This is a genomic window from Klebsiella sp. NPDC088457 (genome assembly GCF_044900465.1).
Taxonomy (GTDB): domain Bacteria; phylum Pseudomonadota; class Gammaproteobacteria; order Enterobacterales; family Enterobacteriaceae; genus Klebsiella.
Window position 1 is genome coordinate 1 of record NZ_JBJDNH010000038.1, and the last position, 56480, is coordinate 56480.

The window sequence follows — 56480 nt, forward strand, 5'->3', positions numbered from 1 at the left end:
TGGCTGAAGGAGCACGCCTGGAAAGTGTGTATACGGCAACGTATCGGGGGTTCGAATCCCCCCCTCACCGCCATATTTTAAGAAGAGCTCGTACGAAAGTACGGGCTTTTTTTTTCGCCTGTTGTACCCACCAGGGGGGGGATGAGAAGCCCCGACCGGGGTTCGACAGCTGGCGCAGCCAGCTGGACAGACCGCGAACCCGTGAGCGGGCTGCCCGCACAAAAATGGCGGGAGCATTTTTGAACAACGCCTGCGTTGGCCCCGCAGGGGCCAGGCCCAGGGATGGGCCGGGTAACGGCGAGCGCAGCGAGTCAATCCCCCTCTCACCGCCATATTTTAAGAACAGCTCGTACGCAGTCACGGGCTTTTTTTTCGCCTGTTGTACCCCCCTCCCCACAGCGTAGTAAACGTCATTCCCCGGGGTCAGCATAGTCATGGTCAGCACATTGCCATAGCGCTGAACGCCATTTTGTACAACCAGCGCCTGTTGGGGGTCATTCTGGTGGCTTTGACCGGGTTAGCTTTACAGAATGATTTATTTATCAATATGCGCGTTTTTATTGTCAGTAAATTGGCCGCTCATCCATTTTTTGAAATACGAAAATCGAGACGTGGGAAGTGAACGACCACCGTCCCTGCGAACGGATCCTGTCGTTCAATAGCGACTTCGTTAATAGTAAGCGTCACCAGTCGCCCGGTGACGGGCTCACGCCCATAGTCGTCCGGTGTAATAGTTACCGTTTCACCTTCAATAAACCCAAGAGCATCGGTGGGATCAACGAATCTTTCTGGCATGGGCGTCGCACGACGCGCGACGGCATGCGCATCGTCCGACGTGATTTCGCTACGTTGTCCGTTACCTATTGATTGAACGCGTACCATCCAGGCGCTTAAATGGGGGAACTGTCCACATAGCGATTCTGCATGCGGTACGTGAGCAAGAGCTGTTTTGATCTCAACATAGGCATGAAAATCTGCTAAGCCTGGCTCGTCACCTAACAGGAAATGTCTACCATCTGAGATCTGCTGTTCCACCCGATGAATATGAGCACGTAACTGCGTCGTCAGGTAGGGGATATCCGACTCCAGTTTCTCAACATCCATAAAACCACGAAAGTATGCCTGCCGATCGCGCATTAACGCTGCAGGGAATTGATGGATATTTGAACCAATAGCTAAGCCAGAACTGGCTATATGCAGATCGCGATCGCTCCAGCAAGCGAGGGCAAGAGCAAGTCCCTGACTCCCACCAGGAAAAATTGTTGGTGTTGGGAAACGTTTTTCTAACTCAGCAACAATCAGTCGGGAGTCACAATAAATATCGGCGCCAATTTGCATTACCGGTGTTTTTCGGTATCCACCGGTGAGGGCTGTTAGTTTCGGCTTAGGCATTATCAATTCTGCCTGAACCGATTGCCAAATCAGATTCTTTAATCCAAAAACGAGACGAACTTTCTCCGCAAATGGCGACGCGTCGAAATGATGAAGGATAATTTCAGACATATATTCACCTGCTAGTTACAGTAAAAGATAGCTTTGCCTGAAGACGCTAAGTACGCACGGCATTCCAGAAAGCCTGCCATCCCAGTGCCTGCCACTGGCCTATCTGCTGGGGATGACCTTGACTATGTTCGATAACCATATTTGCGATTGTGTCAACCAATTGGCCAATAAATTCTTCTGGCTGATTGCGTAATATCTTTTTTTCAATGCCCGTGTTCACTAACGTTTTAAAATCGACAAACATTTCCCATGACAGCTTTCGGGTCTCAGCCTGGAGTTTGTCCCAGGAATTTAAATATCGAGAAACCATGTATTTCTTAGGAAACTTCATTCCCCAGGCAATATACGCATCCCAAAATCGCCTGAGCTCCATTTGCACAGCCCGGGAAGTATCAATTTCAAATGTCTTCCTAAAATCATTCTTTATGTAAAGATAAAGATGATTAAAGAGCTGTTCTTTGGTAGGGAAATAAACAAATAACGTCCCGTCACCCACGCCTGCCTGTTTGGCTATCCGGGCGGTAGAGGCCGACAGCCCTACCTCTGACACCACGTCAAGAGCGGCGTCGAGGAGAGCCCTACGTTTTTCGTCGCTTAAAGGTCTTGCCATATACACTCCATTAAATGAGTGAGTAGGCGGTCATTTTAGAAGCGAAAAAAAAGGATTGCAAGCTCAAACCTGACGAAGCAGCAAACACGTTTTCACGATCTTGTAGAGAAAAGTACCGTCGAAGCCGTGAGAAGCGACATCTGCGTGAACCCATCAGTAACCGCAGGCGAACCTCCGATGCGTCATCAAGGGCATCATTTAACCCTGACGGTACCGGAGAAACTTCCCGTAAGCGAGCAAAGGGATGAGCCCCCCAGGATGCGTGGGTACCGACGACGATACCGCTCTCATCATGTAGAGAAGTCAGGATTCAGCACAGGGAACGGATCCGAAGCGCCAGGGCCTGGATCCGGTAGAAAATGTTGTGGCAGGAAGTTTATGTGAGGGTCAGGAAGCGCTGGCTGCTGACCATAGATCGACCGGTCCCAGTCGATCTGCTCCCTGGGTATCCAGCATCCAGCCCGGATACTCCGGTGGCAGCATGCTGACTGCATCCAGCTGGCGCAGCTCGTCATCTGTCAGCACCAGATCGATGGCGGCGAGGTTATCCTCAAGCTGATCGAGGCGTTTCGCCCCCATGATGACCGAGGTGACAACCTGTCGGGACAACAGCCACGCCAGGGCAACACGAGCAGGGCTACAGCCATGCGCCTGTGCGACAGGAATGAGAACGTCAATAATATTCCAGGCTCTTTCCCGATTAACAATCGGGAAGTCGAACTCAGAACGGCGTGAATCCTCTGGCTTCTGGTGGTCGCGGGTAAACTTGCCGGAAAGCAGACCGCCGGCAAGCGGGCTCCAGACGAGCAGTCCCATCTTCTCCGCCTCCAGCAGCGGCCCCAGCTCACGTTCTATATCGCGACCGGCGAGCGAGTAATAGGCCTGCAGCGTTTCGAAACGCGCCAGATTCTTGTGCTCGGAAATCCCCAGCGAGCGGGCAATTTTCCAGGCCTGCCAGTTCGAAACCCCGATATAGCGAACCTTGCCCTGAGTCACCAAATCATCAAGCGCTCGCAGGGTCTCGTCAATCGGCGTGATCGTATCATTGGCATGGATCTGGTACAGATCAATATGGTCGGTCTGAAGGCGTTTCAGGCTGGCGTCAACGGCGTCCATAATATGGCCACGCGATGCGCCAACATCATTCCGCCCCTGTCCCATGCGGCTATAGGCTTTGGTTGCCAGCACCACATCTTTGCGGGAAAGACCCAGATTTTTGAAAGACTGCCCCAACACCTGCTCGCTACCACCGTCAGAGTAAACGTCGGCGGTATCAAAAAAATTGACCCCAGCCTCGAAAGCGGCTTTGACGATATCATCAGCCTCTTTCTGCCCGGCGGCACCGATGTGTTTGTAAACACCAGAACCGTCACCGAAAGTCATGGTCCCCAGGCACAGACGGGAAACGAGTAAACCGGTGTTACCCAGCGTTTTATATTGCATGTTGTATCTCCAGCCGAATAATCGTAAGGAAAGAACTGTTTTACCGATCGGTCGTACTATGGATAAGTCACAAGCCCAACATCAATGCCGGGGAAGTGACGGCGCAGCTTTGTTGCTTCCTGCGGTGTAAAACCGCCACATAATTCAATAATCTGGATACCATCAGCGACAAGATCTTCGGCGGCGGACAGCATTTCGTCGGCGTCGTTCACGCCGATAAATTGGGCGTCGAACTCTGGCGATGTCATCTGCACCGCGTGCGTAGCCCGGTTATAGCCGGGGGCTTTGATAATGAATGCATATCGGGTCTGGATCATATCCGTAACGCCAAAAGATGATGTTGTTAGAGATCGACCTGGAACTGCTTCCACTGCGTCATGCGGTCTTGCAGATCGAAGCGCTCACCGTCAGCTGTGAAGGTACCATCGCCGTGGTGATGCAAATAACGTCGTTCCCTGCGCGAATCGTTAGACCATATCGCGACGGCCTTAAGGATAAAAAGCTGGTATTTGTCGACCATCGTGTTGTCATGTATGACGCACTCAATGTTGTAAAGGCAGTCACTTAATAGCGGGACGTTTACTTTGGCCGGCCTGGCCGTCGCCAGACCGAAACATTCGAATTTATCGACTGCCACACCGCTGCAATTACCCACGTCAACCACGGTGCGCGCAAGATCGGCTCCCGGCACCGCGAGAACACATTGCCCGGTCTTGTTCAGTGCGGCAAAGCTATGATCCCAGGGACCAATAACGCAGCCAATGAGCGGTGGAGCATGCTGTATCATCATATGAAACCCCATGGTCATGATGTTTGGACGCACGCCATCGTGGGTACAAACCATGAGAATCGGGCCGGACTCAAGAATTCGATAAGCCCTGGCGGCTGCAATCTGGCGCATCGCGACTTTCTCCGCGGATTGTTGTCGGTTAGCCATAGTCGATCGCCTACCCTACGCACTCGCTGGTGGCATGAACCGGAAAGAGCGCTTCCAGATGGTCGCGCAGCTGAGCGATATACTCATCCACTTGTGGGTCCTTAACGACGTTGAAGGCGGAAAAGGACGGGAGAACCTCCGCACCACAGAAACGATAGTTGGCGGTGTTGGCGATCATCACGTCATCGACGGATTTCCCCATAAACAGATACTGATCTTTATTATCAAACGCCACGCGTGGAGCATTCCAGGTCAAAGAAAGCATATACTTTTTCCCCTGCATCTTACCGCCCGTGCCGTACTGCCTGGAGGGGTCTTCACGCGTACGCCCGTCGTCGACAATCAGCCTTTTCTGGAGCAGACCATGGGTGAATATCTCATCGGCATATTTTTTGTAAATCCAGGGAGCACCAAACCAGTAGACGGGCGTCTGCAATACAATGATGTCCGCCCAGACATGCTTTTTAACCTCTTCTTCAACACCATAACCCTGCTCAATATGCGTTGTCTGAACGTTGTAGCCCCGACGCGCCATTTCTTCCTCGATCACATGGGCCATGGTCTTATTCAGCTCCCCTCTGGAGAACCCCTCGTAGAACTGGAATGCATTAATAATTAATACGTTTTTCATAATAATTCTCGATAAATGCTCTCACTCGCCCCGGACATACGGTTTTGGGAAAAAGGGGCTCCATACCATTCACGGGAGGAGTATCCACTAAAATGGTGAGAGGCGGCTGTCGATACCTACGACATTAGTGCACAAAAATCCAAATCTACGCTGGACGCTGGCGATTTCATCATCGCGCGAAGAACCACAGCAAATAATGCACCTTCCCGTATTACGGGAATGAGGTACGCGTAGCGGCAGCGTCTTTTATTTTCTTAGCAAACGGAAAAGCCGGCGATATGGCTGAAAATGCAACACTGCGGTAAAACCTTCCCGCATTAAATAGCTATTGTCACAATTGACAACCTTCCCTCACGCTACTGCATACCCGCATATCCACATTCATTTTCTTTTACTATTTAAGCGTATTCCCCGCCCTTTCTAAGACGCTTCGCGTCCTGAACAGGCGGCGCGCCAAATAGTTTTTTATATTCGCGATGAAATTGAGAAATATTGTCATAACCTACCGCGGAAGCGACCAGAGCGACATCACTCGCACGCTCGAGTAAACGAGCCCGGGCCGCCATTAAACGCAGGCGTTTTTGATATTGTAATGGACTCAACGAAGTCACCTCTTTAAAATGTTGATATAGTGACGATGTGCTCATATTGACATGTCTTGCAAGTGCCTCAATGCGCACCGGCTCATTAAAATGCTCTTTGAGCCAATTGACGGCTTGGGTAATTTTGTATGAGCTGCTGTCCCTGACCATTGAATGTCGCAGACGCATGCCCTGGTTACTCATCAATATCCGATAAATTATTTCTTGCTCAATGAGAGGCGCTAACATGGGGATATGTTTTGGCGTTAACAGCAAGCGAGCCAGACGACAGGTGGCCTCCAGCAGGTCGATTGATAAATCACCGGTACTCACTCCCGGGCCAGCAGAAGGCTCATCCGGCACGGGGAACTCTTTTGCCGAGACCAGGTTAGCCGCCACTGTCATATCGATCTCGAAAGAAAAACAGAGGTATGGCTTGTCCTGACTCGCCTCTATCACCCGGCCACTTATCGGCATATCAACGGAGGTGACCAGGCAACGTCTGGAATCATAATCATAGCATTCCTCACCAGCCTTAATCGTTTTACTCCCCTGGGCCGCAAAAATGAGCGCAACCTTACTTAACGTCGATTCTTCTTTTGACGGCGATGAAAAACGGAAAAAAGTCAGTGAAGGAATCGCAACCTTGTGTTCTCCGTCAATCGGAGAAAATCGTTTAATGATAGAAATTAACTCCTGAGTCAGCGTCTCTCTGGCGTCTAATTGTGGGGCAAAATCATTCGGGATATTCATCGTGAGCGATCCAATAAAAATACTAACACTCTTTATGTTGTAGACCTCATCATAACAACTCGGCAAACTAACACAATCGCGAATTGTGCATATACAATAATGATAGCCCCAGTGACAACAGGTCTGTTGCTCTCTTTTTTAGCCGAAAGTTACCGCTCCGCGGATACGTTTTCCCCAGTAATAATCATCAGCACATTCCCATCCGGACAAACTTAATGGATCTCTTTATAAATGCCAGGAAATACCTTGATGCATAATTCCAACGCCCCCCTTAACACCGGCGTGGACTTTTATGCAGGATAAATGGTCGATAGTGCATTGTAATGACAAGACCACCAGCTAATACTTAATCAACCGATGCCGTTAGGGTTCTTCCAATAACATATTCAGCAATTTACTTCTGCGGCATCGCTGGGACAGAGCCATTCCGGCCTGCATGACTATTATCGAAAAACCGCTATTCAGGATTAAAACTTATGAGTCAACTTGCAAAAACCTGGTATATCACCGGTGCGTCAAAAGGAATTGGTCTATCGCTTGCACGCAAGCTGTTGGCAACCGGTGCTAACGTTGTCGCCACATCTCGTACGCTGGCTTCACTCGTCGCGCAGATTGGCCCGGCTTCTGATACGTTTCTTCCGCTGCAGGTCGATCTCGTTGATGAGCGCAGCGTACAGGATAGCATCGAAAAAACCCTTGCTCATTTTGGCCGCATCGATGTGGTCGTGAATAATGCCGGTTATGGTCTGCAGGGCACCTTAGAAGGAATATCTGACGAAGAATTACGTCGTAACTTTGACGTCAACGTCATCGCACCATCACATGTTATTCGTCACGTGCTGCCCCACCTGCGTCGCCAACGTTCAGGCCATGTCTTTAACGTGGGTTCCATCGCGGGTTTCCAGGGCGGTTATGCGGGATGGGGGGTTTACGCCGCCACCAAATTCGCCATTGCCGGGCTTACTGAAGCCCTGGCCGCTGAAGTTGCCGAATTTGGCATTAAGGCAACGGTCGTTTATCCCGGCCCGGTACGTACCGAATTCTTGTCTTCAGGCTCCTTAGTCGTTGCGAAGCGCAGTATCCCGGAATATACGGCTGCACAAGACTTACTGGATTTACATCTCAACGAACTTGCCGGCGCGCAGGCTGGCGATCCTGCTAAGGTTGCCTTACTGATAATTCAGGCCGCCGAAGTGCAGAAGGCCCCCCTGCATTTATTTGCTGGCCAGATAGCAAATGACTATGCTCTGCAAAAAGTGGCAGCGGTAGAGAAAGATATTGTTGAATGGCGCGAAGTTTCGGAGGCGACCGACTTCCCGGAGTCATTCAGCAGTCAGTAACGGATAGTACTTACCGGGCAGTGCAGAGTAGCGCGCACGCTATGAGAGTGCGCGGCTGCTCTTGCAGGCCAGGCCGTGGCTATCTAAGCCTAAGCCTTCAGCGCATCAATGATAGCCCTCAGTCCCGCCGTTTGATGCTTACGACCAGAGAAATAGAGAAACAGGTCTTCCTCGATGGTACACCAGTCTTCCAGGCAGCGCTGCAACCGGCCATCGTAGACATAGGGTGCGGCACGGTCTGCCCATATATAGGCGAGCCCCAGCCCACGCGCTGCGGCATCCACCATCAATTCCTGGCTATCCGTCGTCAAGGGACCGGTCACATCGACCTCTAGCATTTTCCCTTCCTTTGCGAACTCCCAGTTTAAAATCTTCCCGCTGGGAAAAGCATAGCGAATACAGGCATGCTGTTGCAGATCGTGTGGCGTGACGGGAGCCGGATGCGTCGCGAAATAGCCCGGCGAGCCCACAACGGCAAAGCGGAATTTCGGCTTGAGCCGAACGGCGATCATATCCTGTGACAGACGCTCACCGAAGCGGATCCCGGCATCAAATCCCTCTTCGACGATATCCACCAGAGCATCCGTGGCGACAACATCCAGCTTAAGCCCGGTGTTATGTGCCAGCAGCTCCATGGCTTCACCCAGAACGAATACCGCCAGTGAACTGGGGACATTAATTCTGACGGTGCCGAAAGGCGAAGCGCGAAATGAGTTCAGTCCGTCCAGGGCATTTTGCATATCGACTAGTGCCGGCTGTAGCTTTGCGTACAACACCTGCCCTGCTTCAGTCATCGAGACGCTACGGGTAGTGCGATGAAAAAGACGCACGCCCACACGAGTCTCAAGACTACGAATTGAATGACTCACTGCGGAGGAGGATGTGCCTCTTTCTATGGCAGCCCGACGAAAGCTTAAATGCTTCGCCACCGACGCGAACACGGTCAGTTCAATCATCTCGGCAGCATCCATTAGTGAACCTCATTCATCATAGTGGCAATTATTACCTACTTTATCATATCAATCGAAAACTCCAGAATGTGGTGCAAGACATATGAGAGAAAGTTCTCTCTGGCTTAACGATCTGATGCTATCAATCTGGAGAAATCGATGACTATCAAAACCGCTTCTCACACCCTGTCAGGAAAAGTCGCGCTGGTTACCGGAGCAAGTTCTGGTATTGGCCGCGCCACAGCTATCGAACTGGCCCGCCGTGGCGCCAGGGTGGTCGCCAGCGCTCGTCGACGTAACGAAATCGACGCGCTTGTCGCTGAAATCAAAAGCGAAGGTTTCGAAGCAACGGCCGTTGTGGCGGATATCAACGTTGAAAAAGAGGTGATCGATCTGGTCGCCGCAACGTGCGCTACCTATGGCCGAATCGACATAGCCTTTAACAATGCAGGTACCGAAGGTGAGTTTACGCCGTTCATTGAGCAATCAAATGAAGTCTATGACACCATCTTTAATGCCAACGTGCGCGGCGTCTTCTGGTCCATGAAACATGAAGCCAAAGCGATGCTGGCCCAGGGCAGCGGCGTCATCATCAACAATGCGTCGATGGGAGGGGTGATCGGCTTTGCCAACGCCGGCCTCTATATCGCCAGTAAGCATGCTGTTCTTGGGCTGACCAAAACCGCTTCCATTGAATGGTTCAAGCAGGGCGTGCGCGTTAATGCCGTTAATCCTGGCATCATCGACACTCCGTTCCAGGACCGCATCTGGCCGGGCAGCGACGCGAAGAATGATTTCGCCGCTGCAACCGTAGCTGGTCGGGCAGGCTTACCGGAAGAAGTGGCTAGCGTCGTGGCGTTTTTAGCTTCTGATGACGCCTCTTTCGTTTCCGGTCATGGTCTTCTGGTTGACGCAGGTTATTCGATTGCCTGATCGAGAACGGCACGGGGAACCCGCCCTGATATAACGACTCAGTTCCAGAACGGATGTTGATTGATTCTACGTATTATAACGGGTAACGGCATAAACCGTTTCATAAAATATCTCGTCAGCGTTTTCTCACGACGACAGTATTTGCGGCACCATACCGCGCATTATCCGGGAGTATTCGCAAGGTTGGATTGGCGGGAGGACGCTCCCGCTTCTCCTGAGGTACCGCTAATGGTTCCCCTCTCCCTGATTCCCGTTTAACGGTACGCAGGGTTCTCTCATCGTATCGCTCAGATACCATCCCGAAGAGAGACCATCCACCGATGGCAGAACCAGGAGGGTAAAAGATAAAGCGTCCTCTTGCTCTCTCAACGTTGGCGGCATAACGTCACCTGACTCATCGTTTAATACGCATTAAAATAAATAAGGAAATACTCTGCAAATAGCGTCAGGGAAATGAATGATTTATCTTCTCAGCCATTTAAGCACTGTGCGATTATTATTAAAAATGAGGATAAGATAACCTCACGAACAAAGCCGAATAAGCCTGAAGGTTCGACTCCACCGCGGATACTCAGCGCGAGCCTATTGCTGATGGTATTCGGTTCCCCCGGCTGAGGGTCGTTGTTAATACCCACATTTACTATGACTACTTCCCCATCAATGAACATCTTATGAGCTGGCCTTCAGTGATGAAGAAGCCCAGGAGGATGTTCTGGTATCAACCGCTCGTGGATAGTATGCTCAGAGCCATCGTTAATCGGCATTCCTTTGTTGGATCCAAACTCCGGTGGATAAGCTTAAAAATCACGCGTATGAGAAAAATACCTCAGGGTATCACCCATTCCTTTTAAAATTATTTCAATGCAAACAAGGTTCGTTAGTGACTCATGAATATAACCATCAAAATGGATAAACAAAAGATAAGCACCGACGGCATGGGGCTTATCAATGGATATCAGCGTATTTTGCGTCGCCGTATTCTGATTATGGTAATACTGCTGATGCTCATCCTGGCGTCTTTACTGCTGGATTTCACCATGGGTCCTTCCGGATTAACACTGGATACCATCTGGCAAACGCTGGTCTCCCCTGAGACGGTAAATACGGGTACGCGAGTCATCGTCTGGGATATCCGGTTACCTTATGCGCTCATGGCTATTGTTGTTGGCCTGGCGCTCGGCCTGGCTGGCGCCGAAATGCAGACTATCCTCAACAATCCCTTAGCCAGCCCTTTTACACTCGGCGTCTCCTCAGCGGCGGCGTTCGGCGCAGCATTGGCGATAGTGCTTGGGATCGGCGTTCCGGGCGTTCCGGAGCAGTGGTTTATCTCGGCAAACGCGTTTGTGTTTGCGCTCCTGGCCGCCCTGCTGCTGGACGGAATTACCCGCTGGACAAATGTCGCTACCTCTGGCGTGATACTTTTTGGTATCGCCCTGGTGTTTACCTTTAATGCCCTGGTGTCAATGCTTCAGTTTGTCGCCAGTGAGGATACGCTGCAGGGGCTGGTTTTCTGGACGATGGGCAGCCTTGCCCGCGCCTCATGGGAAAAAGTCGGTATCCTGTGTCTTATCCTGTTATTTATTTTACCGCTATCGCTGATGAGTTCCTGGAAACTTACCGCACTGAGGCTAGGAGAAGATCGTGCGATCAGCTTTGGTATTAACGTACGCCGTCTTCGTCTGACGACATTATTGCGTATTAGTATCTTATCCGCCGTTGCCGTAGCATTTGTCGGTCCTATCGGCTTTATCGGCCTCGTTGCACCGCATATTGCGCGCATGATTTTTGGTGAAGATCATCGTTTTTACTTACCGGGCAGCGCATTCACCGGCGCTCTGGTATTATCGCTCGCCTCAGTCGCATCAAAAAACCTCATTCCAGGGGTCATTATCCCGGTAGGGATTGTGACATCGCTGGTTGGGGTCCCTTTCTTTTTGAGTATTATTCTACGCCATCGGAGTAACGTATGACTCAGCCTGTACAGACGGGTTTGCGCCTTTCCCACTTCAGCGCAGGTTACCCCAGGCGCCAGATAATTCGCGATCTCACCGTGCCCCATCTGGCGCGCGGTAAAATCACGGTTTTACTGGGCCCTAACGGTAGCGGTAAATCCACCCTGCTGAGGGCGATGGCAGGTCTGAATAGTTCTGACGGCGAATTATGGCTGGATGATACCGATCTGAAGACCCTGCCTTTCTCCCGGCGAGCGGAAAAAGTGGTTTATCTGCCGCAGACGTTACCGGCCGGGGTCCATCTTCATGTACTGGAATCGGTCATTGTCGCGCAGCGGGCATCAGGAGGGGTACAGACCTCTGCGCAGCAGGAAGAAGTGATGGCGCTCCTGCGTCAACTGGGGATTGAACATCTGGCACTGAGCTATCTGGATCAACTCTCTGGCGGGCAAAAACAGCTGGTAGGCCTGGCCCAGTCGCTGATTCGCGCGCCCTCCTTATTATTATTGGATGAACCCTTAAGCGCTCTGGATCTGAACCATCAATTTCACGTCATGAGTCTGGTGGCTCAGGAAACGCGTCGGCGTAATATTGTTACCGTAGTCGTGGTCCACGATATCAATACCGCACTGCGTCATGGGGATCACATCCTGATGCTGAAACAGGGCGAGCTGGTCGCCAATGGCGCGGTTGATGAGGTGATTACGGAAGCCAATCTCGCCACCGTCTACGGTGTAAAAGGCAGAATTGAATTCTGCTCGCGCGGCTATCCCTATACCATTATTGATGGCCTTATCGAACCCCAGGCAAGCTCTTCTTTCTAAACTAACCTCTTCGCGGTGTATCCTCTACACCGCGAAGGCTAACGCTTTAAAATGCCAGAGACGCCTGCACAAAGAACGTTCTCGGTTCGCCGACATATTTCCCGTAGTTATTATCTGTCGAGCGCGTGTAGTAACGCTGATCGAAAAGGTTTTTGACACCGGCGCCCAGCTTCAGATTTGACCATGCAGGTCCCATGTCATATTCACCGCGCATATTCCACACCATATAGCCCGCGATATCACCGTACTGGCCGTCATCGCTCTCCTGCGTGATATAACCATTCCCGGCATCGGATGATCCTGGAGAATGCTGGCGAGATTGTGAATAGCCATCAACGTTCCAGACCCAGTTGCCCGTCGCATAGCGGGAGCCCACCGTCAGTACCTGACGGGAATAGAATGGCAGATCTTTACCCGAAAACTCTCCGCTGACGGATACGGCGCGGGTATAGGTATAGGTCGTGTAGACACTCAGGCCGTCCAGACTATTGGCTAACTCGCTGAGATCATAGTTCAGGGCCAGCTCAACGCCTTCATGCTTAGTGGCGCCTAACGTGGTCCAGCCAATGGTATTGTTGATGTACTGCAGCTGATTATCAAAATCAATGTAGAAGGCGGTCAGCTCAGCTTTGAATAATGAATCGTCATAGCGGGTACCCACTTCATAGGTACGGGCCTTTTCAGGCTGTAGACCTGGAGCCGGCTGCCCATGATTGCCACCGCGCGTCAGCTGAAAATACTGTAAACTCCCGAAAGAGGTATTGGCATTCGCAAATAGTTTCCAGCTATCAGACAGGTGATACATCACGTTGACTGAGGGCAAAGGTTCGCTGTACGATTTTTCTCGGGCAATATCGGCAAAAGAATCATTCACATGCGTACGGATACTTTCATAGCGCAGCCCTGGCGTGATCGTCCAGTTCCCCACGTTTATCGCATCATCAATATAAAACGCATTGGCCGCGGTACCGCCCGAGGTATGCTGATAATAATTGGCTTTGGAATTCGGCGCTGAGGTGGTGGTTGCCGGATCGTACCAGTCAGATCGATACCCTTTTTCATCCGATGTCTCATTCAGGTAACGATAACCAAGGGTGACCTCATGAGCCATATCCCAAAACCGGAACAAATGAGAATAAGTAGGCTCGATGGCCCAGGTGGTGTAGTGACGCGGGGCTGCCGCCAGGCGACTCTGTCCTTCCTGCGCCCCGGTGCCATCGGTCTGAATATCGCTGGTCCGGAAACTTTTGGTGAAATAGGTCAGCACTTCAAACTGGCTATCCTCTTCCTGATGGCGATATTTGAAAGACATATCCTGACGGCGGCCCGCAAACTGATCGAACGGCCGAACAGACTGGAAGGGATTTTGCTGGTACTGTTCTTTCGTCAGACCGCCTGGCATACCTGCTGCGGCATTATAATAATGAAAGTTACCGGTCAGTTCGTCCTTAGGGGTGAAACGATAACGCGTTTTCAGCATAAAATCGTCAATATCGGTATTGTCATTGCTTTCTCTGTATCCCTGCCCGTGCAGACCAGAATAAAGCAACTCGGCCCCCAGACCATTCTCCGCCGTTCCACCAACGGAAGCGCTGGTCAACGTTTTTAACCCACCGTGGGACGCCCCTTCCGTTTGCGCGCTCACCGCGCCGCCGAACGCCTCCGGGATATCCTTCGAGACAAAGTTAATCACTCCGCCGACGTTCTGCGGTCCATAGCGGACGGCGCTACCACCACGAATAACATCAATGGATTGAATGTTTCCCATTGAGAGGGGAGCCATTGACAGCTGAGGTTGGCCATAAGGGGCAACAGAGAGCGGCACGCCGTCCATCATGATCGTTGAGCGAGGAGAAAGACGCGAGGTCAGTCCGCGAACGCCAACGTTCAATGACACATCGCTACCGCCGGTCCCGTTATTCTCCTGAACCTGTACGCCAGGAATACCGCGTAGTGCTTCAGAAATCGTCTCTCCGCCTTTTTCCTTTACCTGCTGCTCCGTCACAATGGTTCTGGCACCAGCATGATCGAGAACAATAGTGTCGTAATCCGGTGAATCAAGCCAGTTACCCACAACCGTCAGTGTATCCGTACGATCGGTTGATGAAGCGTTATCATTTTTATCAGCAGCCCAGGTCGGTAGCGCTAAAACAATAGCAGTCGCAAGCAACGAGTGCCGGAAGTGACCAGACATCAAGAAGATCCCCTGTAAAAGAACACAATTTGAATTATGAACGATTTGCATTATGAGAAGCGGAATGATAATAGTTAGCAATACATAGAAATGTAAACTAATTTTTAAGAACCGAATGTTGTTTTACACCCCAGACAACCAGGCTGGGCTGTCTCACGGCTACGGGTATACGGATTAAGCAAATGAGACAGCAATTTTTGTGGCGTAGGGTATTAGGTTGTCTGCTTTTACTGTCGGCTGCGAACCTGCAGGCATCTCCGGTCACGGTGACCGATATTGCCGGGCGGGAGGTCACACTTCAGCAGCCGGCAAAAAGGGTGATTCTGGCGGACGCCCGGGCGATTCAGGCGTTACAGATTGTGCATCCGCAGAATCCGTTTGCTCAGCTTATTGCCTGGGATAACACCCTCAAAACCAAAGCGCCGGACTTGTACTCACTTTATCTGGCAAAATACCCCCAGCTAAAACAGCTGCCGATGCTCGAAAATGCGTATCTCACTGATTTTAGTGTTGAACGCGCCGCTCAGATGCATCCCGATCTGATCATTTTCGACTTTGGCGTAGTGAGTAAACTAAAAGAAAGCCGCGTGCTGGATCAGCTTGCGGCGATAGGCATTCCGGTATTATTTATCGACTTTCGCCTACGCCCGCTCACCAACAGCATCACCAGTATCAGGCTTCTTGGTAAAGTACTGGGTGATGAGCAGCACAGCGAAGCCTGGGCTCGTTTCTATGAAGAGCGGCTCAAGCTGATACGTCAGCGTACCGCAGGGTTAAATGAAAAAGAAAAGCCGTTAGTCTTTATTGAACGCCATGCCGGCATGACCGGCGATGAATGCTGTTTTACCTACGGTAAAGGAAGCTTCGGCGAGTTCATTGCGACTGCTGGCGGCATTAACGTCGGCAGCGCATTGTTTGCCGGGAAAAACGGTACCATGAGCCTGGAGCAGCTTATTACTTCAAACCCATCCTACTACATCATGACGGGCGCAGACTGGAGTAGTAATTTCCAACAAAGTATCGGTATTCCTCTGGGCTATGATGCTGATACGAAAGTAACTGAACAGCGATTGGATCACCTGATCAAACGCACAGGAATAGAAACGCTTGATGCGATGCAAAATAAACGGGTGCTGGCGATTTATCATCAGTACTACGATAGTCCCTTGAATATCATGGCTGTTGAAGTTATTGCAAAATTCCTGCATCCGGCCTTATTTGCAGATCTGGATCCGGAAACAGATATTGAGAATATTCATAAGAACGTATTGAATTTCCCTTATTCCGGCACATTCTGGCTCCAGGCCAAATAGTCATCAATTAATGGTAACGCCATATACATGCAGTATATGGCGCTCCCCTGCTGTCTATGCCTTGTTTTCATTCAACGCACGAAGCCGACGCCGGGCCATACATCAAAAAAGCGGAATGGTTAAAAGGCGCCCGGAAGAGAGGACGGCCCTCATTCAGAAACTGGCGCTTATTTAAACGCAACACGATGTCTGGCGACCGGAAAACGAATGGCTATTTCTTCGTCACATCTTGCATATCGAATGCCTTCACAACCTGTGCCGCCGCGGCGAAGTCCGGGCTGAGCGGGTGGTCGCTATCCATAAATTTCACCTGGCGTCTGAGCGCATCGTATAACACGCTGGTCGGCTGCGACATGGTGAAACCGTTTTTCTTCTGCTTACGCAAATCAATCGCCTGTGCGTCATGGACCAGTAAAATGCCCAAAAGCTGATAGCTGTTATCGATTTGTCTCTGCAGACGCTGCGCGACCTCTGGTGCATTCGTCCCGATGTCTTCAATATCGCCCGCAACCGGCATGTAATCCAGCGATACCGGCATCGCCAGCGCTTTATTGCGCATCGCCAGCGACATCACCGGTTTTTCCATCGCCCCAAAGGCATGAACGGTATTCTCCGTGCCGAGAAAACGTGTAAGCCCGGTAAATGATGGATTATTTAGTTTTACGACCTGCTGAGCATTGGCCAACGAGTTGTGGGCCAGCGCCAGGCTGAGCTGTTCGAAGGAGATAACCCATGGCAAGGGCTCAAAGTTGGCGGTTGGCAATACGGCACCTTTCACCCCATCTTGATCCACATAGCCCAGACGATCCTGCGGGCGGTCCGATGGCGCGGCAACGTCGATAGCGACACCGGGGTTGTCATCCGAACTATTGAGCTGTATCAGTAGCTGGTCATAGGCCAGCTGATAGCTGCGCTGTAGTTCGGCAAGTAAATAGACACCGGAACGGAAGCTCAGCGGGTCCTGCAACGGACGGCTGTCGTCATGTTCCCACAAGCTGGAGCCCGCCAGCAGGGTGCGCAGGTGTTGACCCATCGCCACCACTTCAGGGTAGGAACGCAAGGCCAGAGTATTTTCAAGGAAAGGAGAAACGTTACCGTTCAACGCTTCAAGGCTGGTGGCATAAATCAAGGAATTAAGGGGCAGCAGATGAGCCAGGAAATTCAGCGCCAGCGCGGCGCTGGCCGCAGAATACGCATTCGAACTTAAAATGGCTAATGCGTCTTTGGCATAAGGGACAACAACCGACGTTTTGCTATGGTCCAGTGCGAGTTGTGCCGGAACTTTTTTCCCCTGATAGTACACGTCGCCTTCGCCTATCATCGCCAGGCCGATATGGCTGATAACCGTAATGTCCCCCTCGCCGATTGAACCATCACACGGGATAAGCGGCGTGATGCCCTTATTGAGAAAGCTGACATAGGCGTCGATGACTTCAGGCTGCACGCCACCGCCGCCGGTTAACAAGGTATTTAAGCGGGTAACCATTGTCGCACGAGCCGCACGCTGGCTCATTGGTTCACCGATGCCCCCCGAATGGGCGTGCAGCAAGCCAATATTAAATTTCTTTGACGCCGCGATCACTTCATCGGTCAGTTTACCGTGGACATCGACCATCGGACGGTCTTTATTCAAACCGACGCCCACCGTCAGGCCATATATTTTTTGTCCATTCTGCGCCGCCGCAATCAGCACCTGATGCGCTTTTTTTACCCGGTCGGTAGCGGCTGGAGAAATAGCGACCGTTTCGCCATCCGCCACGCTGGCAATAATGGCTGGCGTGATGGTGTGTCCATCGAGAGTGACGGTAGACCTGCTCAGCTGGCTGTAGCTCAGCGTGAGCAAGGCAATCATCGAAAGGGAGAACTTTGCTGGCATAGAGAAAACCCTCTTATTATTGGTGATGCTGTATGAGTCAGGAAATGGATTAATTACTATTTTTATATTTATATCGGTTGGTTAATCTTTTCCTCTGGCCTTCTGACGCTCAATCCTGACTAAAGCAATCATCGCCAGAATACTGGCAATCATGACGTACCACGCCGGGGCGAACCGCGTTCCGGTGTTTTCGGTCAGCCAGGTCAGCACTGCCGGAGCAAAGCCGCCAAAGAGGGTCACCGCAAGGTTGTAAGAAACCGACATCCCGCTGGCGCGAACATCGGTGGGGAAAAGTTCAGACAGCGCCAGAGGAGCCACGCCAACGAACAGCGATACCAGGATACAGAACAGGCTTTGCACCAGAATCAGCGTCCCGGTGGTATGCGAAGCATCAAGCAACAGCAGCAGTGGATAGCTGCAGATGAGCAACAAGCCGGCCCCCACCATCAGTAACTTATGCGAGCCGATACGATCGGAATAGCTGCCTGCGACAACACAGCCCACCACCATAAAGCAGTTACCAATCAGCGCCGCGAGGAAGGCCTGGTGGCTCTCAAAATGCAGCTGACGTTGGACATAAATCGGCATGAAGATGATCAACGAGTAGACGCTAACGGCCCACAGAACAGACAGACCGGTACCGAGTAATACCGCGTTGCTGTGCGTTTTAAACAGCTGTAGCAGCGGCATCACCGGTTGGATCTTCTCTGCCTGACGGCGGGCCTGTTCTTGAACAAATAGCGGCGTCTCCTCCAGCGTTTTACGCATCCACAAACCAATTGGCGCGATAGACAGACCGATAATAAACGGTATGCGCCAGCCCCAATCGCCAATCTGTTCATGGCTGAGGGTCAACGTCACCACGGTGGCGACCAGCGCGCCAAAGATGTTGGAGATCCCCATGCTGGCCTGTAGCCAGGAGGCATACTGGCCCTTCTTTTCGGCCGGAGCATGCTCGACCAAAAAGGCCGCCGCGCCGCCCACTTCCCCTCCAGCGGAGAAGCCTTGCAATACCCGGCCACACAGAATCAACAGCGGCGCGCCAATGCCAATGGCGCTATAGGGTGGCGCAAACGCAATGATGGCGGTTCCCACGGCCATCGTCATAATTGTCAGCGTCAGCGCGGCCTTGCGCCCTACCCGATCGCCATAGACCCCGATAGCCAGCGCCCCCAGAGGACGGATCACAAAACCGAGCCCAAACGCTAAAAAGGCTTCGAACAACTGCGCCCCGGCATCGGCTTGATGAAAGAAGTTCTGCGCGATGTAGACGGCAAAAAAGGCATAGATGGAAAAGTCGTACCATTCCAGCGCATTACCGATTGATGCAGCCGCAATCGCTTTATAGCCCTTATTGCGTTGTCCCGGTACGGACTGACACACCCGAGCGGTCAAGGGAGAAATCGTGCTTTTTGTCATAATGACCTCATACGCAAGGCTAGATGGCCGACGATAAATTAATATAAGGAATTGATTTTTCTTTTATTTCATCCAGAGATTCCTGATATCCCGCATCGGCATAGCGCATCACGCCGGTACTGGTATCATTGGTCATGGCGAGCTGCAGGCGCTGGGCCGCGGCATCTGAGCCATCGGCCACCACCGTCACTCCGGAGCTGGTCATATAACCGCTATATCCACCGCCGCCGGAATGAATAGCCACCAGATCCGCCATTGAGGCGCAATTCACCAGAGCATTGAGTAGCGGCCAGTCGGCGATGGCATCTGAGCCATCTTTCATCTTTTCAGTCATAATGTTGGGATGGGCCATTGCCCCCGCATCCAGATGGTCACGGGTGAAGGCAATCGGCCCGCTCAGACGGCCATCGGCAACCATGCGGTTCACCTCCAGCGCCAGTTCCGTTCGCTCGCCATGGCCAAGCCATGCGATTCGCGCGGGTAAACCTTCGAACGGCACTTTCTCACGGGCCAGACGGATCCAGTTGCTGACAATTTTGTTATTGGCAAAACGATCTAATAAATAGTTATCGATGAGCCTGATGTCATCGCTGTTATTGGACAAGGCGATCCAGCGGAATGGTCCGATAGCGCGGCAGAACAGCGGGCGCAGGAAGGCCTCGGTAAAAATGGGGATCTCAAAGGCGCGTTCGACGCCGCCTTGATGGGCGTGGGTGCGGATAAGATTGCCGTTATCAAACACCACGGCGCCTTTATCCATAAACCCCAGCATGGCGGTGACATGCTGGACGATCGAACGACGGCTGGCATCCATCAACACATCAATATCGTTCTCCCGCTGGGCGGCAGCCTGTTCCGGCGAGTAACCTGAAGGCACATAGCCGTACACTAAATCATGGGCAGCGGTCTGGTCGGTGACGATATCGGGGATGATACCTTTCGCCAAAATAGCAGGATAAACATCGGCAGCGTTGGCAAGCAAACCGACTGAAATGGGTTGGCGATCGTGCTGCGCATTGCGAATGAGCGTCAGCGCATGTTCAAGGTCCTGCGCCTGATACTGCAGAAAGCCGTTTTTCAAGCGCTTGTCGATACTCTTTTGGTTGACCTCTACCGTGAGAATAGCCGCTCTGGCCATGGTACCTGCCAACGGTTGAGCCCCGCCCATCCCCCCCAGACCGGCGGTAAGGATAAAGCGCCCGGCCAGGTCATTATCAAAGTGCCGTTCCGCAATGCGTGAGAAAATCTCATAGGTACCCTGAATGACGCCTTGTGAACCGATGTATTGCCAGTCGCCGGCGGTTAAGCCCCCCCAACAGATCAGATTGGCCTTTTCCCAACGATAAAAATTGTCCGCTTTGGCCCACTGACCGACCATGTTGCAATTGGCCATAATAACCAGCGGTGCGTTGACATGGGTTTGCAGGAGGCCGATCGGCTTGCCGGACTGGACCAGCAGCGTTTGATCTTCACGCATGGTTTGCAGCGCTTGCACAATCGCATCGTGTGAAGGCCAGTCGCGCGCGGCGCGGCCTAATGCGGCATAGACCACCAGTTCGTCAGGTTTTTCCCCGACGGCCAGTACATTTTCCAGCAAACGGAGCAAGGCTTCCTGGCGCCAGCCTAAGCAGCGCAGCTGATTACCTGAAGTCACGCTGAAGGTCCTGGTCATTTTAGGGCTCCTTGCTGAATATGGCTGAACAATTCGATACCCAAAACCTTCTCGACGGGCGGATAAACCGCAGGATCGGTAACCGATGAAGAGAGCGGGATCTGGCTATGGTGCTGGTGAAAAATCACAATTTCGAGGCCCGGTTTAAGCTGCCCTGCGCTGACAGGGTTGCCCTGCATATCCAGGGTGGTAATGATGTCGGGATAGGTGGCAATGCGCTGGCCATGGCTGTCCTCCACCGCCATATGCTCATTCATGACATGTATGCGACGCAGGTTTTCTCCCTGACCCACGTCGATAATGCCGACGTCAAAAGCCTCATCGGTATATTGCAGGGTGGTTTGCGTCACTTTACCGCTACCGATGATCTGCCCCCCGGTGTGGTTGCAAATTGCATCGATCGTCGCGCTGCCGCCCTTTTTACTGGCGGAGATAATGGTTTCGCCAAGAGAGAGGGCCTGGCTGATACCGCCGTGTGCGGCATGCTGGCGCACATAAGAACCACGGATCGGATTACGGCAGCTGGCGATAAAGCCACCGGACATATCCGAGGCTTTACGCAATATGGGGGAGACTTTGGCGGTCGCGCCTTTGACGACGAGCTCAATATAGGCATGACGCTTGCGGTTGCCGCCAACGGCCGCCTGAATCATGGGTTGTGTGCTGGAAGCAAGGCCTAATGACCCCATATCGCCAGTAGGATGGGCGCGCAGGTCCCCCACCGCATCGACCACTTTAGTACCGAGAATAGCGGACGGTAGCCAGCCGTTTAGCGTACTGGACATCCCGTTTTGCCCGATAATCAGCCCATAAATGGGCTCCCCCAGCTCTTTTTGTACCAGCTGGACGGCTTTAACATAGTCGACACCGAGCATTTCCCAGTCGGTCAGTCCCCCAGGCGCACCAATGGCTGCGGCGGTGGCAATCCAGGCACTGTCGGCAACCTCTTCCATCGTGACCAGCTCAGGACGACCAATGGTGACGGCCATTTTGCCCAACTCCAGCCCATGTTCGACCCAACCGCCGCCGCCACAGGCAAACACTGACCCACCCTTCACCGCGGCTTCGACATCAGCCAGCGTTAAAATTCGACCCATTGCTATTCCTCCAGAAGTACAGAACCAGTAATCCGGCCTCAAAGTGCATAATTAATGAATAATCATTGCGGCCTTTGTTCGATACTAGAGGGCACCTGGTCAAAATGTCATATTACTTTTTGGCCACGGCGTATAACAAAATGTTAACGGTCGAAAAATTCAAAGGCGTTGTGCTTGACCAGAAAAGATGTGAAACAACGCTAAAGTGTGAGGGGGATAAAAAACAGGCTATCTCGACCAGTGCACCTGAATAGATTCCAGGGTGGTGATAAATTCCTGAGCTAATCGTGAAAGCGGTTCATACATCCCGTGGATGATGCTAATGGGCGTTTTAGCCGTGGGTGAAATGGGACGAAAGACGACGTTTGTCCATACCGGGCCGCTGGCGGTAATTTCATCAATCAAGGCGATGCCGACCCCCGCCTGAACCAAAGCACAAGCCACGTGAATCTGCTGTGATTCAACGATGGGACGTACAACAATACCTTCATTATTAAAGAGTTGGCGGACAATCTGGCCAATGGGGATATCTGAGCCATAGCCAATAAACGGTTGGCCGACCAAATCCTCCACATTGATAATGTTTTTTGCCGTAAGCGGATGAGTAGCCGGGAGCGCCACCACTAAATGATTCTCATACAGCACCCGGGACTGCACGTTCGGATGACCTTCATGCAGAAAGGCAATCCCTAATTCCACCTGCTGGGTCAGGACTGCCTGAAGTAAAACATCGGGGATCATGGTATGCAAAATCACCCTGGCGTCCGGCAGCGTTCGGTGAAATTTAGCAATGGCATTGGGAATTAAACCCTGCCCAAGGCTCGGGCTACAGGCAATCCTCAGATGCCCCATCCGGTTTTGAATCAGATCTTCTGCGACTTCATTGACCCGCTGCACGCCGAGATAGACCGAGTTGACCTCGATAAACAGATGCCGCGCTTCCGGAGTGGGATAAAGCCGTCCTTTTATACGTTCAAACAGCGATAACCCCAGACGCTGTTCGGTATAGCTGATTAAGCGCGAAACCGCCGGCTGAGAAACATGTAATAGTTTTGCCGCGCCGCTGATTGAACCCGTCAACATAATGGCGCGAAAGACTTCAATTTGTTTGAGATTTAAGCGCATTGCACCCTCAATAAGGTTAACACAATGTTATGCATGAGTGATAAATAAGCATAAGACATAATACATACAGCCCCCCTACACTAGACGCAGACTTTGGAAAAGGGCCCGACTACTCATCGGTCACATATGCATTTTTATGCAAAATTTTCGCTAAAAGTTATAAGGGAGCGTTGGTCATGGCTGTGCAGAAAAAATGGGACATCGTGGTAAAGGGAAACCTGGTCGATGCCGACAGCATCACGCCTGATGGCTGGATAGCTATCGACGAGGGGAAAATTATCGCCACCGGCAGCGGCCAGCCGCCGCAGGCAGAGAGAACCATCGACGCCAGCGGCAAATGGGTCATCCCCGGCGTGATCGATGGGCAGGTACACTCAGGCAGCCAGGCCAATCAGGAGGGACTCGGCCGGGCCTCACGCGCAGCCGCAGCGGGAGGGGTGACGGTGATGGTGGATATGCCTTACGACGACCCTGAGCCCGTTGCCAGCCGCCGCCTGCTGGACAATAAAATTGCTGAAATTGAACGCGACTGCCATGTAGACGTAGCGCTGTTCGGTACGCTCAACCACAAGCAGGGTTTTGACGCAGCGGCAGGGTTGATTGAAGGCGGCGTCTGCGCGTTTAAATTCTCGACTTTCGAGGCGATGCCCGGCCGCTTCCCTCGGGTTGAGGAAGACGACCTGCAGTATGCATTTCAGCTGATCGCCCCAAGCGGTTTAGCCTGCGCGGTACACAACCAGATGCAGGAAATGACGCGCAAAAATATCCAACGCATGATGGCGGAAAACGATACCGGCTGGGACGCATTCATGCGTGCTCACACTCCCCTGATCGAAAACCTGGCGACCGCGCAGCTGTATGAAATTGGCGCGGTAACTGGCGCCCGCGCGCATGCGGTTCACGTTTCGACCTCGCGCGGATTTGAGATTTATAAAATGTACAAAAATGCCGGCTATCCGGTCTCTATCGAAACCTGCGTTCAGTATCTGATGCTTAACCATGAAGAACACACTTTAAGGCTAGGGGCAAAAACCAAACATTACCCCCCTATTCGGCCAAAATCCGAGTCCGAACGATTATGGGTCCATATTGCGCAAGGGGATTGTACATTTGTCTCTTCTGACCACGTCAGCTGGGGACTGGAGCGTAAAAGCGATGCGAATATTTTCAAAAACGCCTCCGGCGGACCGGGACTGGAAACGTTATTACCTGCGCTGTGGACCGGATGTGAGCAGCGCGGGATTTCGCCCACCACGGTTGTTCAGCTGTTGTGTCGCAATCCGGCACAACACTTCCTGCTGGATGACCGTAAGGGGTCATTTGCTACCGGGAAGGATGCCGATTTCGTCATTCTGAATCCTGAAAGCTATCGTTTCGATCCCTCTGGCAGCCTGTCGGCGGTGACCTGGAGCTCATTCGCCGGCATGGCGTTTACCGTGCGCATTGAACAGACATGGTGCCGCGGTATGCAGGTCTTTCACCACGGCAAAATCGTCAATCAGGCCGGCGATGGCCAGTTCCTCCGCCCACGCCGGGTCGCCTAAAGAAGAGAACATCATGACAACACCACACCATGAAATCGTCCACGATCGCGATCTCATTAATTCCGCCCGCCTGTGGGCCAACGCCAATACGTTAGCAACCATTACGCTACCGAATGTGCCATGGACCCGCCGGGCCTTTACGCCGTTATTCAGCGAAGGCCGCCAGTGGTTAAAGCTCAAAATGGAGCAAGCCGGCCTGAGCGTCGCTCTTGATGCGGGGGGTAACCTGATCGGTCGCCGGGCCGGGCGACGCCCTGACCTGCCACCGCTGGTAATCGGTTCTCATAGTGATACCGTGGTTGGCGGCGGACGTTATGATGGCATTATCGGTGTCCTGGCCGGCATCGAGATCGCATTCAGCCTCCAGGAGCGGGGGATACAGCTTGAACATCCGCTGGAAGTGATCGATTTCTTGTCGGAAGAGCCGAGTGATTACGGTATTTCCTGCGTTGGCAGCCGCGCTTTTTCCGGATCGCTCGATAGCGGCATGCTAGCGTCTAAAAACCATGCCGGAGAAACGTTGGCGGAGGCGATGGTACGGGTTGGCGCGAAACCCGAGCTATTAACGGCGCCGATACGTACCTCAGGCAGCACGGCGGCATATATTGAACTGCACATTGAGCAAGGTCCGCTACTGGAAAACGCGGACCTACCCATTGGCGTAGTGACGCATATCGTGGGGATCCGCCGCGTGCGGATACTGGTGCACGGCCAGCCGGACCATTCCGGCACCACGCCGATGGATGTACGCCGGGATGCTTTAGTCGGCGCCGCACAGGTGATAACTCTGGTACATCAGGCGGCTAGCGCCCGAAGCGGCAACCCGCACTACGTCGTGGCAACGATTGGCCGTATCGCGATGACTCCGAACGCGCCCAACGCGGTTCCCGGCTGGGTTGAACTGATGCTTGAAGTCCGCAGCGACAGCCAGCAGGTTCTGGACACTTTCCCTGAAGACATCATGCAAACGGGTGAATCATCGCTGGCAAGCCTGGGTCTATCCGCCACGCTGGAGCATGTGAGCCGCGCCAGCCCGACGCCTTGCTCCGATATCGTGATGCAGGCGATAGCAGAAGCCGCGGGCCGTTTACAGCTCGCGTATCGACATCTGCCAAGCGGTGCAGGCCACGACGCCGTCTATGTTGCGCCGACGGGTCCGGTAGGGATGGTCTTTATCCCGTGCCTGGCCGGGCGAAGTCATTGCCCGGAAGAATCGATTACCGAACAACAGCTGGCGAATGGCGCAGCGGTCGTCGCGCAAACTCTGATGAATCTGGATCGTCGCCTGGCAGGCTAATTCGCTCCGTTCCCCAGCCGAAGGAGGTACGCCAGTATCTCCTTTATTATTCATGATGATCCATCGGCACAGCGAGGTATCTGGCGATATCCTGACTTTGCGCCGGTTTTGCTGGCATCTCCTGACCTTATCCCCCCTTGCCTGTAGATTGCGGCCGCCGACAAATTTATACTTGGCGCACAATTTTAACCCTAAGGCCTGGACATGAAGTTATCTTCCCCACTAAACAAACGCGGCGTAACGCCGGCTAAAGCGATGGTCGCCGCGATCAGCGGTTATGCAATGGATGGCTTTGATCTGCTGATCCTGGGTTTCATGCTGCCCGCCATCAGCGCTTCACTGGCGCTCAGCGCCTCTCAGGCAGGTTCCCTCGTCACCTGGACGCTGGTTGGCGCGGTACTGGGCGGGATTTTTTTCGGCCATCTCAGCGATCGCCTGGGGCGTATTCGCGTCCTGACCTTCACGATTCTGATGTTCTCGGTCTTTACCGGCCTCTGTGCGGTCGCGCAGGGCTACTGGGATCTGCTGGCCTATCGTACCCTTGCCGGGATGGGGTTAGGCGGTGAGTTCGGCATCGGTATGGCGTTGATTGCCGAAGTCTGGCCCGCCAGTAAACGCAATCGCGCCTCGGCATGGGTCGGCATCGGCTGGCAGCTTGGCGTGCTGCTTGCCGCTTTTATCACCCCTCTTCTGCTGGATATCATCGGCTGGCGCGGGATGTTCCTGGTCGGGCTGCTGCCCGCTCTGGTCTCATTTGCCATCCGCCGCGGCATGGGGGAACCCGACGCGTTTACCAAAGATATCGCGGTCACCCAGGAGGTCTCCTTCGCGACCCGTCTCAGGATGCTGTTCGCCGACCGCACCACCTCGAAGGCCAGTATCGGGATCCTCATTCTGTGTTCGGTGCAGAATTTTGGCTACTACGGCCTGATGATCTGGATGCCCAGCTATCTGTCCTCCAGTTTTGGCTTTTCTCTCACCAAATCCGGGCTCTGGACAGCGGTCACCGTAGTGGGAATGACCTTCGGCATCTGGCTGTTTGGCGTGCTGGCGGATCGCTTCTCGCGCTGGAAAATCTTCCTGATTTATCAGGTGGGCGCCGTGGTGATGGTGATTATCTACGCTCAGTTGCGCGATCCGACCATCATGCTGTTTACCGGGGCGGTTATGGGGATGTTTGTGAACGGGATGATCGGCGGTTACGGGGCGCTGATCTCGGATACCTATCCGCTCAAAGTGCGCGCTACTGCGCAAAACGTCCTGTTTAACCTGGGGCGCGGCGTCGGCGGCTTTGGCCCGCTGGTGATTGGGCTGTTCGTCAGCCACTGGTCCTTTAGCGCGGCCATCACGCTGCTGGCCCTGCTGTACCTGCTGGATATTTTCGCCACCCTGTTCCTGCTGCCGAAAAAACAGGGCAGCGAAGATGCGCTGGGGGCGATAGGCTAACGGGGGTTATCGCTTCGAAGCCGGCGTTCCCGCCGCGTCAAAATAACAAAGCCCGGGGTTTCCCGGGCTTTGCACAACAGATAACGGTTAGTAGTAGGCTTTCAGCGTTCGCTGGCAGAGCATCGAACGGACGCAATCATCGGCGGTAAAGCGGACGATACCGACCATTTCGTCTTCCTCAAAACGCGCCAGCGCATCGACCAGGCCGGACTTCACGCCAGAGGGTAAATCACACTGGGTAATGTCGCCGTTGACGATGACCGTCACGTTCTCCCCGAGGCGGGTCAAAAACATTTTCATTTGCGCTGCCGTCACGTTCTGCGCCTCGTCCAGAATCACGACGGCATTTTCAAATGTACGTCCGCGCATATAGGCGAACGGCGCGATTTCCACCTTGCCGATTTCCGGCCGCAGGCAGTATTGCATAAAGGAAGCGCCCAACCTCTTCACCAGCACATCATAAACCGGGCGGAAATAGGGAGCGAACTTCTCGGCGATATCTCCCGGTAAGAAGCCGAGATCTTCGTCGGCTTGCAATACGGGACGGGTAACAATAATCCTGTCCACATCCTTATGTACCAGGGCTTCGGCCGCTTTCGCCGCACTAATCCAGGTTTTCCCGCACCCGGCTTCGCCCGTAGCAAAAATCAGCTGTTTATTGTCGATGGCATGCAAATAATGCGCCTGAGCGTCATTGCGCGCCTCAATTGGAGAAGTATCACGGCTGTCCCGCGCCATGCCAATTGCTTCTACGCCACTCATTTGCACAAGCGATGTGACCGATTCTTCTTCGCGTTGCTTATGGCTGCGCGAATCGCGTCTCAGCACACGTTTTGCCTCACGACGAGCTTTGATCACTGCTTTTTGTCTTCCCATGGATAGCACCTTGCGTTGTTGGTTTACATCACACGCGTCAGCATCGACGCGATTATGCGCACAAACGATTGAGGTTTGGCTTCCTTTTAAGCCATTGCTTGCCTGTTGAATTGACAATGAGTCACGGCTACGCGCACCGCGTACCCTGTCAGGGTTCGGTTGTTCTGTGGTGGTGGAGGGAGGTGAATTTACGCTGACGAAGTCGCTGCCGGAGGTGTGTCCTCCGCGCTGAAGAGTGCGGTGTGTTGTTTTGCGTTGTCCGGTACAGGACCCTACCATTCGCGATCTCCATAGTGAAACGACATCACTGCCGGGAACTACCGCGTCTGTAATAAGTACATCAAAAAATATTCTTAATGCAACTTATTTTTTACACAAGCGCAACAAATAATTCCCCGAACAGCTGAAGAGAGTTTCCGTCATTTAGATTACAGAAAAATAACACAAGGCAGGAAATACAAAAAAAGAATGGAAAAACAGCAGAAAACGCCCTGCCCTTACGGGCAGGGTACGTCAGGCTTCGAGCAAAGACTGAGCCAGATAGCGCTGGTTATCGATGACACCGGGCAATACAAAGAAGTAGCCGCCGCCGATCGGTTTGACATACTCTTCCAGCGCCTCGCCGTTAAGGCGTTTTTGCACCGTCAGGAAACCTTTCTCCAGATCGTGCTGATAGCAGACAAACAGCAGTCCCATATCCAGCTGCCCGGAGTTGGTTACCCCCAGGGAATAGCTGTAGCCGCGGCGCATCATCAGGCTCGACTGCGTCTGCGGCGTGCGCGGATTGGCCAGACGGATATGGCTATCCAGCGCGATAATGTCGCCGTCCGGATCCTTGCTGTAATCCGGCACATCGTGCTCGTGCTGCATGCCCAGCGGCGCGCCGCTGTGTTTATCCCGACCAAAAATGGTCTGCTGCTCTTTCAGCGGCGTGCGATCCCAGAACTCGACGTGAAACTGGATGATACGCGCCGCCTGATAGCTGCCGCCGGTCGCCCACGCGGGTTCGCCCTGGCCAGCGGTAACCCACACCACCTCATCCATCAGCGCCTTATCGGTGCTGACGGGGTTTGCGGTGCCGTCCTTAAAGCCCAGCAGGTTAACCGGCGTCTCTTTGCCTTTACTGCGCGCGGCGCTATCGGAGATAAAGCCTTCGCGTTTCCAGCGCACGCTGAGGAGATCCGGGGTGTGTTTAATCACATCGCGCAGCGCGTGAATCACCGTATCCTGCGTATTGGCGCAAATTTGTAACAGCAGATCGCCATGGCAGAGCGCGGCGTCCAGCGCATCGTTGGGAAAGCGCGTCATTTTTTGCAGCTTTTTCGGCGCCTTGTCGGCTAACCCGTAGCGTTCATCGAACAGCGAATGGCCGACCGAGACGGTAACGGTCAGATTATCCGGGGAAATCCACGGTCCGAGAATCCCCGAATCCATTGGCGGCAGCCGCGGATTCGGCGTATCCGGCGCCGGACCGCCTTTGGTCAGAAAAGCAATCCGCTGGGTCAGCAGACGAAACAGACGCTCCAGATCCGCTTTATCGCTGGCCAGTACATCGAAGGCCACCAGCATCATCGATGCCTGCTGCGGCGTTAGCACGCCGGCCTGATGCTGGCCGTAAAAAGGCTGCGCCTCGCTGCGCGCATCCGGCGACAACACGCCTGGAGAGCTGTTACCTTTCGCCGCGTGCGCCACCGGACAGCCGCCGGTAATGGCCAGCGCGCCGCCAAGCGCGCCGATCCCTTTTAATAACCGACGACGTGAAGGTTCATTCACGTCGCGTTGCTTCTGTTGTGCCATCGACTTAGTCCAGCCCGAGGATCCCGCGCAGCTGAGCCAGATCTTCCGCCAGCGTGGTGATCGGCCCTTTAAGCGCGTTGCGGTCCGCATCCGTCAGCTTGTCGTAGGTCTCGAAGCCGTCTTTGGTGCGGTATTTACTGAGGATGCCGTCAACTTTCTTGAAGTTAGCGTCAATTTTCGCCAGCAGCGCGCTGTTCTCTTTTTGCAGTTGCGGACGCAGCAGGTCGACAATCTTCTGTGCGCCGTCGATGTTGGCCTGGAAGTCCCACAGGTCGGTATGGCTGTAGCGATCTTCTTCGCCGCTGATTTTGCTGGCCGCCACTTCTTCGATCAGGCCGGCGGCGCCGCCTACCACTTTAGACGGCGGGAACGCCAGCTCGCTGATGCGTTTTTGCAGCTCAAGCACATCGCTGTTCAGCTGCTCGGCATACTGGTCCATCCCTTTGACGCTGTTGTCGCCAAACAGGGCTTTTTCCAGACGGTGGAAGCCGGTGAATTTCGGGTCTTCGGCTTTTTTCTCATAATCGTCTTCACGGGCATCGATGCTGCCGTCAAGGTCAGAGAACAGCTCAGCGATAGGCTCGATACGTTCGTAGTGCTGACGCGTCGGGGCATACAGCGCTTTCGCTTTTTCGATATCGCCCGCTTTCACCGCGTCGGTGAAGGCTTTCGTACCGCTGACCAGCTGCGCGGTTTCCGCCGTCACGTAGGTTTTATAAGCGGTAATCGCCTCGCCGAGGCTCAACAGCGCATTGGCTTTCGCCGCATCTTTGGTCGCCGCGCCGGTCACAATCAGCTTCCCTTTCGGGTTGGTCAGCAGCCCGCAGGTCATGTCGTATTCGCCCGGCTGCAGGTTAGCGGTCAGCTTTTGCGTAAAGCCAGGGGCGATGTTTTCGCGCTCTTCCACCACCATCACGCCCTTGAGGATTTCCCACTCCAGCGCTTTCTGACTGTGGTTCTGAATAATGAACTGTGTTTTACCCGCTTTCACGGTCACGTTCATCGGCTCACACTGTTTGTCGTTAACGGTGACTTTTACCTGCGGGATATCCGCAGCCTGAGCGCAAAAGGCAGAGCTGAACAACGCTGCGACGGCAAACTGCAGCGCATTACGGCGAAAATGAGTCATCATGATCATCCCTTTCGGTAAGTATGTTGTAACGATGTATCCTGCGCCACCCTACTTAAGCGGGGCGGTACGCGAGGTGGCTGTATTGCTACGTGGCGGCAGCGCGAACAGCACCAGCGCCGGAATCAAATAGATAAAGTACACCGCCACTTCACTGATGGTCGGCGTTTCCTGATAACCGAAGATCCCTTCCAGCAGGGTCCCAAAGAGGGTATGCGTCGACAGCACGCCGCTCAGGTCAAAGGCAACGTCCTGGAAGTGGTTCCACAGCCCGGCCTCATGGAATGCGCGAATCGCCCCGGCGGCCAGCCCGGCCGCCACCAGCAGAATGAACAGGCTGGTCCATTTAAAGAACACGGCGAGATTGAGACGAATACCGCCCCAGTACAGCAGAAAACCGAGGACGATGGCCGTCGCCAGACCCAGCATCGCGCCAAGCGGCGGCCAGATGCCAACGTCCTGCTGGAATGCCGCCAGCAGGAAAAACACCGACTCCAGCCCTTCCCGCGCCACGGCGAAAAAGACCATCATCACCAGCGCCCAGCCGTGATGATTGCCGCGTTGCAGCGCGTTATCGACCGCCTGCTCCAGCTGCTGCTTAACGTTGCGGGAAACTTTGCGCATCCAGAATACCATCCACGTCAGGATGCAGACCGCCACCAGCGCCACGATGCCTTCGAACAGCTCCTGTTCGCGCTGGGGAAATTCGCCGGTGGTTTCATTGATAAAGATCCCCAGCCCCAGGCACAGCGCCGCCGCCAGAATCACCCCGATCCACATGACGCCAATCCAGCGGCCACGCTGGGTGCGTTTGAGGTAGCTGGCAATCAGGCTGACGATCAGCGCCGCTTCCAGACCTTCGCGTAACATAATGAGAAATGGAACAAACATGCCGACACCCTTCAATGTGAATCGCAGTCAATGGATGCAAAGATAGGTAAATATTTCTGATAGTGATTATCATTACAATAATGAGAAACACAAGTGAAATGTAGAGAGAATGGTGACGAGTTGTAAATTAATCGCTGCAAAATAATTACTTATGGGATTATCTGCCTGCCGCGTCATTGAGCGGCAGCAACAACGGTTTTTTCGCCGCAGATATTTACCGGACGTAGCGGCTATGGCTAAATAGCGGCCTTATTGACCTTTGAAATGAACAACATGACACAATTCTTGCACTTCCTGCTGGCGCTGGCGGTTATTCTCGGCCTTGCCTGGCTCGCCAGCTATGACCGACAAAAAATCCGTATTCGCTATATTATCCAGTTAATTATTATTGAAATTATCCTGGCATTCTTTTTTCTCCACGCCGAAAGCGGCCTGTGGATAGTTAAAAATATCTCAAACTTTTTCACCTCTTTGCTGGGCTTTGCCGCCGAGGGCAGCAATTTTGTATTTGGCGGCATGAGCGAAAAAGGGCTGGCGTTTATTTTCCTCGGCGTGCTGTGCCCGATTGTGTTTATCTCGGCGCTGATCGGTATTCTCCAGCACTGGCGTATTCTGCCGATTTTTATCCGCGCGATCGGCACCCTGCTGTCCAAAGTTAACGGCATGGGCAAGCTCGAGTCCTTTAACGCCGTCAGCTCGCTGATCCTTGGGCAGTCGGAGAACTTTATCGCTTACAAAGGGGTACTCGGCGACCTCTCCTCTCGCCGTCTGTTCACCATGGCGGCAACCGCTATGTCGACGGTGTCGCTGTCGATTGTCGGCGCCTATATGAGCATGCTCGATGCGAAATATGTGGTGGCGGCGCTAATCCTCAATATGTTCAGTACCTTTATTGTCCTGTCGATTATTAATCCGACGCGCCCGGGTAGCGAAGAAGAGATTAAGCTGGAGAAGCTGCACGAATCACAAAGCTTCTTTGAAATGCTCGGCGAATACATTCTCGCCGGTTTCAAAGTCGCGATGATTATTCTGGCGATGCTGATGGGCTTTATTGCCTTAATCAGCGCCATTAACGCCCTGTTTGCCACGGTATTTGGCCTCAGCTTCCAGCAAATTCTCGGCTATGTCTTTTATCCGCTGGCCTGGCTGATCGGTATTCCGCTGAGCGATGCGCTGAATGCCGGCAGCATTATGGCGACCAAGCTGGTGGCTAATGAATTCGTGGCGATGATCGAGCTGCAAAAAATCGCCGCCGGTATGACCCCGCGCGGGCTGGGTATCCTGTCGGTGTTCCTGGTATCGTTCGCTAACTTCGCCTCAATTGGCATTATTGCCGGAGCGATTAAAGGCCTGAACGAGCAGCAGGGCAATATCGTTTCCCGCTTCGGCCTGCGCCTGGTGTACGGCGCGACGCTGGTCAGCCTGCTTTCCGCCAGCTTTGCCGGGCTGGTGCTGTAAGCGAAACGGCGGGGGAGCCCCGCCATTTTTTCAGAAGTGAACGCAGACCGGCTGGTCAACACGCATCACCGATTCCTGCGCGAAGCGTGATTTGTAGCGATTGCGTAACGCCTCAATGCCCTCTTCGCTGCGGCCGTCTGCGCCATGGATCAGCATCAGCGCTTTGCTTTGCTCGCGGGCAACCGTCCCGTCATTGCCCAGCCACTGCCCGCGGGCGTCAAACACCGTCAACCCCGCGCGAAAGCGCGGCGTCACATCCCGATCGACAAACTGCTGCCACTCCTGAGCGGTAATATCTTTCCCCTCCGGGCGGCTCAGCCCGAAATAGAGGGTAGTCTGAACCATAGCATTTTCCGCCGGGCACGCCGCGGCGGCGGCCGGAACCGGCGCGCTATTTTTTGCCGGCGCCACACAGCCGCCGAGCACGCCTGCCAGCATCAGCGCCAGCGCCCCTTGTCTGAACCTCATTTTGCTATCCTCATTGTTTTTTTGTGCCACGATATCAGCGTATTTTCAGGCAATTAGCAAGAGGGGGAGAAGTTAAGGATCGCTGAGCGGGCCAGTACCTGGCAGTGCCGCTAAGCGAGGATGACTTTTTTCGGTGCTTTGGGCGACCCCACGATAAACCATAAAAAATGCTGGTCACCTTAGGTGACCAGCATGGCGCAGAATATGGGCCTGAAGGAGAAGCGCGGTATTTACTCTGCGGTGACCCGTACCGGCGGAGCCGAGTGATAATGGGCATCCGCTTCGGCGAAACGTTGCTGCATCGCCGCGGACGGCGCTTTACCCAGCAGACTGAAGACCACGATCCCGATGCTGCCGAAGATAAAGCCAGGGATGATTTCGTACAGCCCCAGCCAGCCGAACTGCTTCCAGACAATGACGGTCAGCGCGCCAATCACCATCCCGGCCAGAGCGCCGTTACGCGTCATGCGAGACCACATCACCGAGAACAGGACCACCGGGCCAAACGCGGCGCCAAAGCCCGCCCAGGCATAGCTCACCAGACCCAGGACGCGGTTTTCCGGGTTGGCCGCCAGCGCAATCGCCACCAGCGCCACCACCAGCACCATCATCCGACCGACCCACACCAGCTCTTTCTGGCCGGCGTTTTTACGCAGGAAGGCTTTGTACAGGTCTTCGGTAATCGCGCTTGAACACACCAGCAGCTGGCAGCTCAACGTCGACATCACCGCCGCCAGAATCGCCGACAGCAGGATACCGGCAATCCACGGGTTAAACAGGATTTGTGCCAGTTCGATAAATACGCGTTCTGAGTTCTGGTTGACCGCTCCCGCCAGCGCCGGGTTGTTATTGAACCAGGCGATACCGAAGAAACCGACCGCCACGGCGCCCGCCAGGCAGAGGATCATCCAGGTCATACTGATACGACGCGCATGCACGATGCTATGATGCGAGTCCGCCGCCATAAAGCGCGCCAGGATATGCGGCTGCCCAAAGTAGCCTAACCCCCAGCCCATCAGCGAAATAATCGCCACGAAGTTCAGTCCTTTGAGCATGTCGACGTTTTCAATGCTCTTCTGCTTAATAACCTCCAGCGAATCGCCAAAACCGCCGACGGATATAATGACCATCACCGGCGTCAGGATCAGCGCGAAGATCATCAGGCTGGCCTGAACGGTATCGGTCCAGCTCACCGCGAGGAATCCCCCCACGAAGGTATAAATAATGGTCGCCGCAGCCCCGGCCCACAGAGCAGTTTCATAGCTCATACCAAAAGTGCTTTCAAACAGACGGGCGCCGGCCACAATACCGGAGGCACAATAAATGGTGAAGAACAGCAAAATAACCAGCGCGGAAATAATCCGCAGCACCCGACTGTTATCTTCGAAACGACCGGTGAAATAATCCGGCAGCGTCAGGGCGTTATTATTCGCCTCGGTATGGACGCGCAGACGACCGGCAACCAGTTTCCAGTTAATCCATGCGCCGAGCGTCAGGCCGATGGCGATCCAGCTCTCGGAAATACCGGAGAGAAATATCGCTCCCGGCAATCCCATCAGCAGCCAGCCGCTCATATCAGAGGCCCCGGCGGACAGCGCCGTGACAAATGGCCCCAGGCTCCGCCCGCCAAGAATATAATCATCAAAATTCTTTGTCGATCGCCAGGCAATAAAACCGATCAGTACCATGCCAAAGATATAAATAATAAAAGTCACCAACATGGGGGTGCTAATAGCCATGTAAAATCTCCAGATATTTTTGTCGACAACGTCCTGCTTTGTCATTTTATTCCACTACCGGAACGGGGTAATGGCACAAGGATTGTATTGGGCGACCGTATCCTGACGGAAGCGCTGGCATTTCACAAACGATTTAACACAGCATTTACACTAATTCCCGCCATCACCAAACTTCATTTTGTCATAGGTTGCACTCTCTCACGTTTTTATCGGTTGCACCTGATAAAACTGTTAACTGACGCAGATAAGTACCCTATTGGACAAAGGTTATATTTCGGTGTAACCATCGATTAAATTTAACATTCAGCGCATTTTGCAGCCTGCCGCACAAGTCACGATTAACAAGGTTGCACAAAGTTGCAACATAGTGGATATTTCCACGCAACCGCATAAGAGACCAACGATTGATAACAGGAGTTTTAAGCATGGGCACCACCACCATGGGTGTTAAGCTTGATGACGCGACCCGCGAACGGATTAAATCCGCTGCGAGCCGGATCGACCGCACGCCGCACTGGCTGATTAAACAAGCCATCTTCAACTATCTGGAAAAGCTGGAAAACGACGAGACGCTGCCCGAGCTGCCGGCGCTGCTCTCCGGCGCGGCCAATGAAAGCGATGACGCGGCCAGCCCGGTCGATGAACCGTATCAGCCGTTCCTTGAATTTGCCGAGCAGATCCTGCCGCAGTCGGTGACCCGAGCCGCCATTACCGCCGCTTACCGCCGCGCGGAAACCGACGCCGTGCCGATGCTGCTGGAGCAGGCGCGCCTGCCGCAGCCGCTGGCCGAACAGGCGCATAAGCTGGCTTATCAGCTGGCGGAAAAGCTGCGCAATCAAAAAACCGCCAGCGGCCGCGCGGGGATGGTGCAGAGCCTGCTGCAGGAGTTTTCCCTCTCTTCCCAGGAGGGTGTGGCGCTGATGTGTCTGGCGGAAGCGCTGCTGCGTATTCCGGATAAAGCCACCCGCGATGCCCTGATCCGCGACAAAATCAGCAACGGCAACTGGCAGTCGCATATCGGCCGCAGCCCGTCGCTGTTTGTCAACGCCGCCACCTGGGGCCTGCTGTTTACCGGCAAACTGGTCTCAACCCATAACGAAACCAGCCTGTCGCGCTCGCTGAACCGGATCATCGGCAAAAGCGGCGAGCCGCTGATTCGCAAAGGCGTCGACATGGCGATGCGTTTGATGGGCGAACAGTTCGTCACCGGCGAAACCATCGCCGAAGCGCTGGCAAACGCCCGCAAGCTGGAAGAGAAAGGGTTCCGTTACTCCTACGATATGCTGGGCGAAGCCGCGCTCACCGCCGCCGATGCCCAGGCCTACATGGTCTCCTACCAGCAGGCCATCCACGCGATTGGTAAAGCCTCTAACGGCCGCGGCATCTATGAAGGCCCGGGTATTTCCATCAAGCTTTCCGCTCTCCATCCACGCTACAGCCGCGCGCAGTATGACCGGGTGATGGAAGAACTGTACCCGCGCCTGAAATCGTTAACCCTGCTGGCACGTCAGTACGACATCGGGATCAATATCGACGCCGAAGAGGCGGATCGTCTGGAGATCTCCCTCGATCTGCTGGAGAAGCTGTGCTTTGAGCCCGAGCTGGCCGGCTGGAACGGCATTGGCTTCGTTATTCAGGCCTACCAGAAACGCTGCCCGTTCGTCATTGATTCCCTGATTGACCTCGCCACCCGCAGCCGTCGTCGCCTGATGATCCGTCTGGTTAAAGGCGCCTACTGGGATAGCGAAATCAAACGCGCGCAGATGGACGGACTGGAAGGCTACCCGGTGTATACCCGCAAGGTGTACACCGACGTCTCCTACCTCGCCTGCGCGAAGAAACTGCTGGCGGTGCCGAGCCTGATTTATCCGCAGTTCGCCACTCACAACGCCCACACCCTCGCGGCGATTTACCAGCTCGCCGGGCAAAACTACTATCCGGGTCAGTACGAATTCCAGTGCCTGCATGGCATGGGCGAACCGCTGTATGAGCAGGTGGTGGGTAAAGTAGCCGATGGCAAACTGAACCGCCCATGCCGGATCTACGCGCCGGTGGGCACCCACGAAACGCTGCTGGCGTACCTGGTGCGTCGTCTGCTGGAAAACGGGGCCAACACCTCCTTCGTCAACCGGATTGCCGATACCACGCTGCCGCTGGATGAACTGGTCGCCGACCCGGTCGCCGCGGTGGAAAAACTGGCCCGCCAGGAGGGTCAGGCCGGTCTGCCGCATCCGAAGATTCCGCTGCCGCGCGATCTGTACGGTGCGGGCCGCAGCAACTCCGCGGGTCTGGATCTGGCCAACGAACATCGTCTGGCCTCCCTCTCCTCCTCGTTGCTGAACAGCGCGTTGCATAAATGGCAGGCGCTGCCGGTGCTGGAGCATCCGGTTATCGCAGGTGAGCTGCAGACGGTGGTTAACCCGGCCGAGCCCAAAGATATCGTCGGTCACGTGCGTGAGACCAGCGAGCAAGAAGTCGAGCTGGCGCTGACCAGCGCGGTCAATAATGCCCCGATCTGGTTCGCCACCCCGCCGCAGGAACGTGCCGCGATCCTTGAACGCGCCGCGGTTCTGATGGAAGACCAGACCCAGACGCTGATCGGCATACTGGTGCGTGAGGCCGGTAAAACCTTCAGTAACGCCATCGCCGAAGTGCGCGAAGCGGTCGACTTCCTGCACTACTACGCCGGTCAGGTACGCGACGATTTTGATAATGAGACCCACCGCCCGCTGGGCCCGGTCGTTTGTATCAGCCCGTGGAACTTCCCGCTGGCGATTTTCACCGGCCAGATTGCCGCCGCGTTAGCCGCCGGCAACAGCGTCCTGGCGAAACCCGCCGAACAGACGCCGTTGATCGCCGCTCAGGGGGTGGCGATTCTGCTGGAAGCCGGCGTGCCTCCGGGGGTCATTCAGCTACTGCCAGGCCGCGGGGAAACCGTCGGCGCGGCGCTAACCCGCGACGAACGCGTTCGCGGCGTGATGTTCACCGGTTCGACCGAAGTCGCCACCCTGCTGCAGCGCGCTATCGCCACGCGTCTGGATGCCCAGGGCCGTCCGACGCCGCTGATCGCCGAAACCGGCGGAATGAACGCGATGATCGTCGACTCCTCCGCCCTCACCGAGCAGGTGGTGGTCGACGTGCTGGCCTCGGCGTTCGATAGCGCCGGTCAACGCTGCTCCGCTCTGCGGGTTCTCTGTCTGCAGGAAGAGATCGCCGACCATACCCTGACCATGCTGCGCGGGGCGATGGGCGAATGCCGGATGGGTAACCCAGGCCGTCTGACCACCGATATCGGCCCGGTTATCGATGCGCAAGCGAAGGAGAATATCGAACGACATATCCAGGCGCTCCGCGCCAAAGGCCGCAGCGTCTTCCAGGCCGTACGCGAGAACAGCGACGATGCGCGGGAATGGCAAAGCGGAACCTTCGTCCCGCCGACGCTTATCGAACTCGAGAGCTTCGATGAACTGAAAAAAGAGGTCTTTGGTCCGGTCCTGCACGTGGTGCGCTACAACCGCAACGAACTGGATCAGCTGGTTGAGCAGATCAACGCATCCGGCTACGGCCTGACTCTCGGGGTGCATACCCGCATCGACGAGACCATCGCCCAGGTGACCGGCAGCGCGAAGGTCGGTAACCTGTATGTGAACCGCAATATGGTCGGTGCCGTCGTTGGCGTACAGCCGTTCGGCGGCGAGGGTCTGTCGGGTACCGGACCGAAAGCCGGCGGCCCGCTCTATCTGTACCGTCTGCTCTCCAGCCGCCCGCAAAACGCCGTGGGAACCACGCTCGCCCGCCAGGATGCCGAACGTCCGCTGGACGCGCAGCTGAAAACCCTGCTGGAAAAACCGCTGAATGCCCTGCAGCAGTGGGCGGCGGGTCGTCCGGAACTGCAGGCGCTGTGCCAGCAGTACAGCGAGCAGGCGCAGGCTGGCACCCAGCGTCTGCTGCCTGGCCCGACCGGCGAGCGCAATACCCTGACCTTTATTCCGCGCGACCGCGTCCTGTGCGTGGCGGATAATGAGCAGGATGCGCTGATCCAGCTGGCGGCGGTCACCGCCGTCGGATGTGAAATCCTGTGGCCGGATAATGCCCTGCATCGCGAGCTGGCGAAAAAGCTGCCGCGCGAAGTGAGCGAACGGATCCACTTTGCCAAAGCCGAGACGCTGACCGCGCAGACCTTCGATGCGGTGATCTACCACGGCGATTCCGACCAGCTGCGCGAACTGTGTGAGCAGGCTGCGGCCCGCGATGGCGCGATTGTCTCCGTTCAGGGCTTCGCCCGTGGCGAAACCAACCTGCTGCTGGAACGCCTGTACATTGAACGCTCGCTAAGCGTCAATACCGCGGCCGCCGGCGGTAACGCCAGCCTGATGACCATCGGCTAAAACCCTCCCCGGATAGCGGCGCCCGGCGCCGCCCCCCCGGGAAAGCGGTCGGCGTCAACGTCAGCTAATGACAGCGGATGCAGGCTGTGGTTAATTAGAGCTCCCCCAACGGGAGCTTTTTTTATGGGAGTGGATCAATGAAACGTACTTTACTTGCCCTTACCGCCCTGCTGGTCAGCGGGCCTGCGCTGGCGGACGAATGCGCCAACGCCAGTAATCAGGCGGAGATGAATCAGTGCGCGGCGGCGCAGTATCAGGCGGCGGATAAAAAACTGAATCAGACCTATCAGGAAGCGCTGAAACGCGCCCCGGGCAAACAGCTGGAGCTGCTGAGAAAGGCGCAGCATACGTGGATCGCGCTGCGTGACGCCGACTGCGCCTTCCTCGCTTCCGCCGCCGAAGGCGGAAGCGTCCAGCCGATGCTGATCGCGCAGTGCATGGCGGACAAAACCGTCGAACGGGAGTCGTTCCTCGCCTCGCTGCTGCAGTGCGAAGATGGCGATCAGAGCTGCCCGCTTCCCCCGGCGAATTAACGCACCCGGATCCCTTCAATGATCAGCCGCTGGACGTTCTCCACGGTTTGTTGAAAGAACATCTCATCGCGTAGCGTCGCGCCGGTGACCGCCTCGATCTGCGTGGCGAAATCGGCGTAATGCTGGGTGGTCGCCCAGATCATAAAGATCAGATGCTGAGGGTCGACCGGCGCCAGCTTGCCGCTGTCGATCCAGCCGGAGACAATCGCCGACTTTTCATCCACCAGCGCTTTCAAATCGCCGGTCAGTTCGCCCATCAGCAGCGGCGCCCCCTGCAGCATTTCCAGGCAGAACAGCTTCGATGCCTGCGGATAATCGCGAGACACCTCCAGCTTCAAACGAATATACTCGCGGATAGCCACCAGCGGGCTGATATCTTCGCGAAAGGCCCGCAGCGGCGCCAGCCAGATAGTTAGGATCTGCTGCAGCACGGCAATATACAGCGCCTCTTTCGACGGGTAGTAATAGAGCAAATTCGTTTTCGATACCCCGGCCAGCTCCGCAACCTGTTCAAGACGCGTGCCGTGGATACCAAATTGCGAAAAAGCATCCAGCGCAGCGGCCAGGATAGCCTCTTTTTTTGCGCTCACCGCCTGCGAACGTTTTCCGGTTTTTTTCACGGCGCCCTGTGCCATACCTCATCTCCTTCTTTCGACGCCATCAGCATAGCAAAAGCCCAACGCCGACACGACCTTATGCACCCCAATTGCGCATGACTGCCGTTTTTTCGTGCACTCTTTTTGACCATCCAGTCCACTTTTTTCACCACCATACTCAGCAACCAACACGCAACACATTAATAACATTGATTTTTGTAAAACTGGCATCCCCTTTGCTTTATCTTTCCTGCGAGGTGACCCAGGGAGATGCAGGATGCAACGCCGCGCGCCTTCTTCAACGACTGCAGAGAGGTACGTATGAAAATTGGTGTCTTCGTTCCGATTGGTAATAACGGCTGGCTGATTTCCACCCATGCCCCGCAGTACATGCCGACGTTTGAGCTGAATAAAGCCATCGTCCAGAAAGCCGAGCACTACCATTTTGATTTCGCCCTGTCGATGATCAAACTGCGCGGCTTCGGCGGAAAAACCGAATTCTGGGAGCATAACCTCGAATCCTTCACCCTGATGGCCGGTCTGGCGGCGGTGACGTCACGGATCCAGATCTATGCCACCGCCGCGACGCTCACCCTACCGCCGGCGATTGTCGCCCGGATGGCCTCGACCATTGACTCCATCTCCGGCGGCCGCTTCGGCGTCAATCTGGTGACCGGCTGGCAAAAACCGGAATATGAGCAGATGGGCATCTGGCCCGGCGATGACTACTTCGCCCGCCGCTACGACTATCTCACCGAATATGTCCAGGTACTGCGCGACCTGTGGGGCACCGGGCATAGCGACTTTAAAGGCGACTACTTCACCATGAACGACTGCCGCGTCAGCCCGCAGCCGTCACAACCGATGAAGGTGATCTGCGCCGGGCAAAGCGACGCGGGTATGGCCTTCTCCGCGCAGTACGCCGATTACAACTTCTGCTTCGGTAAAGGGGTCAATACCCCGACCGCCTTTGCCCCCACCGCCGCGCGGATGATGCAGGCGGCGGAAAAAACCGGCCGCGACGTCGGGTCGTACGTGCTGTTTATGGTGATTGCCGACGAAACCGACGAGGCCGCTCGCGCCAAATGGGAGCACTACAAGGCGGGAGCCGATGACGAAGCGCTGGCGTGGCTCACCGAGCAAAGTCAGAAAGACACCCGCTCCGGCAGCGACACCAACGTCCGCCAGATGGCCGATCCGACCTCGGCGGTCAATATCAACATGGGAACGCTGGTGGGCTCCTACGCCAGCGTCGCCCGTATGCTCGACGACGTCGCCTCCGTCCCCGGCACCGACGGCGTCCTGCTGACGTTTGACGATTTCCTGATCGGCATTGAAGCCTTCGGCCAGCGTATTCAACCGCTGATGCGCTGCCGCGACCATATTGCCACCGTTACCCGCGAGGTTGCCTGATGATTACCCTGTCCGCCCGTCCGGAATCCCTGAGCTTCCCGGCGCAAAATAGCGCGCTGATCGTTGTTGATATGCAAAACGCCTACGCCAGCCAGGGGGGATATCTCGATCTCGCCGGGTTTGATGTCTCCGCCACCCGGCCGGTTATCGACAATATTAATACCGCCGTCGCCGCCGCCCGCGCCGCCGGCATGCTGATTATCTGGTTCCAGAACGGCTGGGACGATCAATATAGGGAAGCCGGCGGCCCGGGCTCGCCGAACTACCACAAATCCAACGCCCTGAAGACCATGCGCCAGCGCCCTGAACTACAGGGTAAGCTGCTGGCCAAGGGCGGCTGGGACTATCAGCTGGTCGATGAACTGCAGCCGCAGCCCGGCGACGTGGTGCTGCCGAAACCGCGCTACAGCGGCTTTTTCAACACCCCGCTGGACAGCATTTTACGCAGCCGCGGCATCCGTCACCTGGTCTTTACCGGGATCGCCACCAACGTCTGCGTGGAATCGACCCTGCGCGACGGCTTCTTCCTCGAATACTTCGGCGTCGTGCTGGAAGACGCCACCCATCAGGCCGGACCGGCCTTCGCCCAGCAGGCCGCGCTATTCAACATTGAGACCTTCTTTGGCTGGGTCAGCGACGTCGCCAGCTTCTGCGAGGCGCTCCAGCCTGCCGCTCCACTCCCTTTCAGCGAGGAGAAACGTTATGCCTAAACAGGTGATTATTCCGCCCGGCACCACCACGCCGATTGCCCCTTTCGTCCCTGGCACGCTGGCCGATGGGGTGGTGTATGTCTCCGGCACCCTGCCGTTTGACAAGCAAAATAACGTGGTCCACATCGGCGACCCAAAGGCGCAAACCCGCCACGTTCTCGACACGATCAAAACGGTGATCGAAACGGCGGGTGGCAGTCTGGAGGATGTGACCTTCAACAGCATTTTTATCACCGACTGGAAAAACTACGCCGCGATTAACGAAGTCTATGCCGAATTTTTCCCCGGTGATAAACCGGCGCGCTTCTGCATTCAGTGCGGGCTGGTCAAGCCGGAGGCGCTGGTGGAGATAGCGACGGTCGCCCACATCGGGAAGCCGACGCCATGAAGCTGAATATCTCCCCCGCCCCCTATGATGGCGCGCCGGTGGTGGTGATGAGCGCCGGCTTAGGCGGTGCGGGCAGCTACTGGCTACCGCAGCGCGCGGCGCTGGCGGAACAGTATCAGCTGGTGACCTACGACCACAACGGCACCGGTGAGAATGCCGGCCCGCTGCCCGCCGGCTATAGCATGGCGACCATGGCCCAGGAGCTGTGGCGCGCGCTGCAGGAGGCCGGCATCTCGCGCTTTGCGCTGGTCGGCCATGCGCTGGGGGCGCTTATTGGCTTACAGCTGGCGCTGGATCGGCCGCAGGCGGTCAGCGCGCTGGTGCTGGTCAACGGCTGGCTGACCCTTTCGCCGCACACCCGCCGCTGCTTCCAGGTGCGCGAGCGCCTGCTGCATGCCGGCGGCGCCCAGGCGTGGGTCGAAGCGCAGCCTTTATTCCTCTACCCGGCGGAATGGATGGCCGCGCGGATGCCGCGGCTGGAGGCGGAAGATGCTCTCGCCCTCAGCCACTTTCAGGGCAAGGAGAATCTGCTGAAGCGGCTGCAGGCGTTGAAGCAGGCCGATTTTTCCCGCCAGGCTTGTGCGGTGACCTGCCCGACGCTGATTATCAGCGCCCATGACGATCTGCTGGTGCCCGCCTCCTGCTCGCGCACCTTACAGGAGGCGATAGCGGGCAGTCAGCGGGTGGAGATGACCTGGGGCGGTCATGCCTGCAACGTCACCGATGCCGGAACCTTCAACGCTATTTTATGCGACGGCCTGGCCACTCTGCTGTCCCCACATAAGGAAAATCTATGAGCGAAAGCATTAGCCAAAGCGCGCGTGACACCCTGTTCAATCACGCCCGGACCCATAACGGCTGGCTGGATAAACCGGTCGCCGAAAGCCTGCTGCATGAAGTTTATGACCTGATGAAAATGGGGCCGACCTCCGCCAACTGTTGCCCCGCGCGCGTGCTCTTTGTCCGCACGCCGGAGGGCAAGGAGAAACTGCGCCCGGCGCTCTCCAGCGGCAACCTTGAAAAAAACCTGAGCGCGCCGGTGACCGCCATCCTCGCCTGGGATCGCGTCTTCTACGATCGTCTGCCGGAGCTGTTCCCCCACGGCGACGCCCGCAGCTGGTTCACCTCCAGCCCACAGCTGGCGGAAGAGACCGCCTTTCGCAACAGCTCTCTGCAGGCGGCGTATCTCATTTTCGCCTGCCGCGCCCTTGGCCTGGATACCGGCCCGATGTCAGGATTTGACCGCGATAAAGTCGATGCGGCGTTCTTTGCCGACAGCGGCTGGAAAAGCAACCTGTTGATTAATATTGGTTATGGCGACGCAGCCAAACTGTATGGCCGCCTGCCGCGCCTGTCCTTTGATGATGCCTGCCAGCTGGCGTAAGGAGATCCCATGTCCGTAGCGGATAAACAGAGTTTTCGTGACGCCATGGCCCAGGTCGGCGCGGCGGTCAACGTGATTACCACCGATGGCCCGGCGGGCCGCGCCGGGTTTACCGCCAGCGCGGTCTGTAGCGTCACCGATACCCCGCCGACGCTGCTGGTCTGTCTGAACCGCTCCGCCTCGGTATGGCCGACCTTCAGCCAGCATCAGGCGCTGTGCGTCAATACTCTGGCGGCGGGGCAGGAGTCCTTATCGAATCTTTTTGGCGGCAAGACGCCGATGGCGGAACGGTTTGCCGCCGCCGAATGGCAAACCGGTCTCACCGGCTGCCCGCGGCTCTCCGATGCGCTGGTCAGCTTCGACTGCCGCATCAGCCAGATAGTCAGCGTCGGCACCCACGACATTTTGTTCTGTGAAGTCGCCGCCGTCGTCAGACATCCGGAGCCGCGCGGACTGATGTGGTTCGACCGCGGCTACCACACGCTTCTGCGTCCAGCCTGTTAACCTCAAACCCGGGATATCATCATGGCACTTTTCGATTTTCCTCGCTGGCAGTTGACCTCCCCCTCCGCCGCATCCGGCGTGGTGGCCCCCGATGAACGTCTCTCCCTCGGGCAGACTATGGTGATGGGCGTGCAGCACGCGGTGGCGATGTTTGGCGCCACCGTCCTGATGCCGATCCTGATGGGGTTGGATCCCAATCTGTCGATTTTAATGTCCGGCATCGGCACGCTGCTGTTTTTCCTGGTGACCGGCGGGCGGGTGCCAAGCTATCTCGGCTCCAGCGCCGCCTTCGTCGGGGTGGTGATCGCCATTACCGGGTTTAACGGCCAGGGGCTGAACCCGCACCTCAGCGTCGCTCTCGGCGGAATTATCGCCTGCGGTCTGGTATACACCCTGATTGGCGTCGTGGTGATGAAAGTCGGCACCCGCTGGATTGAACGCCTGATGCCGCCGGTCGTGACCGGGGCGGTGGTGATGGCCATTGGCCTGAATCTGGCGCCGATTGCCGTGCGCAGCGTCTCGGCAACCGCCTTTGACGGCTGGATGGCGGTACTGACGGTGCTGTGTATCGGCCTGGTGGCGGTCTTTACCCGCGGGATGATCCAGCGGCTGCTGATTCTCGTCGGCCTGATTGTTGCCTGCGTGCTGTATGCGCTGCTGGCCAACGTCTTCGGGTTAGGGAAACCGCTGGATTTCACCTTACTGGAACAGGCCGCCTGGTTCGGACTGCCGCAATTCACCACGCCGACGTTCAGTAGCCAGGCGGTCATGTTGATTGCGCCGGTGGCGGTGATTCTGGTGGCCGAAAACCTCGGGCATTTGAAAGCGGTGGCCGGGATGACCGGGCGCAATATGGACCCGTATATGGGGCGGGCGTTTGTCGGCGACGGGCTGGCGACGATGCTTTCCGGCACGGTCGGCGGCAGCGGCGTGACCACCTACGCGGAAAATATCGGCGTGATGGCGGTGACCAAAGTCTACTCCACGCTGGTCTTCGTTGCCGCGGCGCTTATTGCCGTTCTGCTCGGGTTTTCGCCGAAGTTTGGCGCGCTGATCCACACCATTCCCGGGCCGGTTATCGGCGGGGCATCGATCGTAGTCTTCGGTTTGATTGCCGTCGCGGGCGCGCGCATCTGGCTGCAGAACCGGGTGGATCTGAGCCACAACAGCCATCTGATTATGGTGGCCGTGACGCTGGTGTTAGGCGCCGGGGATTTCGCCCTGTCGATCGGCGGCTTCACCCTTGGCGGCATCGGGACGGCCACCTTTGGCGCGATCTTACTGCACGCGCTGCTCAACCGCCGTGCCGCGCTGGCGGAACAGTCCAACGCCACCGTCTGAGCCACCTTTTCGCCGGTTGCGCCGCACGCGGCCGGGGAAGAAAAAACCGCCGGCGGATGCCGGCGGCGAGGTGGATGTGGCTGGCGCCCGGGAGATTAAAACCACATCACAGACAGTCCGCGTATCCGTCAGCTGTGGCGGTTACCGTGACTGTTTTTGCCCCCTTTTTTGCCAGCTTCCGAGGCGCGCTGAGGATCGTTTTTGAAGTTCCCCCCGCTATGCTGACCACCTTTACGACCTGCTTCTGATGCTCTTTCACGATCCTCGGCAAAGTTGCCGGAACCGCCACGATGGTTTGCCATCACTGACCTCCACTTGGTTAGACATCATCTTGCATTACGCGCAGTACGAGGCCGCCATTATGCGGCCGATGGCCTGGCCATTTTCGTCGCGCGTGCTTTTAAGCGTAGTGAATGAAACCCGTTCGCCAGGTAAATAGTAACATTCTGCAATAAATTGCCACGTCAAAGGGAGCTTGCTGCGCCAGCGTCGCGCTAACCGTTTCTTATGCCTGACGAAAAGCGCGGCGCCGAAGATGTATCTTTTTGCTACAAACGTGTTGTTTGCAATTTTGTTATAAATCAAATAAATGATTGTTAGATTTGCACTCTTAGCCAGAGGCCTTATCTTTAAAGATAGTCAGTCGTTTGGCTGGCCTATAACGCAACCGAGGAGTGATGCAAATGGCTAAAATTCTGGTGCTTTATTATTCAATGTATGGACACATCGAAACCATGGCTCATGCCGTCGCCGAAGGGGCGAACAAAGTCGACGGCGTTGAGGTGGTCGTGAAGCGCGTGCCGGAAACTATGCAGGCTGAGGCTTTTGCCAAAGCAGGCGGGAAAACGCAAAATGCGCCCGTCGCCACGCCACAGGAACTGGCAGAGTATGACGCCATCATCTTTGGTACCCCGACCCGTTTCGGCAATATGTCCGGACAGATGCGCACCTTTCTCGACCAGACCGGCGGTCTGTGGGCCTCCGGCGCGCTGTACGGCAAACTTGCCAGCGTATTCAGCTCCACCGGTACCGGCGGTGGACAAGAGCAGACCATTACCTCAACCTGGACTACGCTTGCCCATCATGGGATGGTGATTGTTCCCATTGGCTACGGCGCGCAGGAGCTCTTTGATGTGTCGACGGTTCGCGGCGGCACGCCGTATGGCGCGACCACTATCGCCGGAGGCGACGGTTCCCGCCAGCCAAGTCAGGAAGAGCTGGCGATTGCCCGTTATCAGGGTGAACATGTCGCAGGCCTGGCAGTTAAACTACACGGCTAACCTTCAGCAGGAGGATTTGCATGCCAACTCAAGAAGCGAAAGCCCATCACGTGGGTGAATGGGCAAGTTTACGAAACACTTCTCCAGAGATCGCCGAAGCGATTTTCGAATTAGCCGAATATGATGAAAAGCTCGCGGAGAAAATTTGGGAAGAAGGCAGCGATGAGGTCCTGCCCCTGGCCTTCGCGAAAACGGATAAAGATTCCCTTTTCTGGGGTGAGCAGACTATCGAGCGTAAAAACGTCTGACTCGTCGTGCCCGGTATGCCTACCGGGCAGACCTGAACAATAAGCGGGCGGGCCGCCATGGCCCGCCCACTTTTTATTTCGCCGCGTCGTTCATCACCTTCTTAAATGTCTCCATCGGGCAGAAACCGTTCGCATCCACCGGGCAACCGTTGAGCGCCAGGGTCACTTTCTGCGGCGGCGACTGTAGCGTCAGGGCCTCGGCGTTGCGCAGCTGCGCGGTGCTTTGATAAACATATTCAATCTTCATCAGCTCACGATTCGCGCCGCTGTCATGCCAGCGCTGGAAGACGATTTTGCCACCGATTGGCGTACGCTCGTTCTGCGCATGAAGCTGATAGGGTTTGAAATCCAGCGCCGTCAGCAGCGAGGCAATATTCGAGTCATGGCCGACCAGCAGCGTCACCTTCGCCGTTTGTGCCGCATCGCCGACCAACGCGTTGCCGATATACTTCACCAGCGGCTTAGCGACGTTGCGCGCCACTTCCGTTGAGGTAAACAGGCTATCCTGATAACCGTTTTTCAGCTTCGACAGCACCTGCCACTGCTTGTCGGTTTTAATTTCCCCCCACGCCACCTGGTCCTGCGGGAACCCTTCGTAATACTGCAGGGTGAAAGCATCGACCAGCGAGTTGCCGACCTTCAGCGGCCCGGAGACGCCCGGCTCCTGCTGATATTTGGCGCTGAAGGTGTCTTTTCCGTCGCTCAGCGAGCACTGCTGCTTCTCCTTACAGGAAGGCGAATTGCGATAGTCGGTCATCTCTTCGAGCAGCTTGTAGCTGTCGGTAAGCGGCATTTTTTGCCGCTCTTTTTCCATCGCCTGCACGGCTGTTTCGCTGAAGGCCGCGGAATCATCGGTAATCACCGGGTTAAACGTCGGGTCCATCGTGCCCATCTGCGGCTGATGATGCACCGTCACGCCGCAGCCCGGGAAGGCGCCGGTAATAAAGAACTGCGCGGTGGCCACCGTGCGTTGCAGGCTGTTGGCATAAGCGTAAACCGCGTTTTCCGGCGGGCACTCTCCGCTGGTGACCAGCCCCTGTTGCGCCAGCCATTCACGCATATAGTGCCCCATGTAAACTTCCAGCACCCCACCTTTGGTGGTTAACTGACCGCCGGGAACATCCCACTCTGGCCATGATTTCGGCGTTGACTGCTCCAGCACGCTGCCGTTATTCGCCAGCGGCGCGCGCAGGTTGTGGCGGCTCATGATCAGCACCTGCTGCAGCTGATAGCCCTGCGGTGCCGCTTGTTCCTGTGCCTGGACCGCTGCGGATACCAGTACGGCGCCTGCGACAATGCCAGCGAGTAGACTCTTTCTCATCCCTTAACCCTCAGTCAGTGATTATCATCGCCTTTATTGTGACAAATTTATGACATTTTTCCGGGTAATAGCTCGCAAACTGAGGTGACGACAGAAACTTTTCCCTGTCCGGCAAAATAGTTTTATAATAAAACCATTGAAGCTACAGGAGTCATCGTGAAACGTACCCGTCTGGAAAACAGCTGCTGCCCTATCGCCCGCTCCCTTGATGTTATCGGCGACTGGTGGTCATTACTGATCGTCCGCGACGCCCTGCGTGGAACCCGGCGCTTCAGTGAATTCCAGAAAAACCTCGGCATCGCCAAAAATATGCTCGCCGGGCGGCTGAAAATGCTGGTGGAAGAAGAGATTCTGACGCTCCAGCCCGCCTCTGACGGCAGCGCCTGGCAGGAATACGTGCTCACTGAAAAAGGGCGCGGCCTGCAAACCGTGCTGGTGGCGCTCGGTCAATGGGCCGATGAGTATCTGTTTACTGCCGATGAGCCCGCTACGGTGCTGATCGATACCCTCTCGCGCCAGCCGCTGCGCAAACTGGTGCTGCAGGCCGCCGATGGCCGCGCGCTCCGCCCCGATGAGATCACCGCCCGACTGCCAACAACAGATTGATTTAAATAATTATTCAATTCTGATCTGCTGATATAACAAAAAAATTTCGCGCCATTGGTTGCATTATTAAACCAATTATCTCATGCTGAATTTGGTTTAATAATGCAACCATATTAATTGAGGCTTCACCATGACTACGCACTCCCCAACCGCTTTAATTACCGGCGCCTCTTCCGGCATCGGCGCTGTCTATGCCGGGCGCCTCGCCGCCCGGGGTTACAACCTGATCCTGGTCGCCCGGCGTGAACTACGCCTGCAGGCCCTCGCGGACCAACTGCAAAGCCAGTATGGCATTCAGGCCAGCGTGCTGAAGGCTGACCTGAGTGAAGAAAGCGGTATTCGCGCCGTTGAACAACGCCTGCAGTCGGACCCGACGATTGCGTTATTTATCAATAACGCCGGAACCGCGAAAATGGGCGGATTTCTTGCCTCCGACGTGAGCGAACACCAGACCATTCATACCCTGAACACCACCGCCCTGCTGCGTCTGAGCTATGCGGCGCTGGCCGCCTTCAGCCCGCGCCGTCAGGGGACGCTGATCAATATCGCCTCGATTCTCGCGCTCCATACCCTGCCCGGCAGCGCCGTTTATAGCGCCAGCAAAGCGTGGGTTCTCAGCTTTACCCGCGGACTGCAGGAGGAGTTTGCCGACAGCGGCCTGCGTATCCAGGTCGTTCTCCCGGCGGCGACGGCGACGGACCTGTGGCCGACCTCCGGCGTCGCCCTTGACGCGCTGCCTGCCGGCTCGGTGATGACGACGGAAGATCTGGTGGACGCCGCGCTCAGCGGCCTGGATCAGGGGGAAAACGTCACTTTACCGCCGGTCCACGAGCTGGCGCTGTGGGAGAACTTCGACCAGGCGCGGCTGGCGCTGTTTAGCACCGCGCGCACCGGGCAGCCTGCGCCGCGCTATCGCTCATCGTAACGTTTGAGCGGATGAGCACGCCGCAGTAGCTGGCAAAAGCCCGATATCTGGCATCTGATGAATCCAGCGATGTCGAGGGTAGCGAGCTGCGGGTTGATGGCGGTACGGCAAACCTGTAGCCGATGGCGGCGGTTACTCCGGTAGCGGGACCGCCGTCAACGTGCAGATGGCTTCATGTTCACCGCCACGGCGATCGACCATCACCACTTTGTCACCGGCTTTTTTGCCTTCACAGGGTTTCAGCACCTGATCCATGATCCGTTCGCGGGTTTGCTGACGTTCTGACTCCGCCAGGGTGGTAAAGGAGGCCAGGATGAGGGTCAGCCCAATCAGGCTGACGACATGTTTATTACGCATTCATTATTCTCAGACAATTCGTACTCACGTGGAGAGTAACAGCCTGGAGGCCGCGCGTCTGTAAAATCACTTAACGGAGTGTTACCCCGCCCGACAAAACAACAGGTTTACCTGGCGCGTTTGTTAGGTTTTACCGATGGAAGAGTCATATTTCAGACATATCCCGATGCTATCTTAGCCGCGTATTTATAGAGTGCATCGTTTTCAACCAGGGCCCAGGATTGTGTATGTCCGGTATTATTCTCCTTCTCGCTGCGGTCATTTTGCTGGGGGTTGCGCTTTACAGTTTGGTGTCATACGTCAAGGAGCGTCGCGCCAGCCAGCTGCCTTTTCACAAGAAGAAAAAATAATCTCCGCTCTGCTATAGAGACGCTATAGCGACAAAAGAAAAGCAGGCATGTTGCCTGCTTTTCTTTATTCAGTGACCACCTGCGCTACGACTCCCAGGCCTGCTCCGCTTTTCTACCATCAAACTGCGGCGGAGGCTGACGGAAACGTCGGGTCAGCCAGGTCAGGTACAGCAGGCCGACGGCCGCCCACACCAGACCCAGCGTCAACGACGTCACTTCCAGATTCACCCACAGCACCGCCACCGTCGCCGCGCCAATCAGCGGCAGAATCAGGTAGTGCACGCGATCTTTCCCCGTTTTGTTATAGCCTTTACGCCGCCAGAAGTGGTTGAACACCGACAGATTAACGAAGGTAAAGGCCACCAGCGCACCGAAGTTAATCAGCGCCGTCGCGGTCACCAGGTCAAAGAACAGCGCCGACAACGCCACAGCGCCGACCATCAACACATTGAGGGCCGGGGTACGCCATTTTGGGTGCACATAGCCAAAAATACGCTCCGGGAAGACGTTATCGCGCCCCATCACATACAGCAGACGGGAAACGCTGGCATGCGAAGCCAGACCCGACGCCAGGGTATTCACAAAGGTGGTGCAGAGGAAGATCGACTGGAACAGTTTCCCGCCAACGTACAGCGCAATTTCCGGCAGCGCGGCATCGGGATCTTTAAAGCGGCTGATATCCGGAAAGAAGAGCTGCATAAAGAAAGAGGCGACGATAAAGATAATCCCGCCGTATACCGCGGTCAGAAAGATCGCTTTCGGGATAGTGCGCGCGGCGTCCGGGGTTTCTTCCGACAGCGTAGTCACCGCGTCAAAGCCGAGGAACGAGAAACAGACGATTGTCGCCCCGGTAATGATCGGGATCAGATGGGCGTTCTGGCTGATAAACGGTTGCAGCGACCAGACGGTCCCGACCCCTTCACCTTTATGCAGCCCTTGCACCACCAGGAAGATAAACACCACCATGATCGCAATCTGTACCAGCACGAACAGAGTGTTAAAGTTCGCCACCAGGTTGACGCTTTTGAGGTTCGCCGCCGTCAGAATCGCGACAAAGCCCACCACCCACATCCACGGCGGCACTTCCGGGAACAGCGCGGACAGATAGATCTTCGCCAGTAAGACGTTGATCATCGGCAAAAAGAGATAATCCAGCAGCGATGACCAGCCCACCATAAAACCCACGTGCGGGCCGATCGACTTCTGCGCGTAGGTATACGCCGACCCCGCTTCCGGGAACTGACGCACCAGCTTACCGTAGCTGATGGCGGTAAACAGCACGCCAGCCAGCGCCAGAAGATAGGAGGCCGGTACGTGACCGTTACTGATTCCCGACACAATCCCAAAGGTATCAAACACCGACATCGGGGTGAGATAGGCTAGCCCCATCACCACCACCTGCCACAGTTTGAGCGACTTGCGCAGACGCGGCTTGCCATCTGCGGATGACATCACAGAATCGGAATTAGCAGCCATGAACGTGTCCCCCCATGCCAACGAGGGTTTGTGGGCGCAATGACCGGGTAACAAACCTGCTTAGCAAGGGGGTAAAACGGGGACCATCGGCTAAAACGTACCGGCGAGCGGCGGTGGATTTGCATTCATTACGGCATTCATTACGGCCTTCATGGCCCCCTTCTCCCTGCGGGTATTTGAACATCTGCATCATCTCATTTCCTCGTCACACACTGTGTCGTTAACTGAAGCCCCGTTGCCGCCTGCGCTCCTTTACGCGACATCCGGGAAATGGCTGGGCTGCCAGCAAAACGTTCGACCAGGCTCCGCTCAGGCCGTATGATGCTACCTGTCGATCAAACCTGTCGGCCCCTTGCGGGGCGCCGATCAGGCGTTTTTCAACATCCAATCAATTTCTGTTTCGGTGATAAGTCGTTCAAACTGCAGTAATTCGTCGTGCTTACAGGCGTGGTAAACGTGACAGAAACGTTCACCCAGGCGCTCGCGCAGGCTAGTGTTTTGCATAAATTCCCACAGCGCATCGCTTTGCCGAATCGGGAAAGGCAACCCTTCCTGTTCGAGGCCATTTCCCTCCACTTCTTCCTGAAGCGGCAACGTGTTGTCCAGTCCGTGCAGGATCCCGGCGAAGATGGCCGCCATCACCAGGTATGGATTGGCATCCGCCCCCGCCACGCGGTACTCGACGCGATGATTATTGCGATCGCCGCAGGGAATACGCAGCGCCACCGTCCGGTTATTGTGTCCCCACGAGGCCTGAGTCGGAACATACATTCCCGGCTGGAAGCGACGCCAGGAGTTAACGTTTGGCGCCAGCAGCGCCATCGACGCCGGCATCAGGTCAATCATCCCGGCCAGCGCGCGTTTCAGCAGCGCTGAATCTTCGCCATCGTCATCCGCCAGCACGTTTTCACCCTTATTGTTTTGCATGCTGATATGGATGTGCATCCCGCTACCCGCATGCTCTTCATAAGGCTTCGCCATAAAAGTGGCGTGCATCTTATGCTTCTCCGCCACTAAACGCACGAGGCGTTTTAACGCCAGCGCATCATCGCAAGCCTCCAGCACGTTATCGGTGTGGTACAGGTTGATTTCAAACTGACCGGGCGACGCTTCGGCGACCGCGCCGTCGGCCGGGATCAGCTGCAGCTGGGCCAGCTCATCAATATCGTTCAGCACGTCGGCGAAGTGGTTGAGGTTGTCAACGGAGTAGACCTGGCTTTGGGTGTTGCGATCGCCGGTCCCCGGTGCGCAAGGCGGCTGCAGGTAGCCTTCGGCATCGCGTTTCCGATCGAGTAAATAGAACTCCAGCTCTACCGCTACCACGGGGAACAATCCGCGCTGGCGCAACTGCTGCCAGAGGCGGTTCAGTACGTTCCGCGGCTCAACGTCAAAGGGAGCGCCATCTTCATCAACCATCGTCAGTAGCAGCTGGCCGATAGACTCTGGATCGGCAGCGGAAGGGGTTAAGGTTCCCGGCACCGGTAAGCAGGTACAATCCGGCTCGCCCATGTCCTGACCCAGGCCCGCCTCTTCCACCACATTGCCGAGAATATCCATGGCAAAAACCGACGCCGGGAAGTAGCAGCCCTTCTCCAGCTTGCTCAGGCTGGAGACCGGAATACGTTTGCCGCGGAAACAGCCGTTCAGATCGGTCAATAACACGTCGACATACTGTGTATTCGGATAGCGTTCAAGGTAGCGTTTCACTTCGTGCGCAAATGCGCTGCCCCGTCTCTCTTCTGACTGCTGAACAAAATTCTCAACTTCTACGATATTGGTTTCCATCATTCACCGCCGTTGTGTTGGTTTCGGACTCAGGCTCTCTTGCCGTTAAATATAATGTCCACCTTTCGAATGTGTATGCAAATAAATTGTTTGTCAAATGTTAAATTAAGTTTGCAAACGGCTATTTGCGCTGCTAGATTGAGAAAATATTGAACGATATGGCCATTTGATACCCTAAATGGTCATAATTTAGTCCACTTTGTGAGGGCGATCATGGAAAATATAATGTACAAGCCAGTTATTGGCGTCGTGATGTGCAGGAACAGGCTGAAGGGTCACCAGACCCAGACCCTGCAAGAAAAGTACCTGAATGCCATTATTAACGCCGGAGGGTTGCCGATTGCCCTGCCGCACGCGCTGGCGGAGCCAGAACTGCTTGCCGCGCTGTTACCGAAACTGGACGGAATTTATCTGCCAGGCAGCCCCAGCAATGTGCAGCCGCACCTTTATGGTGAAAACGGCGATGAGCCTGACGCCGATCCCGGGCGTGATCTTCTGAGCATGGCATTGATTAATGCCGCACTCGAAAGGCGCATCCCCATTTTCGCCATCTGCCGTGGGTTACAGGAACTGGTTGTCGCCACCGGCGGGACTCTGTATCGTCGTCTTTTCGAGCAGCCGCAGCTCCTCGAACACCGCGAAGATCCTGAACTGCCGGTAGAACAGCAATATGCGCCTTCTCACGAAGTGCAGGTTCAGGAAGGAGGATTACTTTCTCAGTTAATACCGGGCTGCAACACGTTTTGGGTAAACTCGCTACATGGGCAGGGAGCAAAAACGGTAGGCTCGCGTCTGCGCGTCGAAGCCCGCTCTTCAGACGGTCTGGCAGAGGCGGTCAGCGTCAATGACCATCCGTTCGCGCTGGGTGTGCAGTGGCACCCGGAATGGAACAGTAGCGAATACGCCCTGTCGCGTTTGTTGTTTGAAGGTTTTATCACCGCCTGTCAGAAGCACATTGCTGAAAAGCAGCGGCTCTGACCATTACAGTTAAGGAAATGCAAATATGAGCGATGACGGACTGGCGCCAGGAAAACGTCTGTCAGCGATCCGCCAACAGCTGGGTCTCTCACAACGTCG

50 protein-coding genes and 1 pseudogene are annotated in these 56480 nt (G+C 55.4%); 25 read left to right on the plus strand and 26 right to left on the minus strand.

Features of this window, described 5'->3' with window-relative positions:
- Window positions 1-579 precede the first annotated feature (579 nt).
- The 7 genes from ACI2JR_RS20970 to ACI2JR_RS21000 form a co-directional block, all read right to left on the minus strand.
- Entirely contained in the window at window positions 580-1503 is a 924-nt protein-coding gene (locus tag ACI2JR_RS20970) for a glutathione S-transferase family protein (RefSeq protein ID WP_132727022.1), read from the minus strand.
- Window positions 1504-1549: 46 nt separating this feature from the next.
- Entirely contained in the window at window positions 1550-2113 is a 564-nt protein-coding gene (locus tag ACI2JR_RS20975) for a TetR/AcrR family transcriptional regulator (protein ID WP_462479384.1), read from the minus strand.
- A 387-nt stretch (window positions 2114-2500) separates the two neighbouring features.
- Window positions 2501-3556, minus strand: coding sequence for an aldo/keto reductase (locus ACI2JR_RS20980; RefSeq protein WP_462479385.1), 1056 nt, complete (start codon window positions 3554-3556; stop codon window positions 2501-2503).
- A gap of 56 nt (window positions 3557-3612) precedes the next feature.
- Window positions 3613-3873, minus strand: coding sequence for a DUF6506 family protein (locus tag ACI2JR_RS20985; RefSeq protein WP_462479386.1), 261 nt, complete (start codon window positions 3871-3873; stop codon window positions 3613-3615).
- 26 nt (window positions 3874-3899) lie between these two features.
- Entirely contained in the window at window positions 3900-4493 is a 594-nt protein-coding gene (locus ACI2JR_RS20990) for a flavin reductase family protein (protein WP_462479387.1), read from the minus strand.
- Between the two features lie 10 nt (window positions 4494-4503).
- Window positions 4504-5124: an NAD(P)H-dependent oxidoreductase gene (locus ACI2JR_RS20995; RefSeq protein ID WP_132727034.1), complete on the minus strand. Its 621-nt coding sequence runs from the start codon at window positions 5122-5124 to the stop codon at window positions 4504-4506.
- A 398-nt stretch (window positions 5125-5522) separates the two neighbouring features.
- The gene (locus ACI2JR_RS21000) at window positions 5523-6458 is read right to left on the minus strand and encodes an AraC family transcriptional regulator (RefSeq protein ID WP_132727037.1); all 936 of its coding nucleotides are present in this window, start codon (window positions 6456-6458) and stop codon (window positions 5523-5525) included.
- A 476-nt stretch (window positions 6459-6934) separates the two neighbouring features.
- On the opposite strand from ACI2JR_RS21000, the gene ACI2JR_RS21005 reads away from it, so the two are divergent.
- The gene (locus ACI2JR_RS21005; RefSeq protein WP_462479388.1) at window positions 6935-7798 is read left to right on the plus strand and encodes an SDR family oxidoreductase; all 864 of its coding nucleotides are present in this window, start codon (window positions 6935-6937) and stop codon (window positions 7796-7798) included.
- Window positions 7799-7887: 89 nt separating this feature from the next.
- Here the strand turns inward: ACI2JR_RS21005 and ACI2JR_RS21010 are convergent, their stop codons facing one another.
- Window positions 7888-8754 (minus strand): LysR family transcriptional regulator, encoded by an 867-nt coding sequence (locus ACI2JR_RS21010; protein WP_207896599.1) that lies wholly within the window; start codon window positions 8752-8754, stop codon window positions 7888-7890.
- A 153-nt stretch (window positions 8755-8907) separates the two neighbouring features.
- Here ACI2JR_RS21010 and ACI2JR_RS21015 point away from each other — a divergent pair, with 153 nt between their 5' ends.
- The 3 genes from ACI2JR_RS21015 to ACI2JR_RS21025 all read left to right on the plus strand — a co-directional run bounded on the left by ACI2JR_RS21015 (window position 8908) and on the right by ACI2JR_RS21025 (window position 12457).
- The gene (locus ACI2JR_RS21015) at window positions 8908-9681 is read left to right on the plus strand and encodes an SDR family NAD(P)-dependent oxidoreductase (protein ID WP_462479389.1); all 774 of its coding nucleotides are present in this window, start codon (window positions 8908-8910) and stop codon (window positions 9679-9681) included.
- Window positions 9682-10616: 935 nt separating this feature from the next.
- Window positions 10617-11651, plus strand: a complete 1035-nt coding sequence (locus tag ACI2JR_RS21020; RefSeq protein WP_462479408.1) for a FecCD family ABC transporter permease — start codon at window positions 10617-10619, stop codon at window positions 11649-11651.
- Entirely contained in the window at window positions 11648-12457 is an 810-nt protein-coding gene (locus ACI2JR_RS21025) for an ABC transporter ATP-binding protein (RefSeq protein WP_132727051.1), read from the plus strand. The genes ACI2JR_RS21020 and ACI2JR_RS21025 overlap by 4 nt, the downstream gene beginning before the upstream one ends.
- A gap of 46 nt (window positions 12458-12503) precedes the next feature.
- On the opposite strand, the gene ACI2JR_RS21030 is transcribed toward ACI2JR_RS21025, so the two are convergent.
- Entirely contained in the window at window positions 12504-14651 is a 2148-nt protein-coding gene (locus tag ACI2JR_RS21030; protein WP_132727053.1) for a TonB-dependent receptor family protein, read from the minus strand.
- A gap of 182 nt (window positions 14652-14833) precedes the next feature.
- On the opposite strand from ACI2JR_RS21030, the gene ACI2JR_RS21035 reads away from it, so the two are divergent.
- Window positions 14834-15964, plus strand: a complete 1131-nt coding sequence (locus ACI2JR_RS21035) for an ABC transporter substrate-binding protein (RefSeq protein WP_132727055.1) — start codon at window positions 14834-14836, stop codon at window positions 15962-15964.
- Between the two features lie 211 nt (window positions 15965-16175).
- Here ACI2JR_RS21035 and hutH read toward each other — a convergent pair whose 3' ends face one another.
- The 5 genes from hutH to ACI2JR_RS21060 all read right to left on the minus strand — a co-directional run bounded on the left by hutH (window position 16176) and on the right by ACI2JR_RS21060 (window position 23153).
- Window positions 16176-17840 carry a histidine ammonia-lyase gene (gene hutH / locus ACI2JR_RS21040; RefSeq protein ID WP_462479390.1) on the minus strand — a complete coding sequence of 555 codons (1665 nt, stop codon included), beginning with the start codon at window positions 17838-17840 and terminating at the stop codon, window positions 16176-16178.
- 81 nt (window positions 17841-17921) lie between these two features.
- Window positions 17922-19259 (minus strand): MFS transporter, encoded by a 1338-nt coding sequence (locus ACI2JR_RS21045; protein WP_462479391.1) that lies wholly within the window; start codon window positions 19257-19259, stop codon window positions 17922-17924.
- A 19-nt stretch (window positions 19260-19278) separates the two neighbouring features.
- Entirely contained in the window at window positions 19279-20931 is a 1653-nt protein-coding gene (locus ACI2JR_RS21050; RefSeq protein ID WP_132727061.1) for a urocanate hydratase, read from the minus strand.
- Window positions 20928-22028: a DUF917 domain-containing protein gene (locus ACI2JR_RS21055; RefSeq protein WP_462479392.1), complete on the minus strand. Its 1101-nt coding sequence runs from the start codon at window positions 22026-22028 to the stop codon at window positions 20928-20930. The genes ACI2JR_RS21050 and ACI2JR_RS21055 overlap by 4 nt, the downstream gene beginning before the upstream one ends.
- 228 nt (window positions 22029-22256) lie before the next feature.
- Window positions 22257-23153, minus strand: coding sequence for a LysR family transcriptional regulator (locus ACI2JR_RS21060; protein WP_132727067.1), 897 nt, complete (start codon window positions 23151-23153; stop codon window positions 22257-22259).
- Between the two features lie 176 nt (window positions 23154-23329).
- Between ACI2JR_RS21060 and ACI2JR_RS21065 the strand changes: the two genes are divergently transcribed.
- The 3 genes from ACI2JR_RS21065 (at window position 23330) to ACI2JR_RS21075 (ending at window position 27440) form a co-directional block, all read left to right on the plus strand.
- Window positions 23330-24697: a dihydroorotase family protein gene (locus ACI2JR_RS21065; RefSeq protein WP_462479393.1), complete on the plus strand. Its 1368-nt coding sequence runs from the start codon at window positions 23330-23332 to the stop codon at window positions 24695-24697.
- A 13-nt stretch (window positions 24698-24710) separates the two neighbouring features.
- Window positions 24711-25994, plus strand: coding sequence for a Zn-dependent hydrolase (locus ACI2JR_RS21070; RefSeq protein ID WP_462479394.1), 1284 nt, complete (start codon window positions 24711-24713; stop codon window positions 25992-25994).
- 204 nt (window positions 25995-26198) lie between these two features.
- Window positions 26199-27440, plus strand: a complete 1242-nt coding sequence (locus tag ACI2JR_RS21075) for an MFS transporter (RefSeq protein WP_462479395.1) — start codon at window positions 26199-26201, stop codon at window positions 27438-27440.
- 87 nt (window positions 27441-27527) lie between these two features.
- Here the strand turns inward: ACI2JR_RS21075 and phoH are convergent, their stop codons facing one another.
- The 4 genes from phoH to efeU all read right to left on the minus strand — a co-directional run bounded on the left by phoH (window position 27528) and on the right by efeU (window position 32133).
- Entirely contained in the window at window positions 27528-28316 is a 789-nt protein-coding gene (phoH, locus tag ACI2JR_RS21080; protein WP_207896605.1) for a phosphate starvation-inducible protein PhoH, read from the minus strand.
- 513 nt (window positions 28317-28829) lie between these two features.
- Window positions 28830-30113, minus strand: coding sequence for an iron uptake transporter deferrochelatase/peroxidase subunit (gene efeB / locus ACI2JR_RS21085; RefSeq protein WP_462479396.1), 1284 nt, complete (start codon window positions 30111-30113; stop codon window positions 28830-28832).
- Between the two features lie 4 nt (window positions 30114-30117).
- Window positions 30118-31245, minus strand: coding sequence for an iron uptake system protein EfeO (gene efeO, locus ACI2JR_RS21090; protein ID WP_462479397.1), 1128 nt, complete (start codon window positions 31243-31245; stop codon window positions 30118-30120).
- A gap of 48 nt (window positions 31246-31293) precedes the next feature.
- Window positions 31294-32133 carry an iron uptake transporter permease EfeU gene (gene efeU, locus ACI2JR_RS21095; protein ID WP_132727086.1) on the minus strand — a complete coding sequence of 280 codons (840 nt, stop codon included), beginning with the start codon at window positions 32131-32133 and terminating at the stop codon, window positions 31294-31296.
- A gap of 273 nt (window positions 32134-32406) precedes the next feature.
- Here efeU and ACI2JR_RS21100 point away from each other — a divergent pair, with 273 nt between their 5' ends.
- Window positions 32407-33591, plus strand: coding sequence for a NupC/NupG family nucleoside CNT transporter (locus ACI2JR_RS21100; protein ID WP_132727088.1), 1185 nt, complete (start codon window positions 32407-32409; stop codon window positions 33589-33591).
- Window positions 33592-33621: 30 nt separating this feature from the next.
- Here the strand turns inward: ACI2JR_RS21100 and ACI2JR_RS21105 are convergent, their stop codons facing one another.
- Window positions 33622-34059: a DUF3574 domain-containing protein gene (locus ACI2JR_RS21105; protein ID WP_462479398.1), complete on the minus strand. Its 438-nt coding sequence runs from the start codon at window positions 34057-34059 to the stop codon at window positions 33622-33624.
- Between the two features lie 230 nt (window positions 34060-34289).
- A complete protein-coding gene (putP, locus tag ACI2JR_RS21110; protein ID WP_132727093.1) occupies window positions 34290-35798 on the minus strand; it encodes a sodium/proline symporter PutP in 1509 nt (502 codons plus the stop codon).
- 425 nt (window positions 35799-36223) lie between these two features.
- Between putP and putA the strand changes: the two genes are divergently transcribed.
- Together putA and ACI2JR_RS21120 are read left to right on the plus strand one after the other, a co-directional pair.
- On the plus strand, window positions 36224-40186 hold the full coding sequence (gene putA, locus ACI2JR_RS21115) for a trifunctional transcriptional regulator/proline dehydrogenase/L-glutamate gamma-semialdehyde dehydrogenase (protein ID WP_462479399.1): 3963 nt from the start codon (window positions 36224-36226) through the stop codon (window positions 40184-40186).
- A gap of 137 nt (window positions 40187-40323) precedes the next feature.
- Window positions 40324-40719, plus strand: a complete 396-nt coding sequence (locus ACI2JR_RS21120) for a lysozyme inhibitor LprI family protein (protein WP_462479400.1) — start codon at window positions 40324-40326, stop codon at window positions 40717-40719.
- Here ACI2JR_RS21120 and rutR read toward each other — a convergent pair.
- The gene (gene rutR, locus ACI2JR_RS21125; protein WP_462479401.1) at window positions 40716-41354 is read right to left on the minus strand and encodes an HTH-type transcriptional regulator RutR; all 639 of its coding nucleotides are present in this window, start codon (window positions 41352-41354) and stop codon (window positions 40716-40718) included. The genes ACI2JR_RS21120 and rutR overlap by 4 nt on opposite strands.
- Before the next feature lie 282 nt (window positions 41355-41636).
- On the opposite strand from rutR, the gene rutA reads away from it, so the two are divergent.
- Genes rutA through rutG form a run of 7 tightly spaced genes read left to right on the plus strand, consistent with a single transcriptional unit; the run spans window position 41637 to window position 47055 of the window.
- A complete protein-coding gene (rutA, locus tag ACI2JR_RS21130) occupies window positions 41637-42728 on the plus strand; it encodes a pyrimidine utilization protein A (RefSeq protein ID WP_132727103.1) in 1092 nt (363 codons plus the stop codon).
- Complete coding sequence (gene rutB, locus ACI2JR_RS21135) at window positions 42728-43438, plus strand: pyrimidine utilization protein B (RefSeq protein ID WP_132727106.1); 711 nt, start codon at window positions 42728-42730, stop codon at window positions 43436-43438. Before rutA ends, rutB begins: the two co-directional genes overlap by 1 nt.
- Window positions 43431-43826, plus strand: coding sequence for a pyrimidine utilization protein C (gene rutC, locus ACI2JR_RS21140; protein ID WP_132727108.1), 396 nt, complete (start codon window positions 43431-43433; stop codon window positions 43824-43826). Before rutB ends, rutC begins: the two co-directional genes overlap by 8 nt.
- Window positions 43823-44623 (plus strand): pyrimidine utilization protein D, encoded by an 801-nt coding sequence (rutD, locus tag ACI2JR_RS21145; RefSeq protein WP_462479402.1) that lies wholly within the window; start codon window positions 43823-43825, stop codon window positions 44621-44623. Before rutC ends, rutD begins: the two co-directional genes overlap by 4 nt.
- Complete coding sequence (locus tag ACI2JR_RS21150) at window positions 44620-45210, plus strand: malonic semialdehyde reductase (RefSeq protein WP_462479403.1); 591 nt, start codon at window positions 44620-44622, stop codon at window positions 45208-45210. Before rutD ends, ACI2JR_RS21150 begins: the two co-directional genes overlap by 4 nt.
- A 9-nt stretch (window positions 45211-45219) precedes the next feature.
- On the plus strand, window positions 45220-45714 hold the full coding sequence (gene rutF, locus ACI2JR_RS21155; protein ID WP_462479404.1) for an NADH-dependent FMN reductase RutF: 495 nt from the start codon (window positions 45220-45222) through the stop codon (window positions 45712-45714).
- Window positions 45715-45735: 21 nt separating this feature from the next.
- On the plus strand, window positions 45736-47055 hold the full coding sequence (gene rutG, locus ACI2JR_RS21160) for a pyrimidine utilization transport protein G (protein WP_462479405.1): 1320 nt from the start codon (window positions 45736-45738) through the stop codon (window positions 47053-47055).
- Between the two features lie 128 nt (window positions 47056-47183).
- Here rutG and ACI2JR_RS21165 read toward each other — a convergent pair whose 3' ends face one another.
- A complete protein-coding gene (locus ACI2JR_RS21165) occupies window positions 47184-47357 on the minus strand; it encodes a con-10 family general stress protein (RefSeq protein WP_004860412.1) in 174 nt (57 codons plus the stop codon).
- Between the two features lie 381 nt (window positions 47358-47738).
- Between ACI2JR_RS21165 and wrbA the strand changes: the two genes are divergently transcribed.
- Together wrbA and ACI2JR_RS21175 are read left to right on the plus strand one after the other, a co-directional pair.
- A complete protein-coding gene (gene wrbA / locus ACI2JR_RS21170; RefSeq protein ID WP_100685730.1) occupies window positions 47739-48335 on the plus strand; it encodes an NAD(P)H:quinone oxidoreductase in 597 nt (198 codons plus the stop codon).
- 20 nt (window positions 48336-48355) lie between these two features.
- Complete coding sequence (locus ACI2JR_RS21175; protein ID WP_132727120.1) at window positions 48356-48583, plus strand: YccJ family protein; 228 nt, start codon at window positions 48356-48358, stop codon at window positions 48581-48583.
- A 73-nt stretch (window positions 48584-48656) separates the two neighbouring features.
- Here ACI2JR_RS21175 and agp read toward each other — a convergent pair whose 3' ends face one another.
- Complete coding sequence (agp, locus tag ACI2JR_RS21180) at window positions 48657-49904, minus strand: bifunctional glucose-1-phosphatase/inositol phosphatase (protein ID WP_462479406.1); 1248 nt, start codon at window positions 49902-49904, stop codon at window positions 48657-48659.
- A 156-nt stretch (window positions 49905-50060) separates the two neighbouring features.
- Between agp and ACI2JR_RS21185 the strand changes: the two genes are divergently transcribed.
- Complete coding sequence (locus tag ACI2JR_RS21185; protein WP_132727125.1) at window positions 50061-50510, plus strand: winged helix-turn-helix transcriptional regulator; 450 nt, start codon at window positions 50061-50063, stop codon at window positions 50508-50510.
- Between the two features lie 130 nt (window positions 50511-50640).
- A complete protein-coding gene (locus ACI2JR_RS21190) occupies window positions 50641-51435 on the plus strand; it encodes an SDR family NAD(P)-dependent oxidoreductase (RefSeq protein WP_462479407.1) in 795 nt (264 codons plus the stop codon).
- Between the two features lie 132 nt (window positions 51436-51567).
- Here the strand turns inward: ACI2JR_RS21190 and ACI2JR_RS21195 are convergent, their stop codons facing one another.
- Window positions 51568-51792, minus strand: coding sequence for a hypothetical protein (locus ACI2JR_RS21195; RefSeq protein ID WP_132727131.1), 225 nt, complete (start codon window positions 51790-51792; stop codon window positions 51568-51570).
- 227 nt (window positions 51793-52019) lie between these two features.
- On the opposite strand from ACI2JR_RS21195, the gene ACI2JR_RS21200 reads away from it, so the two are divergent.
- Window positions 52020-52142, plus strand: a complete 123-nt coding sequence (locus ACI2JR_RS21200; RefSeq protein ID WP_095096195.1) for a small membrane protein — start codon at window positions 52020-52022, stop codon at window positions 52140-52142.
- Window positions 52143-52226: 84 nt separating this feature from the next.
- Here ACI2JR_RS21200 and ACI2JR_RS21205 read toward each other — a convergent pair whose 3' ends face one another.
- The gene (locus ACI2JR_RS21205; protein ID WP_132727134.1) at window positions 52227-53618 is read right to left on the minus strand and encodes an APC family permease; all 1392 of its coding nucleotides are present in this window, start codon (window positions 53616-53618) and stop codon (window positions 52227-52229) included.
- Between the two features lie 366 nt (window positions 53619-53984).
- Entirely contained in the window at window positions 53985-55403 is a 1419-nt protein-coding gene (locus ACI2JR_RS21210) for a glutamine synthetase family protein (protein WP_462479409.1), read from the minus strand.
- A 225-nt stretch (window positions 55404-55628) separates the two neighbouring features.
- Here ACI2JR_RS21210 and puuD point away from each other — a divergent pair, with 225 nt between their 5' ends.
- Window positions 55629-56381: a gamma-glutamyl-gamma-aminobutyrate hydrolase gene (gene puuD, locus ACI2JR_RS21215; RefSeq protein ID WP_207896607.1), complete on the plus strand. Its 753-nt coding sequence runs from the start codon at window positions 55629-55631 to the stop codon at window positions 56379-56381.
- Window positions 56382-56406: 25 nt separating this feature from the next.
- Window positions 56407-56480, plus strand: a pseudogene (locus tag ACI2JR_RS21220) (transcriptional regulator); the annotation flags it as partial.

Coding starts and splice junctions, on each gene's coding strand:
- ACI2JR_RS20970 (WP_132727022.1), bottom strand. CDS start 1,503: ATGTCTGAAATTATCCTTCATCATTTCGACGCGTCGCCATTTGCGGAG.
- ACI2JR_RS20975 (WP_462479384.1), bottom strand. CDS start 2,113: ATGGCAAGACCTTTAAGCGACGAAAAACGTAGGGCTCTCCTCGACGCC.
- ACI2JR_RS20980 (WP_462479385.1), bottom strand. CDS start 3,556: ATGCAATATAAAACGCTGGGTAACACCGGTTTACTCGTTTCCCGTCTG.
- ACI2JR_RS20985 (WP_462479386.1), bottom strand. CDS start 3,873: ATGATCCAGACCCGATATGCATTCATTATCAAAGCCCCCGGCTATAAC.
- ACI2JR_RS20990 (WP_462479387.1), bottom strand. CDS start 4,493: ATGGCTAACCGACAACAATCCGCGGAGAAAGTCGCGATGCGCCAGATT.
- ACI2JR_RS20995 (WP_132727034.1), bottom strand. CDS start 5,124: ATGAAAAACGTATTAATTATTAATGCATTCCAGTTCTACGAGGGGTTC.
- ACI2JR_RS21000 (WP_132727037.1), bottom strand. CDS start 6,458: ATGAATATCCCGAATGATTTTGCCCCACAATTAGACGCCAGAGAGACG.
- ACI2JR_RS21005 (WP_462479388.1), top strand. CDS start 6,935: ATGAGTCAACTTGCAAAAACCTGGTATATCACCGGTGCGTCAAAAGGA.
- ACI2JR_RS21010 (WP_207896599.1), bottom strand. CDS start 8,754: ATGATTGAACTGACCGTGTTCGCGTCGGTGGCGAAGCATTTAAGCTTT.
- ACI2JR_RS21015 (WP_462479389.1), top strand. CDS start 8,908: ATGACTATCAAAACCGCTTCTCACACCCTGTCAGGAAAAGTCGCGCTG.
- ACI2JR_RS21020 (WP_462479408.1), top strand. CDS start 10,617: ATGGGGCTTATCAATGGATATCAGCGTATTTTGCGTCGCCGTATTCTG.
- ACI2JR_RS21025 (WP_132727051.1), top strand. CDS start 11,648: ATGACTCAGCCTGTACAGACGGGTTTGCGCCTTTCCCACTTCAGCGCA.
- ACI2JR_RS21030 (WP_132727053.1), bottom strand. CDS start 14,651: ATGTCTGGTCACTTCCGGCACTCGTTGCTTGCGACTGCTATTGTTTTA.
- ACI2JR_RS21035 (WP_132727055.1), top strand. CDS start 14,834: ATGAGACAGCAATTTTTGTGGCGTAGGGTATTAGGTTGTCTGCTTTTA.
- hutH (WP_462479390.1), bottom strand. CDS start 17,840: ATGCCAGCAAAGTTCTCCCTTTCGATGATTGCCTTGCTCACGCTGAGC.
- ACI2JR_RS21045 (WP_462479391.1), bottom strand. CDS start 19,259: ATGACAAAAAGCACGATTTCTCCCTTGACCGCTCGGGTGTGTCAGTCC.
- ACI2JR_RS21050 (WP_132727061.1), bottom strand. CDS start 20,931: ATGACCAGGACCTTCAGCGTGACTTCAGGTAATCAGCTGCGCTGCTTA.
- ACI2JR_RS21055 (WP_462479392.1), bottom strand. CDS start 22,028: ATGGGTCGAATTTTAACGCTGGCTGATGTCGAAGCCGCGGTGAAGGGT.
- ACI2JR_RS21060 (WP_132727067.1), bottom strand. CDS start 23,153: ATGCGCTTAAATCTCAAACAAATTGAAGTCTTTCGCGCCATTATGTTG.
- ACI2JR_RS21065 (WP_462479393.1), top strand. CDS start 23,330: ATGGCTGTGCAGAAAAAATGGGACATCGTGGTAAAGGGAAACCTGGTC.
- ACI2JR_RS21070 (WP_462479394.1), top strand. CDS start 24,711: ATGACAACACCACACCATGAAATCGTCCACGATCGCGATCTCATTAAT.
- ACI2JR_RS21075 (WP_462479395.1), top strand. CDS start 26,199: ATGAAGTTATCTTCCCCACTAAACAAACGCGGCGTAACGCCGGCTAAA.
- phoH (WP_207896605.1), bottom strand. CDS start 28,316: ATGGGAAGACAAAAAGCAGTGATCAAAGCTCGTCGTGAGGCAAAACGT.
- efeB (WP_462479396.1), bottom strand. CDS start 30,113: ATGGCACAACAGAAGCAACGCGACGTGAATGAACCTTCACGTCGTCGG.
- efeO (WP_462479397.1), bottom strand. CDS start 31,245: ATGATGACTCATTTTCGCCGTAATGCGCTGCAGTTTGCCGTCGCAGCG.
- efeU (WP_132727086.1), bottom strand. CDS start 32,133: ATGTTTGTTCCATTTCTCATTATGTTACGCGAAGGTCTGGAAGCGGCG.
- ACI2JR_RS21100 (WP_132727088.1), top strand. CDS start 32,407: ATGACACAATTCTTGCACTTCCTGCTGGCGCTGGCGGTTATTCTCGGC.
- ACI2JR_RS21105 (WP_462479398.1), bottom strand. CDS start 34,059: ATGAGGTTCAGACAAGGGGCGCTGGCGCTGATGCTGGCAGGCGTGCTC.
- putP (WP_132727093.1), bottom strand. CDS start 35,798: ATGGCTATTAGCACCCCCATGTTGGTGACTTTTATTATTTATATCTTT.
- putA (WP_462479399.1), top strand. CDS start 36,224: ATGGGCACCACCACCATGGGTGTTAAGCTTGATGACGCGACCCGCGAA.
- ACI2JR_RS21120 (WP_462479400.1), top strand. CDS start 40,324: ATGAAACGTACTTTACTTGCCCTTACCGCCCTGCTGGTCAGCGGGCCT.
- rutR (WP_462479401.1), bottom strand. CDS start 41,354: ATGGCACAGGGCGCCGTGAAAAAAACCGGAAAACGTTCGCAGGCGGTG.
- rutA (WP_132727103.1), top strand. CDS start 41,637: ATGAAAATTGGTGTCTTCGTTCCGATTGGTAATAACGGCTGGCTGATT.
- rutB (WP_132727106.1), top strand. CDS start 42,728: ATGATTACCCTGTCCGCCCGTCCGGAATCCCTGAGCTTCCCGGCGCAA.
- rutC (WP_132727108.1), top strand. CDS start 43,431: ATGCCTAAACAGGTGATTATTCCGCCCGGCACCACCACGCCGATTGCC.
- rutD (WP_462479402.1), top strand. CDS start 43,823: ATGAAGCTGAATATCTCCCCCGCCCCCTATGATGGCGCGCCGGTGGTG.
- ACI2JR_RS21150 (WP_462479403.1), top strand. CDS start 44,620: ATGAGCGAAAGCATTAGCCAAAGCGCGCGTGACACCCTGTTCAATCAC.
- rutF (WP_462479404.1), top strand. CDS start 45,220: ATGTCCGTAGCGGATAAACAGAGTTTTCGTGACGCCATGGCCCAGGTC.
- rutG (WP_462479405.1), top strand. CDS start 45,736: ATGGCACTTTTCGATTTTCCTCGCTGGCAGTTGACCTCCCCCTCCGCC.
- ACI2JR_RS21165 (WP_004860412.1), bottom strand. CDS start 47,357: ATGGCAAACCATCGTGGCGGTTCCGGCAACTTTGCCGAGGATCGTGAA.
- wrbA (WP_100685730.1), top strand. CDS start 47,739: ATGGCTAAAATTCTGGTGCTTTATTATTCAATGTATGGACACATCGAA.
- ACI2JR_RS21175 (WP_132727120.1), top strand. CDS start 48,356: ATGCCAACTCAAGAAGCGAAAGCCCATCACGTGGGTGAATGGGCAAGT.
- agp (WP_462479406.1), bottom strand. CDS start 49,904: ATGAGAAAGAGTCTACTCGCTGGCATTGTCGCAGGCGCCGTACTGGTA.
- ACI2JR_RS21190 (WP_462479407.1), top strand. CDS start 50,641: ATGACTACGCACTCCCCAACCGCTTTAATTACCGGCGCCTCTTCCGGC.
- ACI2JR_RS21195 (WP_132727131.1), bottom strand. CDS start 51,792: ATGCGTAATAAACATGTCGTCAGCCTGATTGGGCTGACCCTCATCCTG.
- ACI2JR_RS21200 (WP_095096195.1), top strand. CDS start 52,020: ATGTCCGGTATTATTCTCCTTCTCGCTGCGGTCATTTTGCTGGGGGTT.
- ACI2JR_RS21205 (WP_132727134.1), bottom strand. CDS start 53,618: ATGGCTGCTAATTCCGATTCTGTGATGTCATCCGCAGATGGCAAGCCG.
- ACI2JR_RS21210 (WP_462479409.1), bottom strand. CDS start 55,403: ATGGAAACCAATATCGTAGAAGTTGAGAATTTTGTTCAGCAGTCAGAA.
- puuD (WP_207896607.1), top strand. CDS start 55,629: ATGTACAAGCCAGTTATTGGCGTCGTGATGTGCAGGAACAGGCTGAAG.